This is a genomic window from Streptomyces sp. NBC_01275 (genome assembly GCF_026340655.1).
Classification (GTDB): Bacteria; Actinomycetota; Actinomycetes; order Streptomycetales; family Streptomycetaceae; genus Streptomyces.
This window is the reverse complement of record NZ_JAPEOZ010000001.1, coordinates 2,121,681-2,179,351: the sequence shown is the minus strand read 5'-3', so window position 1 is coordinate 2,179,351 and position 57,671 is coordinate 2,121,681. Positions and strand designations below refer to the sequence as shown.

General features: G+C 70.6%; 46 protein-coding genes (2 of these 46 cut by a window edge). 26 read left to right on the top strand and 20 right to left on the bottom strand.

From position 1 onward, the window contains the following. Both OG562_RS09340 and OG562_RS09335 read right to left on the bottom strand, forming a co-directional pair. Positions 1–295: the 5' portion of a methylated-DNA--[protein]-cysteine S-methyltransferase gene (locus tag OG562_RS09340; RefSeq protein WP_266395798.1), read on the bottom strand. Its footprint begins 260 nt before the window's first position; only the first 295 of its 555 coding nucleotides appear in the window; the start codon lies at positions 293–295; its stop codon lies off the left edge, out of view. A gap of 40 nt (positions 296–335) precedes the next feature. After that, on the bottom strand, positions 336–1,208 hold the full coding sequence (locus tag OG562_RS09335; RefSeq protein WP_266395796.1) for a glycerophosphodiester phosphodiesterase family protein: 873 nt from the start codon (positions 1,206–1,208) through the stop codon (positions 336–338). Between the two features lie 272 nt (positions 1,209–1,480). Between OG562_RS09335 and OG562_RS09330 the strand changes: the two genes are divergently transcribed. The 7 genes from OG562_RS09330 (at position 1,481) to OG562_RS09300 (ending at position 10,415) form a co-directional block, all read left to right on the top strand. Continuing rightward, a complete protein-coding gene (locus OG562_RS09330) occupies positions 1,481–2,347 on the top strand; it encodes an MHYT domain-containing protein (RefSeq protein ID WP_266395794.1) in 867 nt (288 codons plus the stop codon). A 183-nt stretch (positions 2,348–2,530) separates the two neighbouring features. Continuing rightward, entirely contained in the window at positions 2,531–4,675 is a 2,145-nt protein-coding gene (gene uvrB, locus OG562_RS09325; protein WP_266395793.1) for an excinuclease ABC subunit UvrB, read from the top strand. A 160-nt stretch (positions 4,676–4,835) separates the two neighbouring features. Next, a complete protein-coding gene (locus OG562_RS09320; RefSeq protein WP_266395791.1) occupies positions 4,836–5,414 on the top strand; it encodes a TerD family protein in 579 nt (192 codons plus the stop codon). A 58-nt stretch (positions 5,415–5,472) separates the two neighbouring features. Then, on the top strand, positions 5,473–7,482 hold the full coding sequence (locus OG562_RS09315) for a TerD family protein (RefSeq protein WP_266395789.1): 2,010 nt from the start codon (positions 5,473–5,475) through the stop codon (positions 7,480–7,482). 288 nt (positions 7,483–7,770) lie between these two features. Next, complete coding sequence (locus tag OG562_RS09310; RefSeq protein ID WP_266395787.1) at positions 7,771–8,772, top strand: TerC/Alx family metal homeostasis membrane protein; 1,002 nt, start codon at positions 7,771–7,773, stop codon at positions 8,770–8,772. 126 nt (positions 8,773–8,898) lie between these two features. Next, positions 8,899–9,213 carry a hypothetical protein gene (locus tag OG562_RS09305; protein WP_266395786.1) on the top strand — a complete coding sequence of 105 codons (315 nt, stop codon included), beginning with the start codon at positions 8,899–8,901 and terminating at the stop codon, positions 9,211–9,213. 101 nt (positions 9,214–9,314) lie between these two features. Then, entirely contained in the window at positions 9,315–10,415 is a 1,101-nt protein-coding gene (locus OG562_RS09300) for a calcium:proton antiporter (protein WP_266395784.1), read from the top strand. On the opposite strand, the gene OG562_RS09295 is transcribed toward OG562_RS09300, so the two are convergent. Next, the gene (locus tag OG562_RS09295; protein WP_266395781.1) at positions 10,405–11,709 is read right to left on the bottom strand and encodes an MFS transporter; all 1,305 of its coding nucleotides are present in this window, start codon (positions 11,707–11,709) and stop codon (positions 10,405–10,407) included. The genes OG562_RS09300 and OG562_RS09295 overlap by 11 nt on opposite strands. A gap of 90 nt (positions 11,710–11,799) precedes the next feature. Further along, complete coding sequence (locus OG562_RS09290) at positions 11,800–12,846, bottom strand: S66 peptidase family protein (RefSeq protein WP_266395780.1); 1,047 nt, start codon at positions 12,844–12,846, stop codon at positions 11,800–11,802. A gap of 98 nt (positions 12,847–12,944) precedes the next feature. On the opposite strand from OG562_RS09290, the gene aroQ reads away from it, so the two are divergent. Next, positions 12,945–13,418 (top strand): type II 3-dehydroquinate dehydratase, encoded by a 474-nt coding sequence (gene aroQ, locus OG562_RS09285; RefSeq protein ID WP_266395779.1) that lies wholly within the window; start codon positions 12,945–12,947, stop codon positions 13,416–13,418. Between the two features lie 61 nt (positions 13,419–13,479). Here aroQ and OG562_RS09280 read toward each other — a convergent pair whose 3' ends face one another. From OG562_RS09280 to OG562_RS09260, 5 genes are all read right to left on the bottom strand, one after another. Continuing rightward, positions 13,480–14,232, bottom strand: a complete 753-nt coding sequence (locus tag OG562_RS09280; protein WP_323187497.1) for an amino acid ABC transporter ATP-binding protein — start codon at positions 14,230–14,232, stop codon at positions 13,480–13,482. Next, the gene (locus OG562_RS09275) at positions 14,229–15,191 is read right to left on the bottom strand and encodes an amino acid ABC transporter permease (RefSeq protein WP_266395777.1); all 963 of its coding nucleotides are present in this window, start codon (positions 15,189–15,191) and stop codon (positions 14,229–14,231) included. Before OG562_RS09275 ends, OG562_RS09280 begins: the two co-directional genes overlap by 4 nt. Continuing rightward, positions 15,188–16,072, bottom strand: a complete 885-nt coding sequence (locus tag OG562_RS09270) for an ABC transporter substrate-binding protein (protein ID WP_266395775.1) — start codon at positions 16,070–16,072, stop codon at positions 15,188–15,190. The genes OG562_RS09275 and OG562_RS09270 overlap by 4 nt, the downstream gene beginning before the upstream one ends. A 320-nt stretch (positions 16,073–16,392) precedes the next feature. Continuing rightward, the gene (locus OG562_RS09265) at positions 16,393–17,049 is read right to left on the bottom strand and encodes an MBL fold metallo-hydrolase (protein WP_266395774.1); all 657 of its coding nucleotides are present in this window, start codon (positions 17,047–17,049) and stop codon (positions 16,393–16,395) included. A 9-nt stretch (positions 17,050–17,058) separates the two neighbouring features. Further along, the gene (locus OG562_RS09260) at positions 17,059–17,745 is read right to left on the bottom strand and encodes a maleylpyruvate isomerase family mycothiol-dependent enzyme (protein WP_266395772.1); all 687 of its coding nucleotides are present in this window, start codon (positions 17,743–17,745) and stop codon (positions 17,059–17,061) included. Positions 17,746–17,968: 223 nt separating this feature from the next. On the opposite strand from OG562_RS09260, the gene uvrA reads away from it, so the two are divergent. Further along, positions 17,969–21,016, top strand: a complete 3,048-nt coding sequence (gene uvrA / locus OG562_RS09255; protein ID WP_266395770.1) for an excinuclease ABC subunit UvrA — start codon at positions 17,969–17,971, stop codon at positions 21,014–21,016. Positions 21,017–21,103: 87 nt separating this feature from the next. On the opposite strand, the gene OG562_RS09250 is transcribed toward uvrA, so the two are convergent. Then, complete coding sequence (locus tag OG562_RS09250) at positions 21,104–21,676, bottom strand: YceI family protein (protein ID WP_266395769.1); 573 nt, start codon at positions 21,674–21,676, stop codon at positions 21,104–21,106. A 113-nt stretch (positions 21,677–21,789) separates the two neighbouring features. On the opposite strand from OG562_RS09250, the gene OG562_RS09245 reads away from it, so the two are divergent. Continuing rightward, a complete protein-coding gene (locus OG562_RS09245) occupies positions 21,790–22,644 on the top strand; it encodes a helix-turn-helix domain-containing protein (RefSeq protein WP_266395768.1) in 855 nt (284 codons plus the stop codon). 41 nt (positions 22,645–22,685) lie between these two features. Here OG562_RS09245 and OG562_RS09240 read toward each other — a convergent pair whose 3' ends face one another. Next, entirely contained in the window at positions 22,686–23,597 is a 912-nt protein-coding gene (locus OG562_RS09240; protein ID WP_266395767.1) for a carbohydrate kinase, read from the bottom strand. Positions 23,598–23,933: 336 nt separating this feature from the next. Further along, positions 23,934–24,908 carry a hypothetical protein gene (locus OG562_RS09235; RefSeq protein ID WP_266395766.1) on the bottom strand — a complete coding sequence of 325 codons (975 nt, stop codon included), beginning with the start codon at positions 24,906–24,908 and terminating at the stop codon, positions 23,934–23,936. A gap of 306 nt (positions 24,909–25,214) precedes the next feature. Between OG562_RS09235 and uvrC the strand changes: the two genes are divergently transcribed. From uvrC to OG562_RS09175, 12 genes are all read left to right on the top strand, one after another. Then, positions 25,215–27,269, top strand: coding sequence for an excinuclease ABC subunit UvrC (uvrC, locus tag OG562_RS09230; protein WP_266395765.1), 2,055 nt, complete (start codon positions 25,215–25,217; stop codon positions 27,267–27,269). Beyond that, entirely contained in the window at positions 27,266–28,393 is a 1,128-nt protein-coding gene (gene rapZ / locus OG562_RS09225; protein ID WP_266395764.1) for an RNase adapter RapZ, read from the top strand. Before uvrC ends, rapZ begins: the two co-directional genes overlap by 4 nt. Next, the gene (yvcK, locus tag OG562_RS09220) at positions 28,390–29,457 is read left to right on the top strand and encodes a uridine diphosphate-N-acetylglucosamine-binding protein YvcK (RefSeq protein ID WP_266395763.1); all 1,068 of its coding nucleotides are present in this window, start codon (positions 28,390–28,392) and stop codon (positions 29,455–29,457) included. The genes rapZ and yvcK overlap by 4 nt, the downstream gene beginning before the upstream one ends. Further along, positions 29,448–30,437 (top strand): DNA-binding protein WhiA, encoded by a 990-nt coding sequence (whiA, locus tag OG562_RS09215; RefSeq protein ID WP_266395762.1) that lies wholly within the window; start codon positions 29,448–29,450, stop codon positions 30,435–30,437. The genes yvcK and whiA overlap by 10 nt, the downstream gene beginning before the upstream one ends. A gap of 156 nt (positions 30,438–30,593) precedes the next feature. Continuing rightward, the gene (locus OG562_RS09210) at positions 30,594–33,548 is read left to right on the top strand and encodes a M14 family metallopeptidase (protein WP_266395760.1); all 2,955 of its coding nucleotides are present in this window, start codon (positions 30,594–30,596) and stop codon (positions 33,546–33,548) included. Positions 33,549–33,799: 251 nt separating this feature from the next. After that, positions 33,800–34,810: a type I glyceraldehyde-3-phosphate dehydrogenase gene (gene gap, locus OG562_RS09205; protein ID WP_266395759.1), complete on the top strand. Its 1,011-nt coding sequence runs from the start codon at positions 33,800–33,802 to the stop codon at positions 34,808–34,810. Between the two features lie 128 nt (positions 34,811–34,938). Then, on the top strand, positions 34,939–36,150 hold the full coding sequence (pgk, locus tag OG562_RS09200; RefSeq protein WP_266395757.1) for a phosphoglycerate kinase: 1,212 nt from the start codon (positions 34,939–34,941) through the stop codon (positions 36,148–36,150). 6 nt (positions 36,151–36,156) lie between these two features. Next, positions 36,157–36,933: a triose-phosphate isomerase gene (gene tpiA / locus OG562_RS09195; protein ID WP_266395755.1), complete on the top strand. Its 777-nt coding sequence runs from the start codon at positions 36,157–36,159 to the stop codon at positions 36,931–36,933. A 149-nt stretch (positions 36,934–37,082) separates the two neighbouring features. After that, entirely contained in the window at positions 37,083–37,313 is a 231-nt protein-coding gene (gene secG, locus OG562_RS09190) for a preprotein translocase subunit SecG (RefSeq protein ID WP_266409121.1), read from the top strand. Between the two features lie 211 nt (positions 37,314–37,524). Next, positions 37,525–37,860, top strand: a complete 336-nt coding sequence (locus OG562_RS09185) for an RNA polymerase-binding protein RbpA (RefSeq protein WP_078615979.1) — start codon at positions 37,525–37,527, stop codon at positions 37,858–37,860. A 296-nt stretch (positions 37,861–38,156) separates the two neighbouring features. Then, positions 38,157–39,806 (top strand): glucose-6-phosphate isomerase, encoded by a 1,650-nt coding sequence (gene pgi, locus OG562_RS09180; protein WP_266395751.1) that lies wholly within the window; start codon positions 38,157–38,159, stop codon positions 39,804–39,806. Between the two features lie 160 nt (positions 39,807–39,966). Further along, positions 39,967–40,881 carry a hypothetical protein gene (locus OG562_RS09175; RefSeq protein ID WP_266395749.1) on the top strand — a complete coding sequence of 305 codons (915 nt, stop codon included), beginning with the start codon at positions 39,967–39,969 and terminating at the stop codon, positions 40,879–40,881. A 30-nt stretch (positions 40,882–40,911) separates the two neighbouring features. On the opposite strand, the gene pgl is transcribed toward OG562_RS09175, so the two are convergent. Genes pgl through tkt form a run of 5 tightly spaced genes read right to left on the bottom strand, consistent with a single transcriptional unit; the run spans position 40,912 to position 47,652 of the window. Beyond that, positions 40,912–41,694, bottom strand: a complete 783-nt coding sequence (gene pgl, locus OG562_RS09170; RefSeq protein WP_266395748.1) for a 6-phosphogluconolactonase — start codon at positions 41,692–41,694, stop codon at positions 40,912–40,914. Further along, positions 41,691–42,872, bottom strand: a complete 1,182-nt coding sequence (gene opcA / locus OG562_RS09165; protein ID WP_266395747.1) for a glucose-6-phosphate dehydrogenase assembly protein OpcA — start codon at positions 42,870–42,872, stop codon at positions 41,691–41,693. The genes pgl and opcA overlap by 4 nt, the downstream gene beginning before the upstream one ends. Continuing rightward, positions 42,869–44,407, bottom strand: a complete 1,539-nt coding sequence (gene zwf / locus OG562_RS09160; protein ID WP_266395745.1) for a glucose-6-phosphate dehydrogenase — start codon at positions 44,405–44,407, stop codon at positions 42,869–42,871. The genes opcA and zwf overlap by 4 nt, the downstream gene beginning before the upstream one ends. A 4-nt stretch (positions 44,408–44,411) precedes the next feature. Then, positions 44,412–45,530 (bottom strand): transaldolase, encoded by a 1,119-nt coding sequence (tal, locus tag OG562_RS09155; RefSeq protein ID WP_266395743.1) that lies wholly within the window; start codon positions 45,528–45,530, stop codon positions 44,412–44,414. A gap of 34 nt (positions 45,531–45,564) precedes the next feature. Next, positions 45,565–47,652 (bottom strand): transketolase, encoded by a 2,088-nt coding sequence (tkt, locus tag OG562_RS09150; RefSeq protein ID WP_266395742.1) that lies wholly within the window; start codon positions 47,650–47,652, stop codon positions 45,565–45,567. Between the two features lie 491 nt (positions 47,653–48,143). Here tkt and OG562_RS09145 point away from each other — a divergent pair, with 491 nt between their 5' ends. The 3 genes from OG562_RS09145 to OG562_RS09135 all read left to right on the top strand — a co-directional run bounded on the left by OG562_RS09145 (position 48,144) and on the right by OG562_RS09135 (position 50,725). Then, entirely contained in the window at positions 48,144–49,061 is a 918-nt protein-coding gene (locus OG562_RS09145) for a heme o synthase (protein WP_266395741.1), read from the top strand. A gap of 108 nt (positions 49,062–49,169) precedes the next feature. Then, a complete protein-coding gene (locus OG562_RS09140; protein ID WP_266395740.1) occupies positions 49,170–49,526 on the top strand; it encodes a hypothetical protein in 357 nt (118 codons plus the stop codon). Positions 49,527–49,618: 92 nt separating this feature from the next. Next, positions 49,619–50,725, top strand: a complete 1,107-nt coding sequence (locus tag OG562_RS09135) for an amidohydrolase family protein (RefSeq protein WP_266395739.1) — start codon at positions 49,619–49,621, stop codon at positions 50,723–50,725. Positions 50,726–50,821: 96 nt separating this feature from the next. On the opposite strand, the gene OG562_RS09130 is transcribed toward OG562_RS09135, so the two are convergent. Then, positions 50,822–51,814: a heme A synthase gene (locus OG562_RS09130; RefSeq protein WP_266409119.1), complete on the bottom strand. Its 993-nt coding sequence runs from the start codon at positions 51,812–51,814 to the stop codon at positions 50,822–50,824. 42 nt (positions 51,815–51,856) lie between these two features. Next, complete coding sequence (locus OG562_RS09125; protein ID WP_266395736.1) at positions 51,857–54,655, bottom strand: tetratricopeptide repeat protein; 2,799 nt, start codon at positions 54,653–54,655, stop codon at positions 51,857–51,859. 116 nt (positions 54,656–54,771) lie between these two features. On the opposite strand from OG562_RS09125, the gene OG562_RS09120 reads away from it, so the two are divergent. Continuing rightward, entirely contained in the window at positions 54,772–56,034 is a 1,263-nt protein-coding gene (locus tag OG562_RS09120) for a glycosyltransferase family 4 protein (RefSeq protein ID WP_266395735.1), read from the top strand. A 10-nt stretch (positions 56,035–56,044) separates the two neighbouring features. On the opposite strand, the gene OG562_RS09115 is transcribed toward OG562_RS09120, so the two are convergent. Then, positions 56,045–57,671, bottom strand: the 3' portion of a protein-coding gene (locus tag OG562_RS09115; protein ID WP_266395734.1) for a glycogen debranching N-terminal domain-containing protein. 506 nt of this gene lie beyond the right edge of the window; the window shows 1,627 of its 2,133 coding nt (coding positions 507–2,133); its start codon lies beyond the right edge, outside the window; the stop codon is at positions 56,045–56,047.

Sequence of the window (57,671 nt, the reverse complement as noted above, 5' to 3'; positions counted from 1 at the left end):
TGAAGCCCGAGATCAGCGACCAGTCGAGCGGCAGTTCGAAATCACGCCTGGCACCGGCGAAGTAGGCGTCGACCTGCCGTATCGCCTCGGCCAGCAGCGGGGAGTCGGGCGCCTCGACGGGCTCCGTGCCCAGCCGCTCCGCGAGTCGGCCGAGCGCCTTGTCGCGCACCGCGTCGGTGGCGTGGAACACGACGTTGACCAGGCCGGCGCGGGTCGCGGCCAGCAGCAGCGGACCGATGTCGGTGCCGACGACGCTCCACACGACCTGCTGCTCGTCCTGCCCATGGCTGTCCATGCGCCCACCGTACGGCCTGCCACTGACAATGCCCGGGGCGTCAGTACCAGTACAGGGTCCGCCGCACCACGTCGGGCCTGTTGGTGATGACACCGTCGACCCCGTACCCGGCGACGGTCAGGGCGGTGGGAGCGTCGTCGACGGTCCAGGCGAAGACCTCCATCGGCTTCCCGTGCGGTCCGGTGAGCGCGTGCACGGCGGAGACGTAGTCCCGGGACAGTGAGGCGACGGACGGGTTGATCAGGTCGGCGAAGCCCGCGTAGTCGGGCAGGTCCGCCGCGGCCGGCTTGCCGAGCAGCCCCGTCCGCACCCCCGGCTTCAGGTCGTGGACGGTGCGCAGGCTGCCGGCGCTGAAGCTCTGCACGATCAGTCGGCCGACGAGATGCCGCTGGTCGAGCCAGCCCTCGTTGCCCAGGAGCTTCAGGGTCTGCTGTTCGATCCCCGGGTACAGCTCGGGGTTCTTGATCTCCAGCAGCAGCTTCTGGTGGTTGTGCTCCACTCGGTCGACGTACGCCGTCAGCGTCGGCACGCGCGCGCCCGCGTACGCGGCGCCGAACCAGCTGCCCGCGTCGAGGCGTGCGATCTCGGCCGCGGTGAAGTCCTTCACCTTCCAGGGAGCACGGTCGGGAAAGACCTCCTCGGCGTCGGTCGTACGACGCAGACTGTCGTCGTGGATCACCACGAGCTCGCCGTCCTTGGTGCGCTGGACGTCGTTCTCCACCCACAGGATGCCCAGCGCCGCGGCCTCGTCGACGGCGCTGAGGGTGTTCTCCGGGGCGTAGGCGGAGGCGCCTCGGTGGGCGATCACCGAGGGCCGGGCGGTGCTGCCTGCTCGGGCGTCGTGGACGGGGAGCAGAAGGGCGATGGCGCCCAGGAGCGCGGTGGTCGTGGCGGCAACTGCGCGCGCGTGCATGTGTACTCCTCGCGTCGTGCGATCACGTACGGCTCAACTGTGACAGCACAGAGTCAACGACGGAGGGGGCGTCTGATGACGACAGAATGAAAGGGAGCACGCGAGGGCTGCTCACGGGTGCCGCACATGTGGGGCGAGTGCGTGTTTCTTTGCCGGAAAATCGTTCGACCATTCCGGTGGGAGTCATACTCTCTCTCAGCCTTGGCCGCGCGTGCGGCCCTGGGAGGGGCGAGGCTCAAGGGAAGTCCGACAGGGCGGAAGGGCAACCGCGCATGCAAGGCACGGTCGACGGATTCAGCTACGGACTCGTCACGCCGCTGGTGGCCTATGTCATGGCCTGCCTCGGCGGCGCCCTCGGTCTGCGCTGCACCACCAGAGCCCTGCTGGTCGCCCACTCCTGGCGCCCCGGATGGCTCGCCCTGGGCTCGGCCGCGATCGGCTCCGGCATTTGGACCATGCACTTCATCGCGATGATGGGCTTCTCGGTCGCGGGGGCCCCGATCCACTACGACAAACCGATGACCTACGCCAGCCTGGCCATCGCCGTCGTCATGGTGGGCGTCGGGATCTTCATCGTCGGCTACAAGGGCGCGACCGGAACCGCGCTGTTCACCGGGGGCACCATCACCGGCCTGGGCATCGCGTCGATGCACTACCTGGGCATGGCCGGCATGCGCTTCAACGGCACGTTCGAGTACAACACGCTCACCGTCGCCTGCTCCGTCGCCATAGCCATGGCCGCCGCCACCGCCGCCCTGTGGGCCGCGGGACAGGTCAGGGGCTTTCTGTGGAGCGTGGGCGCCAGCCTGGTGATGGGGCTGGCCGTCACGGGCATGCACTACACGGGCATGGCCGCCCTGAGCGCCCATCTGCACACCGACGGCACTCCGAGCGCGGGCGACTCGCCCGCCGGGCTCGTCGCACCCATGCTGATCGGCCCTCTCGCCTTCCTCTGCCTCGCGGGCGTCGTCGTGCTGTTCGACCCGCTGATGGTCATGGGCAAGCCCGACTGGACCCCCGTCGAGCACAAGCCCGGCGTCCCGGCCCACCCGCCCGCCCCGCACCCCTCACGCCGCGCCCACCTCCACACCCGCCGCAAGGTGGCGCACCGAGCGTCCCGCACCCCCCAGAACCGCTGAGCACTCCCCACGGAGCAGACCTGCCGCGTCCCTCACCGGCGGAACTGCTGGTTCCGTAAGTGGAGGCCTGCTGAGCCCTTCCCCCGCGGCATCCGGGCCCCGCAGCCGCGAAAACCCCGCGTCCAGTCCCGCGGAACCCCTCATCCGGCCCCGTTGTCAGTGGGGGGTCGTACGGTGGATGGCATGCGGCCCGTTTCCCACATCGAACGCACGGTGGCGCCCTTCGAGGTCGTCAGTCCCTACCAGCCCAGCGGTGACCAGCCTGCGGCCATCGCGGAGCTGGCCAAGCGCGTCGAGGCCGGTGAGAGGGACGTCGTCCTGCTCGGCGCGACCGGTACCGGCAAGTCCGCCACCACCGCGTGGATGATCGAGAAGCTCCAGCGCCCCACCCTGGTGATGGCGCCGAACAAGACCCTGGCCGCCCAGCTGGCGAACGAGTTCCGCGAACTGCTGCCGAACAACGCGGTCGAATACTTCGTCTCGTACTACGACTACTACCAGCCCGAGGCGTACGTCCCGCAGTCGGACACCTACATCGAGAAGGACTCCTCGATCAACGAGGAGGTCGAGCGTCTGCGCCACTCCGCGACCAACTCGCTGCTCACCCGCCGGGACGTCATCGTGGTCGCCTCGGTCTCCTGCATCTACGGCCTGGGTACTCCGCAGGAGTACGTGGACCGCATGGTCCCCCTCAAGGTCGGCGACGAACTCGACCGGGACCAGCTGCTGCGCCGCTTCGTCGACATCCAGTACACGCGCAACGACCTGGCCTTCACCCGCGGCACCTTCCGCGTGCGCGGCGACACCATCGAGATCTTCCCGGTCTACGAGGAGCTCGCCGTCCGCATCGAGATGTTCGGCGACGAGATCGAGGCACTCTCCACGCTGCACCCGCTCACCGGAGAGATCATCAGCGACGACGAGCACCTGTACATCTTCCCGGCCTCCCACTACGTCGCCGGACCCGAGCGCCTGGAGCGGGCGGCCAACGACATCGAGAAGGAGCTGGGGGAGCGCCTGGCCGACTTGGAGAAGCAGGGCAAGCTCCTGGAGGCCCAGCGCCTGCGGATGCGCACCACGTACGACCTCGAGATGCTCCGCCAGATCGGCAGCTGCTCCGGCGTGGAGAACTACTCGATGCACTTCGACGGCCGCGAGCCCGGCTCCCCGCCCAACACCCTGATCGACTACTTCCCGGACGACTTCCTGCTCGTCATCGACGAGTCCCACAACACCGTCCCGCAGATCGGCGCCATGTACGAGGGCGACGCCTCCCGCAAGCGCACCCTCGTCGACCACGGCTTCCGGCTGCCCTCCGCGCTCGACAACCGCCCGCTGAAGTGGGAGGAGTTCCAGGAGCGCATCGGGCAGACCGTCTACCTGTCGGCCACGCCCGGCAAGTACGAGCTCTCGCGCGGTGACGGCGTCGTCGAGCAGATCATCCGCCCCACCGGCCTCATCGACCCGGAGGTCGTCGTCAAGCCCACGGAGGGGCAGATCGACGACCTGGTGCACGAGATCCGCACGCGCACCGAGAAGGACGAGCGGGTCCTGGTCACCACGCTGACCAAGAAGATGGCCGAGGACCTGACGGACTACTTCCTCGAACTCGGCATCCAGGTGCGCTACCTGCACAGCGACGTCGACACGCTGCGCCGCATCGAGCTCCTGCGCGAGCTGCGCAGCGGCGAGTTCGACGTCCTGGTCGGCATCAACCTGCTGCGTGAGGGCCTCGACCTGCCCGAGGTGTCCCTGGTGGCGATTCTCGACGCCGACAAGGAGGGCTTCCTGCGCTCCGGCACCTCGCTGATCCAGACCATCGGCCGCGCGGCGCGCAACGTCTCCGGCCAGGTCCACATGTACGCCGACAAGATCACCCCGGCGATGGAACGGGCCATCGACGAGACCAACCGCCGCCGGGAGAAGCAGGTCGCCTACAACAAGGCGAAGGGCATCGACCCACAGCCGCTGCGCAAGAAGATCAACGACATCGTCGCGCAGATCGCCCGGGAGGAGGTCGACACCGAGCAGTTGCTCGGCTCGGGCTACCGCGCGAAGAAGGACGGACGGGGCACCAAGGCCCCCGTGCCGTCCCTCGGCGACAAGGCGGCCAAGGGCGCGAAGTCCAAGACCGCCAAGGGCAAGGCCAAGGAGACGGTTCCCACCGACCGTCCCGCGGCCGAACTCGCCGAGCAGATCGAGGAGATGACGGAGCGTATGCGGGCCGCGGCGGCAGACCTCCAGTTCGAGGTCGCCGCCCGGATCCGCGACGAGGTGTCGGAGATGAAGAAGGAACTGCGCCAGATGAGGGAGGCAGGGCTCGCCTGAGGCGCGCGTGCGTTCCTGTGCCCGGGCCGCGCACATGCTGTGTTGCAAGACCGACACAAAGTGCGGGCCTGGGTACGGCACTGTCAGTGCTCTTGCGTAGGGTTTTCGTCAACCGCGGACACCGCGGCAACAGGGGACAGTCCGAGAGGGGAATCAGCGCGTGACCGTCAACATGACCAAGGGTCAGGCCATCAGTCTGCAGAAGAACGACGGAGGCAGCCTGACCGCGGTACGCATGGGTCTCGGCTGGCAGGCGGCCCCCCGGCGCGGCCTGTTCGGCTCCCGCACCCGGGAGATCGACCTCGACGCCTCCGCCGTCCTCTTCGCGGACAAGCAGCCGGTCGACGTCGTCTTCTTCCGTCACCTGGTGAGCGACGACGGCTCCGTGCGTCACACCGGTGACAACCTCGTGGGCGGTGTCGGCCAGGGCGGCGACGACGAGGCGATCCTCGTCGACCTCGCGCGCGTCCCGGTCCACATCGACCAGATCGTCTTCACGGTGAACTCGTTCACCGGCCAGACGTTCCAGGAGGTGCAGAACGCGTTCTGCCGACTGGTCGACGAGACCAACGGCCAGGAGCTCGCCCGTTACACGCTCGCGGGCGGCGGGAACTACACGGCGCAGATCATGGCCAAGGTGCACCGGTCGGGCACGGGCTGGGCGATGACGGCTCTGGGCGTTCCGGCCAACGGCCGTACCTTCCAGGACCTGATGCCCGCGATCCTGCCGGTGCTGTAAGGCGGCCGGCCGAGCGCCACACGACAACAACACACGCGACACAGGGGGACGACAGGCGATGACGGCCGAGCTGGTGCGGGGACAGAACCACCCGCTCTCCCAGGTCCGCCTCGAGATCAGGGTCTCGGCCGGCACGCCGATCGTGGCCGCGGCCACCCTCGGCGACGAGGGCGGCCAGGTCCAGGGCGTGGAATGGGTGGCCCACCCGGGCGCCCCCACGCTGCCCGGTCTCGAAGTCTCCCGGCAGGCGGCCGCCGACCACCGGCTCGCGGTGGACCTCGACGCCATGCCGGCGGCCGTGCACCGCGTGAGCGTCCTGTTGGCTCTGCCCATGGGCGTCGCGGGGCCGACGAGCTTCGGCTGCGTCCCGGCCCCCTCCGTCGCCGTCACGGGTCTCGACGGCGCCGAGGTCGCCACCTTCACCCTCACGGGTCTGGACGCCGAGTCGGCCGTCGTCGCCCTGGAGCTCTACCGCCGCCAGGGCGTCTGGAAGGTGCGCGCCGTCGGCCAGGGCTACGCGGGCGGCCTCGCCGAGCTCCTCACCGACCAGAGGCTGCCGCAGGCGCACCAGCTCGCGGCCGGCATCAACGAGGCGGTGGCGCAGGGCCTGGCCCGCTCGGTGCCGGCCCCGCCGCCGCGTACGGCCGAAGGCGACCGCTCCCGGCAGGCGGCCGCGTCCGCACTGGGCCCGGACCAGAACGGCTCCCCGTACGGCGCACAGGGCCCCCAGAGCCCGCAGAGCCCGCAGGGCGCCACGGGGGCGGGCCCGGGCTACCCGACGGGCTCCACACCGACGGATCCCTCCGCCGCCCCTCAGCCGACGCCGCCCGCGGCACCCGCCGGCGGCCCGATCGACTACAGCCACCCGCGGCGGCAGAACGCGGCCCCGCCGCCGCCCCCGCCCACCGCGCCCCCGGCCCAGCCGGGGCAGCCCGCCCCGCCCGTCGCGGGGGACGCGACCGGCTGGTCCATGGAGGAGCGGCTCTACAACCAGGTCTGGGGCATGTTCGAGGACCTGGCTCGCAGCACGGCCGCCTATCGCAGTGCCGTCGACTTCGCCGACACGCGCATGGAGAAGGAGCTCGACCAGGTCCTGTCCGACCCGCGCAGTCGGATCGGCGGTCAGGGCGACGCGGCCCGCGAGGCGGCCCAGAGCAAGCACATCCAGCTCGTGGACCAGGCCCGGGAGGCCCTGGAACGGGACCTCGTCCAGCTCACCGCCGAGGCGGACGTCGTCGAACCGGCGCTGCCCGTGGCGTACGCGAGCTGGGACAACCCGGTCTGGCACGCGTACCGCGTCCCCATGGAGATGCCGATGGCGCTGCGCCTGGGCGACCTCCATCTGCCCGAGAGCGACCCACTGCGCATTCCGATGCTGGTCCGCCTTCCGCTCGAACGCGGGCTGTGGATCGACGGCGGTCGGTCGGGGTCGTCCGACGGATCGTTCGCCGACGCCCACGACCTGCGGCGGCTGGCCATGGAGTCGGCCGTGGCGCACACGGCCCGGCTGCTGGCCGTGCATCCGGTGGGCGAGTTCACCGTGCACGTCATCGACCCGGCCGGTTCGGGTGCTCAGGCGCTCGCGCCCCTGGTCCGGACCGGGGTGCTCGCGGCCCCGCCCGCCGTCGGCGCCGCGGGCGTGGCGGAGGTGCTGGGCCGGCTCACCCAGCGCGTCGACCTGGTCCAGATGGCGATTCGCGGTGGCGCGGCCGACTCGCTCCCGCCCGGCTTCGACACGTCTCAGCAGCTTCTGGTCGTCAACGACTTCCCGCACGGTTTCGACGACCGCGCGGTGAACCAGCTGCGCTATCTCGCCGACGAGGGCCCCGCCGTCGGCGTCCACCTGATGATGGTCGCCGACCGGGAGGACGCCGAGGGTTACGGACCGTTGCTGGACCCGCTGTGGCGCGGGCTCCTGCGCCTGACCCCGGTGCCCGACGACCACCTTGCCGACCCGTGGGTGGGGCACGCCTGGACGTACGAGCCGTCGCTCGTGCCGCCCGGCAGCGAGGTGCTCCAGCAGGTCCTCGCCCAGGTCGCCGCGGCCCGCCGCTCCTGGCCCCAGTGACCCACGCCAACGACTTTACCAAGCACACGTAAAGCCATCTGACCTGCAAGTTTGGTCTTTCTTTTACCAATCGCTTTACCTTTCCTTGGTGATTGGGGTACTGTCATTCGTACGGAGGGGAGTACTCCCTGTCTGTGCGGCGTACCCGTCAATACGGATCAGGCCTGATCCCGGGGCGTCGGCCCGTGTGGCTCCACGCGCTTCCCGCGCGCCGGGGCCCGGGGTGGAAGAGACCTCCGGCAGCGCGACGACGCTGGTCACTTGCCGTTACGTACTGCCGGAGGCGCAGTGAATGTTTCCGTGACCCTATGGGTCCTCACCATCGTGGGCCTTGCCGCCCTCATCGCGGTCGATTTCTTCATCGGCCGTAAGCCGCACGACGTGTCGATCAAGGAAGCCGGCATCTGGACCGTCGTCTGGATCGCCCTCGCCGGGCTCTTCGGGCTCGGGCTGCTCGTCTTCGGCAGCGGTGAGGCGGGCGGAGAGTTCTTCGCCGGCTTCATCACCGAGAAGTCGCTCAGCGTCGACAATCTCTTCGTCTTCGTCCTGATCATGGCGAAGTTCGCGGTCCCGTCGCAGTACCAGCAGCGGGTCCTGCTCGTCGGCGTCCTCATAGCCCTGGTCCTGCGGGCAATCTTCATCGCCGCGGGCGCCGCGATCCTCGCCAGCTTCGCATGGGTCTTCTACCTCTTCGGCGCGTTCCTGATCTGGACCGCCTGGAAGCTCATCCAGGAGGCCCGGGCCGACGACGAGGACGAGGAGTTCGAGGAGAACAAGCTGCTCAAGGCGGCAGAGCGCCGCTTCGGTGTCGCCGACCGCTACCACGGCACCAAGCTGTGGATCGAGCAGAACGGCAAGCGGGTCATGACCCCGATGCTGGTCGTCATGCTCGCGATCGGCACCACCGACGTGCTCTTCGCCCTCGACTCCATCCCCGCGATCTTCGGCCTCACGCAGGACCCGTACATCGTCTTCACGGCCAACGCGTTCGCCCTCATGGGCCTCCGGCAGCTGTACTTCCTCATCGGCGGTCTGCTGAGGAAGCTGGTCCACCTCAGCTACGGCCTGTCGATCATCCTGGGCTTCATCGGCGTGAAGCTGGTGCTGCACGCGATGCACGAGTCCGGGGTCCATGTCCCCGAGATCAGCATCCCGGTCTCCCTCGGCGTGATCTGCGCCGTCCTGATCGTCACCACGATCACCAGCCTGTGGGCGTCCAAGAAGCAGGCGGCGGCCGAGGCGGCGCAGTCGGCGAGCGAAGGCGCTCCGAAGGACAGCATCGAGGCCTGACCACGGACGACGTAGGAACAACCACCCCCGGGAGCGGTGCGCGGTGAATTGCCGACCACCGCTCCCGGTGCTTCGTTGGACACCGGGCGTTTCCACCCGGGGACGCCGGATCCGGGTGGAGGCACCATGGGCACACCGCAGCGGTTCGTACAGATCGTCGAGTTCGAGACCGACCGCATCGACGAGATGCGGGCCTTGGCCGAGGCAGGGGAGCAGGGCCTCAAGGACAGTGCCGACGGCCCCGCGCGCCGCCTCGTCCTCAAGGACAGGAATCAGCCGAACCGCTACCTCGTGGTGATCGAGTTCGAGTCCCACGAGACCGCCATGCGCAACAGCGAAGCCCCGGAGACGAGCAAGTTCGCGCAACAGATGGCCGCGCTCTGCACCAAGCCCCCGACCTTCACCGACTGCGACGTCGAGGACACGGCCGACTTCACGTAACCACGCCGGGCGTGCAGGGGGCCCGCGCCCGACGCCGGGCCCCCTGCCGCTCGTACGAGGCCGGAATGCGAAGCCCCTGCGGCTCTGCGACGATCGGCTCCATGATCGCTCGGCTCAGGTCGCTCACAAGCCGGTGGACGTCCCTCGTGCCGGTGCTCGCGATCGTCCTGCTGGCCCTGACCTGGGGCCGCGACCTGCCCGCGGCGGTCGTCGCGCTGGTGACCGTGGTCCTCGCCGGAGCCGTCCTGGCCGCCGTGCACCACGCCGAGGTCGTCGCCCACCGGGTCGGCGAGCCCTTCGGCTCCCTCGTCTTAGCGGTCGCCGTGACGATCATCGAGGTCGCCCTGATCGTCACCCTGATGGCGGACGGCGGCGACAAGAGCTCGACGCTGGCCAGGGACACGGTCTTCGCGGCCGTGATGATCACCTGCAACGGCATCGTCGGCCTGAGCCTCCTGGTCGCCTCCCTGCGCCACGGCACGGCGATCTTCAACCCCGAGGGCACCGGCGCCGCGCTCGCGACCGTCGCGACCCTCGCCACGCTCAGCCTGGTCCTGCCGACCTTCACCACCAGCAAACCGGGCCCGGAGTTCTCCACCGTCCAGCTCACCTTCGCCGCACTGTCCTCGCTCATTCTGTACGGCCTGTTCGTGGCGACCCAGACCATCCGGCACCGCGACTACTTCCTGCCGATCACCCGGCAGGGCGACGTGATCACCGCGGACGACCACGCCGACGCGCCCGCCTCCCGGACCGCCCTGATCAGCCTCGGGCTGCTCGGAGTGGCCCTGATCGGCGTGGTGGGACTCGCCAAGGGGGTCTCGCCCACGATCGAGTCCGGAGTCGAGGCGGCCGGCCTGCACCCTGCCGTCGTCGGTGTGATCATCGCGCTGCTCGTGCTGCTCCCCGAGACGATCGCCGCGCTGCGCTCCGCCCGCCGCGACCGGGTGCAGACCAGCCTCAACCTCGCGCTCGGCTCGGCGATGGCCAGCATCGGCCTGACCATCCCGGCGGTCGCCCTCGCCTCCGTCTGGCTCTCCGGACCGCTCGTCCTCGGTCTCGGCGCCACCCACATGGTGCTGCTCGCGCTGACCGTCGTGGTGAGCTCGCTGACGGTGGTGCCGGGCCGGGCGACGCCGTTGCAGGGCGGCGTGCATCTCGTGCTGTTCGCGGCGTATCTGGAGCTGGCGATCAATCCATAGCGGGCTGAGCCGTGGCCACCGGCGCCGGCCGCGTCTCCGGCAGCAGCGCGAAGCAGCCCAGGCTGAGCAGCGCGATCCCCGTCAGATACGCGCCCACCCCCCACGGGACACGCCCCGAGCGCTCCGCGAGGGCCGTCGCCACGATCGGCGTGAGCGCGCCCCCGAGGACACCGCCGAGGTTGTAGCCGACCGCCGCCCCGGTGCAGCGCACGCGCGGCTCGTACAGCTCCGGCAGATACGCCGCGATCACGGCGAACATCGTCACGAAGGCGACCAGCGCGCCAAGGAAACCGAGGAACATCGGCAGCGGAGCACCGGTCGCCAGGAGCGCCACCATCGGGAACATCCACAGCGCGGCCGCCGCGCATCCGACGAGACACAGCGGGCGCCGGCCGAAACGGTCGCCGAGCATCGCCGCCAGCGGCGTCAGCGAGCCCTTCACCACCACGGCCGCCATGATGCAGGTCAGCATGACGGTACGGCTCACCCCGAGCCGCTCCGTCCCGTACGCCAGGGACCAGGTCGTCACGGCGTAGAAGATCGCGTAGCCGACGGAGAGCGCGCCGGCGGTCAGCAGGACCAGCCGCCAGTGGTCGCGCGCGACCTCGGCGAGCGGCACGCGCGCGCGGTCGTCGATCTCCAGGAACCGGGGGCTCTCCGGGAGCGACGACCTGAGCCACAGCCCGAGCACGGCGAGGATCCCGGCCGCCCAGAACGGCACCCGCCACCCCCACTGAGCGAACTGCGCCTCGGTCAGCGTCGCCGACAGCACCAGCACCACCCCGTTGGCGAGCACGAACCCCACCGCGGGTCCGACCTGCGGAAAACTCGACCACAGCCCGCGCCGTTCGGCGGGCGCGTGCTCGGCGGTGAGCAGTACCGCCCCGCCCCACTCCCCGCCGAGCCCCAACCCCTGCAGAAACCGCAGGACGAGCAGGAGCAGGGGCGCGGCCACACCGATCCTGTCGTACGTCGGCACGCAGCCGACCGCGACCGTCGAGGCGCCGGTCACCAGCAGGGAGACGACCAGGACCGGCCGGCGTCCGTGCCGGTCCCCGATGTGCCCGAACAGCACCGATCCCAGCGGCCGCGCGACGAAGCCCACGCCGAACGTCGCGAACGCGGCCAGGGTCCCCGCCAGCGGCGAGAACGTCGGGAAGAACAGCGGCCCCAGGATCAGCGCGGCCGCGGTCCCGTAGACGAAGAAGTCGTAGAACTCGATGGCCGTCCCGGCGAGCGAGGCGGCCGCGAGCCGCGGCATGGAGGGCGCCCTTACGGTGCGTACGTCGTGCATGCCGCGTCAACTACCCACGGTGACCGTGAGTTACGGGGGCGCGCGGGAGCGCGGCCCGCCGCAAGGGGCCTCAGCGGGCTTCGCCGGGCCTCAGTAGGTCACGGTGATACGCCGCGCGGGACCGTCGACGCGGACCGTGCCCCCGTACGGGACGACGTATGGGGGGTCCGTGTGGCCGAAGTCCACGTCGAAGACGGCCAGCGTGTCGGGGGCGTAGGCCTGTAGCGCGCGCTGCACCGCCTCGCGCTGCTCGGCGGCGTACCGAGCGCCCTGCTCCGGGCTGTTGGGGTGCTCGAAGGACCAGGTCTTGGCGCGGGCCATCAGCAGTGCCGGGAAGCGCCGCAGCAGACCGCGTTCGCCCATGCTGCGCAGGATCCGGAAGACCTCCGTGGCGCCGGGCAGCTCCTCCGAGGTCTCCAGGAACAGCACGCCGCCGTCGTACACGGACAGATCGTGTGCGATCTCGCGGTCGGCCATCAGCAGCCACGAGAGGATCTCCAGGTTGCCGCCCCAACTGCGGCCCTCCACCACGCGGTCGGCGTTGAGCCAGCTCCAACCGGTGGCGGGCCGGGTATCCGGGGCCGCCTCGAAGGTCGCCGGGTCGGCCCAGTCGCGGTCGACGTCGTTCCAGTGCCCGGCGGGCCGCAGTTCGTACGCGCCCGAGGTGAAGAGCGCGGCCCGCAGCGAGTCGGCGGTCGACTGGGCCATGGCCACGGGCCGTCCGAGCTCGCACATGACGCTCGCGCCGTGATAGCCGACGATCCCGGTGTTGTACAGGAACGCGAGCAGGTTGCTGTTGTCGCTCGTTCCGAAGAACGGCTTGGGGTTGGCGCGCAGCAACTCCCGGTCCAGCAGCGGCAGCACGGTGATCTGGTCGTCGCCGCCGATCGTCGCGATGACCGCCTTGACGTCCGGGTCGGCGAACGCGGCGTGGAGGTCGTCCGCACGCTCCTGCGGCGTCGCGCCCATTCTGCGGGTCGTCGGGTACTCGACCGGTTCCAGGCCGTACTCCTCGCGCAGCCGACGCAGGCCCAGTTCGTAGGGGCGCGGGAAGAGCGCGGGCAGGCCGGAGGACGGGGAGACGACGGCTATGCGGTCGCCGGGCGAGGGCTTGGGCGGATAGGCGGGCGTGGTCATGCCGGGAGGGTACGGGCTGCTGCCCTGCGGTTTCACCGTGATAAACCGGTCCGAGCGGCGGTCCCCGACGGGCCGCCCCCGAACGGACCGGAGGAACCGTGCCCCGCACCCTGGCCAACGCCCCGATCATGATCCTGAACGGCCCCAACCTGAACCTCCTGGGCCAGCGTCAGCCGGAGATCTACGGGTCCGACACGCTCGCCGACGTCGAGGCGATGTGCGTGAAGGCGGCGGCCGCGCACGGCGGCACGGTCGACTTCCGGCAGTCCAACCACGAGGGCGAACTGGTCGACTGGATCCACGAGGCGCGGCTGAACCACTGCGGCATCGTGATCAACCCGGGCGCCTACTCGCACACGTCGGTCGCGATTCTGGACGCGCTCAACACCTGCGACGGCCTGCCCGTCCTGGAGGTCCACATCTCCAACATCCACCAGCGCGAGTCGTTCCGGCACCACTCGTACGTCTCGCTGCGCGCCGACGGCGTCATCGCGGGCTGCGGAGTGCAGGGATACCTGTTCGGCGTGGAACGGGTCGCCGCACTGGCGGGGGCGGGCAAGGCCGCCACGTAAGCACCGACCTCCAGGCTTACGCCCCTTACCGAAGCCTCCACAGGATCCGTTGCCGGTCCTCTCAAAGGCGGCCCGCCTCCACGATCCGCCGCAGGAAGCGCTGCGTGCGCTCCTGCTGCGGGTCGCCGAAGATCTGCTCGGCGGTGCCGCGCTCCAGCACGACGCCTCCGTCCAGAAAACAAACCTGGTCGGCGACCTCGCGGGCGAAGCCCATCTCGTGCGTGGCGAGCACCATGGTCATGCCGTCGCCCTTCAGGTCGCGCACGACGTTCAGGACCTCGCCCACCAGCTCCGGATCGAGGGCCGCGGTGATCTCGTCGAGCAGCAGCAGCCGGGGGCGTACGGCAAGGGCGCGCACGATGGCGACCCGCTGCTGCTGACCGCCGCTGAGCCGGTCGGGGTACTCGCCCGCCCTGCCGCCGAGCCCGAGCCGCTCCAGGAGCTCCCTGGCGCGTTCCTCGGCCTCCGCACGGGCGACGCCGTGCACACGGCGCGGGGCGAGCGTGATGTTCTCCAGCACCGTCATGTGCGGGAACAGGTTGTACGCCTGGAAGACCACGCCGATCCGGCGCCGTACCGCGTCCTGGTCGGCACGCGGGTCGGTGATCTCCTCGCCGTCCAGCCAGATCGCGCCGTCGTCGATGTCCTCCAGCAGGTTGGCGCAGCGCAGCAGCGTGGACTTGCCGGAGCCCGACGCGCCGATCAGCGCGGTCACCGTGTGCGGGGCGACCTCCAGATCGACGTCCCGCAGGACGACGGAGCCGCCGAAGGTCTTGCGGACGGACTCCATCCGCAGCACCGGGCCGTCGCTCATGTCGTTCCTCCTTGGGCCCGCTGACGGTCCATCCGGGCCGTCACCCAGTCCGTGAAGCGGGTCATCGGGATGGTCAGCGCCACGAAGACGAGCCCCGCCACGATGTACGGCGTGTAGTTGAGGCTGCGGCCCACGATGATGTCCGCGGCCCGTACGGCGTCGATCGCGCCGCCGATCGAGACGAGACCGGTGTCCTTCTGAAGCGACACCAGATCGTTCAACAGGGGCGGCACCTGGCGGCGCACGGCCTGGGGGAGCACCACGTGACGCAGCGCCTGCCGGTTGGACAGGCCCAGCGAGCGGGCCGCAGCACGCTGCGAGGGGTGCACGGACTCGATGCCGGCGCGGAACACCTCGGCGACGTATGCCGAGTACGTCAGCGTCAGCGCCGTACCGCCCAGGAGCACCGGGTCGACGGTCACGCCCTGCAGGCGCAGCGCCGGGACGCCCAGGACCACGATCATCAGGTTGATGATCAGCGGCAGCCCGCGGAAGAAGTCCGTGTACGCGGCGGCCAGGAACCGCAGCGGGAAGAACACCGGGCCGCGCAGCGTCCGGGCGATGGCGATGAGCATGCCCAGGACCAGCACGGCGACGCCGCAGATCAGCAGCAGCCGGACGTTCAGCCACAGCCCTTCCAGGACCTTGGGGAACGCCTCGCGCGCGTACTGCCCGTTGAAGAACGTCTCCCTGGTGCGCGGCCAGCCGGGCGCACCGACGACTGTCAGGTAGAGGACGACGCCGGTGACCAGGGTCGACAGCGCGGCGATCGCGGTGGCGCGGCGGGCACGGGTGCGCTTGTAGCGCTCGCGCTCCAGCCGCCGCCGCGAGGGCGCGTAGCCGTCGCCGGGAGCGGCCTCGCGGCCCCCGGACCCGGACATGCCACCCTCGTCGTCCGCCTTGTCGTCCGCCCGGTCGTCCGCGCCTTCCTGGCCGGACCCCTCCTTGGTGAACGTCACTTGAGCACCGGGGCGTCGACGGCGTCGGAGAGCCACTGCTGCTCGATCTTCGCCAGGGTGCCGTCCTTGCGGAGGGCGTCCACGGCGTCCGTCACGCACGAGGTGAGCGCGCTGCCCTTGTCGAGCACGAGCCCGAACTGCTCCGGCGTACCGGCCTGGTTCTCGAACTGGCCGACGATCTTCGCGTCCGTCACCTCGGCGGCGGTGATGTAGAAGGCGGTCGGCAGGTCGACGACGATGGCGTCGACCTGGCCGTTCTTCAGCGCGGACTTGGCCTGGTCGTTCTTGGCGTAGACGGCGGCCTGCTGCGTGGGCTTCACCACGTCGTCGATGTAGTCGAGGCTGGTCGTGCCGACCTGGGCGCCCAGCTTGAGACCCTTGAGGTCGGCGATGCTCGTCGCCTTGGCGGCCTTCGAGTCCTTCAGCGCGATGACGGCCTGACGCACGTCGTAGTAGCCGGACGAGAAGTCGACGGCCTTCTTGCGCTCGGCGCTGATCGACACCTGGTTGACGTCGAAGTCGAAGGTCTTCTCACCCGGCGCGAACGCCTTGTTGAACGGCACGCTCTGCCAGACCACGGCGCTCTTGTCGTAACCGAGCTGCTGCGCGACGGCGTACGCCACCGCCGACTCGAAGCCCTCGCCGTTGGCCGGCTTGTCGTCCTTGAACCACGGCTCGTACGCGGGCTCGTCGGTGGCGATGGTCAGCTTGCCGGAGGTCTTGGTGGCCAGTTTGCCCTTGGCACAGGTGCTCGCGGTCGAACCGGATGGCGTGGAGGCCGCGTTGTCCTCCGGCTGCGGAGCACAGCCGACGGCGGTCGCGAGGAGGGCTACGGTGGCGCCGGAGACGACGCGGCGCAGGACACGAGGCGCAAGGTGCATGGCGGGAGAGTGGCAGCGAAATCCCTGTTTGTCCAGGTCACGCCATTACTTGTCCGCATAATGGGAACGGGTGTTGCGTTCTTGTGAACAGGCCCGAGAAGTACGCCTGGGCCGCCGGCCGAGGGCGGGGATCGAAGGCCGGCGGCCCATTCCGCGCCGGAGCCGTGATCCCGCGCGGGGCTGCCACCAGTTGACCGCGGGGCCACGTGCGCCGGGAGTGCGCGCGGGGCATCGGTGCGTGCACACCATTCACACGGGGCGCGTGCACGGAAAAGCGCGCCCCGCGCATGCGGAACGCGCCCCTCAGATCTGCGGAGAACTCACCACCCGCGTGCGTGCCACTCCGGAAGGTGCGGCCGCTGCGCGCCCAGCGTGGTGTCGTCTCCGTGCCCGGGATAGACCCAGGTCTCGTCCGGCAGCACGTCGAAGATCTTCGTCTCGACGTCGTGGATCAGGCTGGCGAAGGCCTCAGGGTCCTTGCGGGTGTTGCCCACGCCGCCGGGGAAGAGGCAGTCGCCCGTGAAGACATGGGGATGCCCGTGCGGGTCGTCGTAGACGAGCGCGATGGAGCCCGGCGTGTGCCCGACCAGGTGGCGGGCGGTGAGCGTCACGTTCCCCACGCGGATGACGTCGCCGTCGTCGACCAGGACGTCGGTCGGCACGGGGATGCCCTCGGCGTCGTGCCGGCCGGCGTACGTACGCGCGCGTGTGGCCGCCACCACCTCGGCGAGCGCCTGCCAGTGGTCGCCGTGCCGATGGGTGGTGACGACGGACGCGATGCCGTCGTCGCCGATCGTGCCGAGCAGCGCCTCGGCGTCGTTGGCCGCGTCGATCAGCAACTGCTCGTCCGTGGCACGGCAGCGCAGCAGATAGGCGTTGTTGTTCATCGGGCCGACCGCGATCTTGGTGATCATCAGGTCCTTGAGCTCGTGCACGTCCGCCGGGCCGCCGACCGTCACCTCTCCGCTGTACGTCATGACGGCAGCCTATAGCGGCGGAAGGGCCGGGAGGGGACCGCCGTCGACCGTCAGACCGGATCCGTCACGGCGACCCGCCAGCCAGCCCAGGAGGTCGGCGCCCGGCCCGGTGACGGTCGCCTCGGGCCCGTCGGCCTTGCGGCCCGTCTGCCACACGCGCGTGCCGTCCGTCAGACGCGTCGGCGGCACGTCGGGGCGCCCGGCGAACCGCTCCGCGAGGAAGTCGATCTCCCGTTCGGTGAACTCCGCCGGCAGATCCTCCAGCCCGTAGCCGATGCCGAGGTCCACATGGTGCAGCTCGACCTCCACCCACCGCCGGAAGGGCACCCGGGCCGCCGAGTCGACGACCCCGTTGCGCAGCTCCACCGTGCGCGACCAGTCCGCGGGCGCGGCGCCCGTCTCCTGGAACCGGGCCGCGCTCTGTCGTACGTCCGTGAGCTGGACGTCCAGCGGACGCGGGGCGTCCCGCTCGATGTCGGCGTCCCGCGCGGTGGCGTCGACGTACATGGGACGGCCCTGCAGGACGTTCACCAGGGCGTCCGCGTTACGGGCGAGGTGTGCGAGGACGTGACCGCGGCTCCAGCCGGGCAGGAGTGACGGCTCGGCCACCGACGCGTTGTCCAGTCCGGCGACCGCGGTGAGCAGTCGTTCGGTCGCGCCATGTACGGACACCAGGTCACGAGCATGATCAGTCATGGTGCTGACCCTAGACCCGCCACCCCTTCGGGTGAAGGTGGTCGATCGAGGCCATAAATCGAATGTGCGTGCTATATGGTCGATGGCGGCGTCGGGCATGCTGGAAGGCCGGGGATTGTTGTGAACCGGTGAATCCCGACCGGCGTTGTCAGTGGCTCCCCCTAGTCTGAGGAAGACGGGGGCCCCGCCCCTGTCACCACTCTCAAGAAAGGTGCGGACCGGCGTGGCCGACCGTCTCATCGTCCGTGGCGCGCGCGAGCACAACCTCAAGAATGTCTCGCTCGACCTGCCGCGCGACTCGCTCATCGTCTTCACGGGCCTGTCGGGGTCGGGCAAGTCCTCGCTGGCCTTCGACACCATCTTCGCCGAGGGCCAGCGCCGCTACGTGGAGTCGCTCTCCTCGTACGCCCGCCAGTTCCTCGGCCAGATGGACAAGCCGGACGTCGACTTCATCGAGGGCCTCTCCCCGGCCGTCTCGATCGACCAGAAGTCGACCTCGCGCAACCCGCGCTCCACGGTCGGCACCATCACCGAGGTCTACGACTACCTGCGCCTGCTCTTCGCGCGCATCGGAAAGCCGCACTGCCCCGAGTGCCGCCGCCCGATCTCGCGCCAGTCCCCGCAGGCCATCGTCGACAAGGTCCTGGAGCTGCCGGAGGGCAGCCGCTTCCAGGTGCTGTCGCCGCTGGTGCGCGAGCGCAAGGGGGAGTTCGTCGACCTCTTCGCGGACCTCCAGACCAAGGGCTACTCCCGCGCGCGGGTCGACGGCGAGACGATCCAGCTCTCCAACCCGCCCACCCTGAAGAAGCAGGAGAAGCACACCATCGAGGTGGTCATCGACCGCCTCACGGTGAAGGAGTCCGCCAAGCGTCGGCTCACCGACTCGGTGGAGACCGCCCTCGGCCTCGCCGGCGGCATGGTCGTGCTCGACTTCGTCGACCTCCCCGAGGACGACCCCGAGCGCGAGCGCATGTACTCGGAGCACCTGTACTGCCCGTACGACGACCTTTCCTTCGAGGAGCTGGAGCCCCGCTCCTTCTCCTTCAACTCGCCCTTCGGCGCCTGCCCCGAGTGCTCCGGCATCGGCACCCGCATGGAGGTCGACGCCGAGCTGATCGTCCCGGACGAGGACAAGTCCCTCGACGAGGGCGCCATCCACCCCTGGTCGCACGGCCACACCAAGGACTACTTCGGCCGCCTGATCGGGGCCCTCGCGGACGCGCTCGGCTTCCGCACGGACATCCCCTTCGCGGGCCTGCCGCAGCGCGCCCGGAAGGCCCTGCTCTACGGCCACAAGACGCAGATCGAGGTCCGCTACCGCAACCGGTACGGCCGCGAGCGGGTCTACACGACGCCCTTCGAGGGCGCCGTCCCGTTCGTCAAGCGGCGGCACGGCGAGGCCGAGAGCGACGCCAGCCGCGAGCGCTTCGAGGGCTACATGCGCGAGGTGCCCTGCCCCACCTGTGAGGGCACCCGCCTGAAGCCGCTCGTCCTCGCGGTCACGGTCATGGAGAAGTCCATCGCCGAGGTCTCCGGCATGTCCATCAGCGACTGCGCGGACTTCCTGGGCCGGCTCAAGCTCAACGCCCGCGACAAGAAGATCGCCGAGCGGGTGCTGAAGGAGGTCAACGAACGACTCAAGTTCCTGGTCGACGTCGGTCTGGACTACCTCTCGCTCAACCGCGCAGCCGGCACGCTCTCCGGCGGCGAGGCCCAGCGCATCCGCCTCGCCACCCAGATCGGCTCCGGACTCGTCGGCGTCCTGTACGTCCTCGACGAGCCGTCCATCGGCCTGCACCAGCGCGACAACCACCGGCTGATCGAGACCCTGGTCCGGCTGCGGGACATGGGCAACACGCTCATCGTCGTCGAGCACGACGAGGACACCATCAAGATCGCCGACTGGATCGTCGACATCGGCCCCGGCGCCGGCGAACACGGCGGCAAGGTCGTGCACAGCGGCTCTCTCAAGGACCTGCTCGCCAACCCCGAGTCGCAGACCGGGCAGTACCTGTCCGGCAAGAAGGTCATCCCGGTGCCCGACATCCGGCGCCCGCTCGACCCCTCCCGGCAGCTCACGGTGCACGGCGCCCGCGAGAACAACCTGCAGGACATCGACGTGTCCTTCCCGCTGGGCGTGTTCACCGCGGTCACCGGAGTCTCCGGATCAGGCAAGTCCACGCTGGTCAACGACATCCTGTACACCCACCTGGCCCGCGAGCTGAACGGCGCGAGGAACGTCCCGGGGCGGCACACGCGCGTGGACGGCGACGACCTCGTCGACAAGGTCGTGCACGTCGACCAGTCGCCCATCGGCCGCACCCCGCGCTCCAACCCGGCCACGTACACCGGTGTCTTCGACCACGTCCGCAAGCTGTTCGCCGAGACCACCGAGGCGAAGGTCCGCGGCTATCTGCCCGGCCGCTTCTCCTTCAACGTCAAGGGCGGCCGCTGCGAGAACTGCGCGGGCGACGGCACCATCAAGATCGAGATGAACTTCCTCCCGGACGTCTACGTCCCGTGCGAGGTCTGCCACGGCGCCCGCTACAACCGGGAGACCCTGGAGGTCCACTACAAGGGCAAGTCCATCGCCGACGTGCTGAACATGCCGATCGAGGAGGCGACCGAGTTCTTCGAGGCCGTCCCCGCGATCGCCCGTCACCTGAACACGCTGAAGGACGTCGGCCTCGGCTATGTCCGGCTCGGCCAGTCCGCGACCACCCTGTCCGGCGGTGAGGCCCAGCGCGTGAAGCTCGCCAGCGAGCTGCAGCGCCGCTCCACCGGACGCACGGTCTACGTCCTGGACGAGCCGACCACCGGTCTGCACTTCGAGGACATCAGCAAGCTGCTGACGGTCCTCTCCGGGCTGGTCGACAAGGGCAACACGGTCATCGTCATCGAGCACAACCTCGACGTGATCAAGACCGCCGACTGGGTCGTCGACATGGGCCCCGAGGGCGGCGCGGGCGGCGGCCTCGTCATCGCCGAGGGCACGCCGGAGCAGGTCGCCGGGGTGCCCGCCAGCCACACCGGCAAGTTCCTGCGGGAGGTCCTCGCGGCCGACCGGATCAGCGACGCGGCGCAGGTGAAGGCCCCGCGCAAGGCGGCGGCGAAGAAGACGGTCGCGGCCAGGTCGACGGCGCGGAAGACGGCGACCGCCAAGTCGGCGACCGCCAGGACGTCCGTCAACGACACGGCCGTCAAGAAGGCCGCCGCAGCGGCGACCAAGGCGACGCCCGCGAAGAAGACGACGCGGGCCCGCAAGGCCTGACGAGGACATCGGCCGCAAGGCCTGACGAAAGATACGAAAGTTCGGCGCCCCGTGGGAACTCCCCGCGGGGCGCCGTCCGTTGTCCTCTCAGCCGCCCTGGCCCTGCGGTTCGACGAACTGCATGTCCAGCTGAACCTTGACAACATCACCCAGGAAACCGGCGCCGAAGTCCAGCCCGAAGTCGCTGCGCCGGATCTCACCCGTCGCCTCGAAACCGGCGCGCTTCCTCTGATCCACAGGGGAGTCCACCACCCCGCCGAAGTCGACGGCGAGCGCCACCGGACGGGTCACGTCCCCGATGGTCAGGTCCCCTTCCATCGTCCAGTCCTCGCCCGCCCCGAAGACGCGCGTCGAGCGGAAGGCCATCGTCGGTCGCTTCTCCACGTCCAGCAGGTCGGCCGCGCGGGTGTGCGCGTCCCGGTCGGCGTTGCCCGTGTCGATGGAGGCCAGGGCGATCTCGGCGCTCACCCGCACGTCGTCGGCCGTCCCGCCGACGTACAGCTCGGCCTTCACCTCCGTGAAACGGCCGCGCACCTTGGCGATCCCGAGGTGGCGGACGGCGAAGTTGACCGCCGAGTGCAGCGGGTCGAACTCCCAGTCGCCGGAAGACAGCGGCAGGGCGGTGACGGTCAGCGTGTGCGATGCGTTGTCCTGAGTCATGTCCCGAGTCATGTCCCCACCCTCCGCGCACCGGCGGACGGGAGGGAGACCGCGCCAAGGGTGGTAGTGAGAGGGCCACCCTCCGGGCACCCCGCCCGTTGTACGTTCGACGCATGAGGGACAACGAGCTGGGCGCCTTCCTGCGCACGCGCCGCGAAGCCGTCACCCCGGCTGAAGTGGGGCTGCCCACGGCCCCCCGGCGTCGCACCCCCGGACTGCGCCGCGCCGAGCTGGCCACGCTCGCCGGCGTCAGCGTCGAGTACCTCACCCGTCTGGAACAGGGCCGTGACCGCAACCCCTCGCCCCAGGTGCTCGGCGCCCTCGGCGACGCGCTGCGCCTGCGCGTGCCCGACCGGATCCTGCTGCGCCGCCTCGCCAAGGAGGGCGGCGTCGACAGGGTGCTGTGCACCTCGGCCGCCCCGCCGGCCCGGACGGTGCGTCCCACCGTGCGAGCCCTGCTCGACCGCCTGGAGCCGACCCCGGCGGTTCTACTCAACTGGGTCGGCGACATCGTGGCGTACACGACGGGCTATGAGCGGCTCGCCCGCCCGCTCGGCCTGCTCGACGGCCGTACGCCCAATGTCATCAGGTATCTGTTCACCGACGAGCGGGCCCGGTCCGTGTACCCCGGCTGGGACCGCCTAGCCGACGAGCAGATCGCCCACCTGAGACACGAGGCCTCCCTGCACGACCCGAACATCGCCGCGCTGGCCGACGAGCTGACGGTCACCGCGGGCGCGCCGTTCACCGAGCGGCTGGCCGCGCCGCCGACCTTGCCGGCCCGGTGGGGCACCGACACCGTCGACCATCCGGAGGCGGGCCGGCTGCGCCTGTCGTACGAGACGCTGTCCCTTCCGGAGGAGGGGCAGCGCCTCCTGGTCCACCTCCCCGCCGACGAGGCCACCGCCCTGGCGCTGGACCACCTCAACGGGCGCACACCGGGGGCACTGCGCGCGGTGAGCGGCTGACCGGGGCATCCCCCACGCGCCCCCTGGTGCCTCAACAGCCGCTAGAAGACGCCGAGTTCATAGCCGTACGGCGGTTCCGCGCCCGCCCGGGAGCAGGTGATCGCCGCGGCGCGCGCCGCGTACCGCAGGAGTTGCCGCCAGCCGTCGGCGTCCAGGCTCGCGAGCGCCGTCGGCGACAGGGCGTCCCGCACCGCGAGGCCGTGCAGCAGGGCCGCGTTCACGGTGTCCCCGGCGCCGATCGTGTCCACGACGTCGACCTTCTCGCCCGGCACCGGATGCACGGCGCCGTCCCGGGTGAAGGCCGTCAGTCCGTCGCCGCCCTGCGTGATCACGACGGCCGAGGGACCGGCGGACAGCCACTCGTGCGGGGTGCCGCCCAGCCACCGGGCGTCCTCCTCGGAGAGCTTGAGCAGGGTCACCGAGGGCAGCCAGCTCTTGAAACGGGCCCGGTAGGCCTCGGCGTCGGGGATCAGCCCGGGCCGGATGTTCGGGTCGAGCGCGGTGAACAGGCCCTGCGCCGCCGCGGTCCGCAGCAGCTCCTCGTACGCGCTCGCACCGGGCTCCAGGACCAGCGAGCAGGTGCCGAAGGACACCGCGCGCGTCTTCGGGGGCAGCGCGGAGGGGGCGGCGAACAGCCGGTCGGCGGTGCCGTCGACGTAGAAGGAGTAGGCGGCCGAGCCCTGGGCGTCGAGGGTGGCGACCGCGAGGGTGGTCGGCTCCGGGCCGCGCTGCACCGCGGAGACGTCCACGCCCGATTCCCGCAGTCTGTCCAGCAGCGCCTCGCCGAAGGCGTCATATGAGGTGCGGGAGCAGAAGGCCGTGGCGGTGCCGAGGCGACTGAGGGCGACGGCCGTGTTGTAGGGCCCGCCGCCGAGCGCCGGCCGGAGAGCGGCGAGGGCGCCTGCGCCCTGCGGTACCAGGTCGATCAGGGCCTCACCGGCGACGACGATCACGAGTCGGTTCCTCTCTCGGACAGCTCGAACAGCTCGAACAGTTCGGGCAGTGCAGGTGGTGCGGATGGTTCAGGCGGGTCTGATCAGGTCTGACCGGGGCTGATCAGGCCGTGCTGATGGATCCGCCTACTCTGCCTCGCTGCCTACTCTGCTGGGAGTCGGGGGCCGGCTCACGTCGTTCCGGCTGTGCGGGCTGTTTCGGTCGGCTCTCGCCCTCAAACGGGCAGCCATCGCCTTTGAACGGACCGTTTGCGTGTCCGTCCGGTCCGTCCGGTCCGTCCGGTCCGCTCGCCCCGCCCTGCCCCTCCGCCCGCCGTCACTCCCTGCCGCTCTCTGTCACTCCCAGTCCCATCCGATGCCCACCATGCCCGACCGGACCCGTGGCTCGACGAGGTGGACCGAGCGGTGGCGGTCGCTGAGCGGCAACTCCTGGCGGCCGCCGCGCGGGGCCGCCGGGGAGTGCTGGGTGAACCGGTGGCAGCGCACGGGCAGCGCGTTCTCGTCGAAGCGGATCTGCAGGGCGTACTGGCCGCCCGCCGCGCCGAAGCCGCGGACGTACTCGCGGGACGCCTCGGCGGTGCCGTCCTCGACGGCGTACCGGAACAGGAACGTGTCGCCGGCCCGCAGCCGGGTGTCGAAGAGGAGCTCGGCCACCAGGACGCCGGTGTCGTGGTGGCGGCGGATGCGGCCCGCGCGGCAGTTCTCCAGGGCCTGGAGGGTCATCCGCTCCGGCGCGCACCCGGGGTCGCCGTGGTGGACGGCCACGAAGCGGTCGACGCCGTCGCGGTGGGCGCGCACGATGTGCTGCGACTCGCGCCCCAGGAGTTCCCGGCGCGCCCCGATGCACACCCGCTCGTGGTGACCCAGGGTGTGCAGCCCGTCGTCGGGAGGACACTCCAGTTCGGCGAGCAGCTGTTCGAGGATGTCGGAGGCCGCCAGGAGGGAGCGGTACGAACGGCCCGCGGGCCGTCCCTGGCCGATACCGGCGGGGCCGTCGCTGTCGTCGGCGTTCGCGAGCAGCCGGATCAGGGACTCCTCCGGCAGATGCAGGATCTCCTCCAGCGCGCGGACGGCCCGCAGCGACTCGGGGCGCTGCGGGCGCCGGGCGCCCTGCTGCCAGTAACTCAGGCTCGTGACGCCGACCTTCACCCCGTGGCGTGACAGGTGGTGCTGGACTCGCTGCAAGGGCAGTCCCCGGGCGGCGATCGCGGCACGCAGCGCGACATGGAACGGGCCGCCCCGCAGGACCGTGTCCAGTTCCGCGGCGACGACGTCGTCGGCGACGTCCGCGTGCTGTGTGGCGTGCGGCATGCAGGGGCCTCTCTGTGAATGCTCGCGACGGCTGGTCGGACCGTTCGCGTGGGCGGTCGGGGCGTCCCCGGTGACGCAGGGGCTCCTTCACATCCGTAGGGCGTCCTTCAGGGCCCCGAGTTCCCCCGCATTGAAGCGTGTTGACCAAGCCCCGACAACACCTGATGCCCGAGTGACACGTGCGTCTGGCAGGTGTCCGGGCCTCGCCCGGGCGGCGCGGATCCGGCCGCTGCCGCCTCGGCCCCGCCGTCCGGTGTTGTCCACAGGCCCGCCTGACTGTCACTGCGCGCCAGTAGGGTGTGAGACATGGCCGACCCCTCCAGTTACCGCCCCAAGCCGGGACAGATCCCGGACTCTCCCGGGGTGTACAGGTTCCGCGACGAGCACCGCCGGGTGATCTACGTCGGAAAGGCGAAGAGCCTGCGCCAGCGCCTGGCGAACTACTTCCAGGACCTGGCAGGACTCCACCCGCGCACGCGCACGATGGTCACCACGGCCGCGTCGGTGGAGTGGACGGTGGTGTCCACGGAGGTCGAGGCGCTGCAGCTGGAGTACTCCTGGATCAAGGAGTACGACCCCCGGTTCAACGTCAAGTACCGCGACGACAAGAGCTACCCGTACCTCGCGGTGACGATGAGCGAGGAGTTCCCGCGCGTGCAGGTGATGCGCGGCCACAAGAAGAAGGGCGTCCGCTACTTCGGGCCGTACGCGCACGCGTGGGCGATCCGCGACACCGTCGACCTCATGCTGCGCGTCTTCCCGGTGCGCACCTGCTCCGCCGGCGTCTTCAAGAACGCCGCCCGCACCGGCAGGCCCTGTCTGCTCGGCTACATCGGCAAGTGCTCGGCGCCCTGTGTCGGCCGGGTCTCCGCCGAGGAGCACGGGGAACTGGCGGACGAGTTCTGCGACTTCATGGCCGGCCGCACCGGCGCCTACCTCCGCCGGCTGGAGAAGCAGATGACGGAGGCGGCCGAGGAGATGGCGTACGAGCGGGCCGCCCGGCTGCGCGACGACATCGAGGCCCTGAAGAAGGCCATGGAGAAGAACGCGGTCGTGCTCGCGGACGCCACCGACGCCGATCTGATCGCGGTCGCCGAGGACGAGCTGGAGGCGGCCGTCCAGATCTTCCACGTCCGCGGCGGACGCGTGCGCGGCCAGCGCGGCTGGGTGACCGACAAGGTCGAGGACGTCACCACCGGCGCCCTCGTCGAGCACGCCCTCCAGCAGCTGTACGGCGAGGAGACCGGGGACGCCGTCCCCAAGGAGGTCCTGGTCCCGGCGCTGCCCGATCCCGTCGGGCCGGTGCAGGAGTGGCTGACCGTGCGGCGCGGCTCGGGCGTCTCGCTGCGCATCCCGCAGCGCGGCGACAAGCGGGCCCTCATGGAGACCGTCGAGCGCAACGCCCAGCAGGCGCTCGTCCTGCACAAGACCAAGCGCGCCTCCGATCTGACCACGCGCTCGCGTGCCCTGGAGGAGATCGCCGACGCCCTCGACCTGGACAGCGCCCCGCTCCGGATCGAGTGCTACGACGTCTCCCACCTCCAGGGCGACGACGTGGTGGCCTCCATGGTCGTCTTCGAGGACGGTCTGCAGCGCAAGAGCGAGTACCGCCGCTTCCAGATCAAGGGCTTCGAGGGCCAGGACGACGTCCGCTCCATGCACGAGGTGATCACCCGCCGCTTCCGGCGCTACCTCGCCGAGAAGGAGCGGACAGGGGAGTGGGCGGACGAGGAGCCGGACGGCGACCTCGGCCCAGGCCTCAAGGACGACGACGGCCGTCCCCGGCGCTTCGCCTATCCGCCTCAGCTGGTCGTCGTCGACGGCGGACAGCCGCAGGTGGCGGCGGCCAAGCGGGCGCTGGACGAGCTCGGCATCGACGACATCGCCGTATGCGGTCTCGCCAAGCGCCTGGAGGAGGTCTGGCTGCCGGGCGACGACGACCCGGTCGTCCTGCCCCGCTCCAGCGAGGGCCTCTATCTGCTCCAGCGCGTCCGTGATGAGGCCCACCGCTTCGCGATCACCTACCAGCGCGCCAAGCGCGCCAAGCGCTTCCGCTCCGGTCCGCTGGACGAGGTGCCGGGCCTCGGCGAGACGCGCAAGCAGGCGCTGATCAAGCACTTCGGCTCGGTGAAGAAACTGCGTTCCGCGACGATCGACCAGATCTGCGAGGTTCCGGGCATAGGTCGCAAGACGGCCGAGACCATCGCAGCGACCCTCGCCCAGGCGGCGCCGCCGGCCCCCTCCGTGAACACGGCGACGGGAGAGATCATTGAAGAGGAGGAGCCCGACACGACGGCGGGCTCCCCCGGGGAACCCGTCACCGCGGGAGCCCCGGAAGAACGACGGGGGCAGGAGACATGAGCGAGCACGACGCACACCCCACACCCGAGCGAGATCAGGCGCCCACAGCGGCGCCCCAGGAAGCGCCCAGGGAGACCGGCGAGGATGCCGTCCCGCAGGACGCCCTCCAGGCAGGCCCCCCGCACGACGCATCCCAGGCAGGCCCCGCGCACGACGCGAGCCTCCCGCAGGACGCACCCCACGACAGCCCCCAGCAAGAAGCGCGCCAGGAAGACGGAGCACAGGTGAGTACGGACGTCACGCCGCCAGGGATCCCCGAGGCGGCCATCCCCGAGCTGGTGATTATCTCCGGCATGTCCGGGGCCGGTCGCTCGACGGCGGCCAAGTGTCTGGAGGACCTCGGCTGGTTCGTCGTGGACAACCTCCCGCCCGCCCTGATCCCCACCATGGTGGAGCTGGGCGCCCGTTCCCAGGGCAACGTGGCGCGGATCGCGGTCGTCGTCGACGTCCGCGGCCGGCGGTTCTTCGACAACCTCCGCGAGTCCCTCGCCGACCTCGAGTCGAGGAACGTCACCCGGCGGATCGTCTTCCTGGAGTCCTCCGACGACGCCCTGGTGCGCCGCTTCGAGTCGGTGCGCCGCCCGCACCCCCTCCAGGGCGACGGCCGGATCGTCGACGGCATCGCCGCCGAGCGCGAGCTGCTGCGCGAGCTGCGTGGCGACGCCGACCTGGTGATCGACACCTCCAGCCTCAACGTGCACGAGCTGCGCGCCAAGATGGACGCCCAGTTCGCCGGCGAGGAGGAGCCCGAGCTGCGGGCCACCGTCATGTCCTTCGGCTTCAAGTACGGCCTCCCGGTCGACGCCGACCTGGTCGTGGACATGCGCTTCCTGCCCAACCCGCACTGGGTCCCGGAGCTGCGCCCCTTCACCGGCCTCAACGAGGAGGTCTCGGCGTACGTCCTCAACCAGCCCGGCGCGAAGGAGTTCCTCGACCGCTACACGGAGCTCCTCCAGCTGGTTGCCGCGGGCTACCGCCGGGAGGGCAAGCGTTATGTGACCATCGCGGTCGGCTGCACGGGCGGCAAGCACCGCTCGGTGGCCACCTCGGAGAAGCTCGCCGCGCGCCTCGCGGCCGAGGGCGTGGAGACGGTGGTCGTACACCGGGACATGGGACGGGAATGACAGGACGTACTCCGCGGCTCGGCCGGCTGCGCAGGGTGGCGCCCGAGGGGCGCCAGGGTCGGCCGGTCGAGGCCCGGGGCGGCAAACCGCGCCGCCGCGGCACCCAGCCCAAGGTCGTCGCCCTCGGCGGCGGCATGGGCCTGTCCGCCTCGCTCACCGCGCTGCGCCGGATCACCGGCGACCTCACCGGCGTGGTCACGGTGGCCGACGACGGCGGCTCCAGCGGGCGGCTGCGCGACGAGCTGGGTGTGCTGCCGCCCGGCGATCTGCGCAAGGCGCTGGCCGCGCTCTGCGGCGACGACGACTGGGGCCAGACCTGGGCCCGCGTCATCCAGCACCGTTTCCAGTCGCAGGGCGAGATCAACGGCCACGCGGTCGGCAATCTGCTGATCGTCGCCCTGTGGGAGCAGCTCGGCGACCATGTCCAGGCCCTGGACCTGGTCGGCAAGCTGCTGGGCGCGCACGGGCGCGTGCTGCCCATGTCCGCCGTGCCGCTGGAGCTCCAGGCTCTGGTCAAGGGGCACGATCCGGAGCGGCCGGAGGACGTGGACACCGTACGGGGGCAGGCGACCGTGGCGCTGACGCCCGGCGAGGTGCAGTCCGTGCACGTCGTGCCGCACGACCCGCCCGCCGTCCCGGAGGCCGTCGCCGCCGTCCTGGACGCGGACTGGGTGGTGCTCGGGCCCGGTTCCTGGTTCTCCTCGGTCATCCCGCATCTGCTGGTGCCGGAACTGCTCGACGCGCTCACCGAGACGAAGGCCCGCCGGGTACTCTCGCTGAACCTCGCGCCGCAGCCCGGAGAAACCGATGGCTTCTCCCCGCAGCGTCATTTGGAGGTTTTGGGACGACACGCCCCTAAACTCGCCCTGGACGTGGTGCTGGCCGACGAGGCGGCCGTGCCCGACCGCGACTCCCTGACCGACGCCGCCAAACGGTTCGGCGCCGCGGTCGAGCTGGCCCCGGTGGCCCGGCCCGACGGTACTCCGCGGCATGATCCGGAGCTGCTGGCCGCCGCGTACGACCGTATTTTTCGGATGCATGGAAGGATCGGCCCATGGCGATGACGGCAGCGGTGAAGGACGAGATCTCCCGGCTCCCCGTCACCCGGACCTGCTGCAGAAAGGCGGAGGTCTCGGCCGTCCTGCGGTTCGCCGGCGGCCTCCACCTGGTGAGCGGGCGGATCGTGATCGAGGCGGAGTTGGACACGGCGATGGCGGCCCGCCGGCTCAAGCGGGACATCCTGGAGATCTTCGGCCACAGCTCGGAACTGATCGTGATGGCGCCGGGCGGTCTGCGCCGCGGCTCGCGGTACGTCGTGCGGGTGGTCGCCGGCGGCGACCAGCTGGCCCGGCAGACGGGACTGGTGGACGGCCGCGGCCGGCCGATCAGGGGACTGCCCCCGCAGGTGGTCTCCGGGGCGACCTGTGACGCGGAGGCGGCCTGGCGCGGGGCCTTCCTCGCGCACGGCTCGCTCACCGAGCCCGGCCGCTCCTCCTCCCTCGAGGTGACCTGTCCGGGCCCGGAGGCCGCGCTCGCGCTGGTCGGCGCCGCCCGCCGGCTGTCGATCGCCGCGAAGGCCCGCGAGGTGCGCGGAGTCGACCGGGTCGTCGTCCGCGACGGCGACGCGATCGGCGCGCTGCTGACCCGGCTGGGCGCCCATGAGTCGGTACTGGCCTGGGAGGAGCGCCGGATGCGCCGCGAGGTGCGCGCCACGGCCAACCGCCTCGCCAACTTCGACGACGCCAACCTGCGCCGCTCGGCCCGTGCGGCCGTCGCCGCCGGAGCCCGGGTCCAGCGGGCCCTGGAGATCCTCGGCGACGAGGTCCCCGAGCACCTCGCGGCCGCCGGCCGGCTGCGCATGGACCACAAGCAGGCGTCCCTGGAAGAGCTCGGCGCGCTCGCCGACCCGCCGCTGACCAAGGACGCGGTGGCCGGACGTATCCGCCGGCTGCTGGCGATGGCCGACAAGCGGGCCTCCGACCTGGGCATCGCGGGCACGGACGCCAACCTCTCCGAGGACCTCGCCGACAACCTGGTCGGCTGATCGCGCCGCTGACCCTCCTTCAGAACGCCGGTGGCATGGCCCGTTTGGGCGATGCCACCGGCGTTTGTCTGGCTTTGAGATGCTCTTGACTGGATCATGAACTGTCATGAGCCTGGCAGAGTTCGCTGCTGTGGCGGACACACGCTAGGGGGGTTCATGAGACGCAGAGCGAGATCGATCCTCGCTGTCGGCGCGCTGTTGCTCGGTGGAGCGGCGCTCGCACCCATCGCCCAGGCACAGCCCGGAAGTTCACCGAAGCCCGACACGGACGAGGTCAAGGTCTTCCGTGCCGACGTCACCAAGCAGCAGATCCCGCTGCTGCTGGCCGCCGGCCAGGACGGCCACGAACTCAGCGAGCAGGCGCCCGAGAAGGGCACCGCTGCCGTCGAGGTCTATCTCACCGACGATCAGGCGAAGAAGCTCGAGAAGCAGGGCGTCGAGCTCACCGAGCACACTCTTTCGGCCAAAGCCGAGAATCGCGTGGAGGCCGCGGCCGACGGCGTCTTCCGCCCGTACAGCGGCAGCGGCGGGCTGAAGGAGGAGATCCTCCGCACCGGCCAGGAGAACCCGGGCCTCACCAAGGTCGTCTCCATCGGCAAGACGGTCGACGGCCAGGACATCCTCGCGCTCAAACTGACCAAGAACGCGAAGAAGTCCAAGGACGGCTCCAAGCCCTCGGTCCTGTACATGTCCAACCAGCACGCGCGCGAGTGGATCACCCCGGAGATGACCCGCCGGCTGATGCACTACTACCTGGACCACTACAAGACCGATCAGCGCATCAAGAAGATCGTCGACTCCAGCGAGCTGTGGTTCGTCCTGTCGGCCAACCCCGACGGCTACGACTACACCTTCGCGGACACCGACAACCGCCTGTGGCGCAAGAACCTGCGGGACGTCAACGGCGACGGCGCGATCTCCACCGGCGACGGCGTCGACCTCAACCGCAACTTCGCCTACAAGTGGGGCTACGACGACGAGGGTTCGTCCCCTAACCCCACCAGCCAGACCTACCGCGGCGCGAGCCCCGGCTCCGAGCCCGAGACCAAGGCGCTCGACGCCTTCGAGAAGCGGATCGGCTTCACGTTCGGCATCAACTACCACTCCGCCGCCGAGCTGCTCCTCTACGGCGTCGGCTGGCAGGTGGCCACCGACACGCCCGACGACGTCCTCTACAAGGCGCTCGCCGGCACCCCCGACAACTCCGCGATCCCGGGCTACCACCCGCAGGTCTCCTCGGAGCTGTACACCACCAACGGCGAGGCCGACGGGCACGCGGCGAACGTCAACGGCACGGCGATGTTCACCCCGGAGATGTCGACCTGCCAGACCGCGTCGAACATCGACCCCGGCGACCAGTGGAACGCCTCGGACTGCCAGTCGGTCTTCAACTTCCCGGACGACGAGAAGCTGATCCAGGACGAGTTCGTCAAGAACATCCCGTTCGCGCTCTCGGTCGCCGAGAGCGCCGCCCACCCCGACACGCCGTCGTCCTCGGTCGGCCTGAAGTCCGCCGACTTCACCCCGGCGCCGTTCACCACGTCGTACTCGCGCGGCGCGGACCAGCAGGTCTCCGTCGTCGTACGGAAGGCGATCCGCGACAAGGAGCTCAAGTACCGCGTCAACGGCGGCCGTACCCACGACCAGGCGCTGAAGGCCTGGAAGGGCGGCGAGACCTACGGCGGGCACGACAACCTCTACTTCGACGAGTACCGGGCCAAGGTGCGGGACGGCGCACCGGGCGACAAGGTCGAGGTGTGGTTCACCGGCAAGACCAAGGCCGGCAAGAAGGTCTCCAGCTCGCACTTCACCTACACGATCGCCGCACGCCCCAAGGCCGACACCCTCGTCGTCGCCGAGGAGGGCGCGGCCGCCACGCAGGCGCAGACCTACGTCGACGCGCTGAAGGCCAACGGCCGCAAGGCGCTCGTCTGGGACGTCGCCACCCAGGGCGCGCCCGACGCGCTCGGCGTGCTGGACCACTTCGGCACGGTCGTCCACTACACGGGCGCGAGCGTCCCCGGCAACCCGACCCAGCTCCAACTGCGCGCCTTCCTCAACGAGGGCGGCAAGCTGATCGAGGCGGGCGAACTGGCCGGCGGCAACGTCGACCTCGGCGACGGCACCCCGTCGAACGACTTCAGCCAGTACTACCTCGGCGCCTACTCCCGTACGTCGACCCCCGGCGCCACCGGCTTCACGGGCTCCGGCGCACTCGCCGGCGCCGGCGGGGCCCTCGGCGCGGCGACCGGCAACCCGCTGGACCGGGCCGGCACCTACGGCGTCACCTCGGACGAGCTGCCCGCCGCCACGTATCCGCAGTTCGCGAGCGCGGGCGCCGGACAGTTCGCCGGCACGGTCAACCCGTACGGCCCCTACGCGGGCTCGTACATGGCCGCCGCCGTCCACACCGACGACGCCTACAAGCGCCTCACCCGCACCATCGACCTCAGCGGTGTCGGCGCGGCCGACAAGCCGGCGCTGAGCACCCGGCTGCTGTGGGACACCGAGCCCGGCTACGACAACGCCATCGTCGAGATCCACACCGTGGGCGCCGACGACTGGACCACGCTCCCCGAGGCGGGCGGCGCCACCAGCACCGCCGTGCCCGCGGAGTGCGGCGGCGGCTTCTACATCGGCGAGCACCCGTGGCTGAAGCACTACCTCACCCTCGGGTCGAACGACTGCACCGCGACCGGCTCCACCGGCTCCTGGAACGCCCTCACCGGCGCCTCCAGCGGCTGGCAGCAGACGACCTTCGACCTGAGCGCGTACGCCGGCAAGAACGTCGAGGTCTCGATCGCCTACGTCACCGACCCCGGCAGCGGCGGCCACGGCGTCCTCGCCGACGACGCCTCGCTGGTCGTCGGCGGCGCCGCCACCGAGACCGAGGGCTTCGAGACGTCGCTCGGCGCCTGGAAGGTCGCCGGACCGCCCGCGGGCAGCCCGGCCGTCCTGAAGGACTGGACCCGCACGGGAACGCTGTTCCAGACCTATGGCGCGGTCACCACCGACGACACCGTGCTGCTCGGCTTCGGCCTGGAGCACGTCACCGCGGCGGCCGACCGCATCGCGCTCATCGGAAAGGCGCTCGCCTCACTTGACGGGTGACATACGACCGACACGCGTGTGACACGCGGAGGTCGACAACGCGTGACGCATCGTGACCGAATCGAGTGATCGGGCCGTCAGGCCCGGGCGGTCCGTACCCCTACTGGCGGGTACGGACCGCCCTGCCGTGTATGGGGCGACTCGATGTCACCCAGGACGCCTCGGAGAGGTAGGGTCGGGGTTGGTCGGGGACATCCCAAATACAGCTCGCCGGCATCGCATAGCCGGCGTACCAACGAGGAGATCGGTTCGTGACGATCCGCGTAGGCATCAACGGCTTTGGCCGCATCGGTCGTAACTACTTCCGCGCGCTGCTGGAGCAGGGTGCTGACATCGAGATCGTGGCTGTCAACGACCTGGGTGACACCGCGACTACCGCTCACCTGCTCAAGTACGACACCATCCTGGGCCGTCTCAAGGCCGAGGTGTCGCACACCGCCGACACGATCACGGTCGACGGCCACACCATCAAGGTGCTCTCCGAGCGCAACCCCGCCGACATCCCGTGGGGCGAGCTCGGCGTCGACATCGTCATCGAGTCGACCGGCATCTTCACCAAGAAGGCCGACGCCGAGAAGCACATCGCAGGCGGCGCCAAGAAGGTCCTGATCTCGGCTCCGGCCAAGGACGAGGACATCACCATCGTGATGGGCGTCAACCAGGACAAGTACGACGCGGCGCAGCACCACGTCATCTCCAACGCCTCCTGTACCACCAACTGTGTGGCGCCGATGGCCAAGGTCCTCGACGAGAACTTCGGCATCGTCAAGGGTCTGATGACGACGGTCCACGCGTACACCAACGACCAGCGCATCCTGGACTTCCCGCACTCGGACCTGCGCCGCGCCCGCGCCGCCGCCGAGAACATCATCCCCACCACGACGGGCGCCGCGAAGGCCACCGCCCTGGTCCTCCCGCAGCTCAAGGGCAAGCTCGACGGCATCGCGATGCGCGTCCCGGTCCCGACCGGCTCGGCCACCGACCTGGTCGTGACGCTGCAGCGCGAGGTCACCAAGGACGAGGTCAACGCCGCGTTCAAGAAGGCCTCCGAGGACGGCGACCTCAAGGGCTACCTGGCCTACACCGAGGACGAGATCGTCTCCTCGGACATCGTCAGCGACCCGGCCTCCTGCACCTTCGACTCCTCCCTGACCATGGTCCAGGAGGGCAACACGGTGAAGATCCTCGGCTGGTACGACAACGAGTGGGGCTACTCCAACCGCCTCGTCGACCTGACGGTCTTCGTCGGCGGCCAGCTCTAAGTCCCGGAGCAGGCACCTCGATGTGAGCACAGGGCCCGGGCAGCGCAGAGCCGCGCTGTCCGGGCCCTGTGCCACGTAACGATCGATCCGCCCTCCCGGATCCGAAGAGCCTTCCTAGGAGCCCATTCATGAAGACGATCGACGAACTTCTCGCCGAAGGCGTGGCCGGCAAGCGGGTCTTCGTCCGCGCCGACCTCAACGTGCCGCTGGCCGACGGCGTCATCACCGACGACGGCCGCATCCGCGCCGTACTGCCCACGATCAAGGCCCTCGTCGACGCGGACGCCAAGGTCGTCGTCGCCTCGCACCTGGGCCGTCCCCAGGGCGCCCCGGACCCGGCCTTCTCCCTGCTGCAGCCCGCCGAGCGCCTCGCCGAACTCCTCGGCGCGCCCGTCGCGTTCGCCCAGGACACCGTCGGCCCCGCCGCCCACGACGCGGTGAACGGCCTCGAGCCCGGCCAGGTCGCGGTCATCGAGAACCTGCGCTTCAACGCCGGCGAGACCGCCAAGGACGACGTCGAGCGCGGCGAGTTCGCCGACCAGCTCGCCGCCCTGGCGGACGTCTACGTCGGCGACGGCTTCGGCGCGGTGCACCGCAAGCACGCCTCCGTGTACGACCTGCCGGCGCGCCTGCCGCACTACGCCGGCTACCTCATCGCCACCGAGGTCGGCGTCCTGAAGAAGCTCACCGAGGACGTCCAGCGGCCCTACGTCGTCGCCCTCGGCGGCTCCAAGGTCTCCGACAAGCTCGCCGTCATCGACCAGCTGCTCGGCAAGGCCGACCGCATCCTCATCGGCGGCGGCATGGCCTTCACCTTCCTCAAGGCGAAGGGGTACGAGATCGGCGCCTCCCTGGTCCAGGACGACCAGCTGCCCGCCGTCGCCGAGTACGTCGAGCGCGCCGAGAAGAACGGCGTCGAGCTGCTCGTCCCCGTCGACGTCGTGGTCGCGGACCGGTTCCCGGACCTGAAGACCAAGGCCCCGTCCCACCCGACCACCGTCGCCGCGGACGCCATCCCCGCCGACCAGATGGGTCTGGACATCGGTCCGGAGTCCCGCAAGCTGTACGCCTCGAAGCTCGCCGACGCGGCCACCGTCTTCTGGAACGGCCCCATGGGCGTCTTCGAGCACCCCGACTACGCCGAGGGCACCAAGGCGGTCGCCCAGGCACTCCTCGACTCCCCGGCCTTCACGGTCGTCGGCGGCGGCGACTCCGCCGCGGCCGTCCGCCTCCTGGGCTTCGACGAGAACGCATTCGGCCACATCTCGACCGGCGGCGGCGCCTCCCTCGAATACCTCGAGGGCAAGACGCTCCCCGGCCTCGCCGCACTGGAGGACTGACCCCGCATGACCACCCGTACGCCCCTCATGGCGGGCAACTGGAAGATGAACCTCAACCACCTCGAGGCCATCGCCCACGTCCAGAAGCTGGCCTTCGCCCTCGCGGACAAGGACTACGAGGCCGTCGAGGTCGCCGTCCTGCCGCCCTTCACCGACCTGCGCTCGGTGCAGACCCTGGTCGACGGCGACAAGCTCAAGATCAAGTACGGCGCCCAGGACATCTCGGCGCACGACAGCGGCGCCTACACCGGCGAGATCTCCGGATCCATGCTGGCCAAGCTGAAGTGCACCTACGTGGCGGTCGGCCACTCCGAGCGCCGCCAGTACCACGCCGAGACCGACGAGATCGTCAACGCCAAGGTCAGGGCTGCCTACAAGCACGACCTCACGCCGATCCTCTGCGTCGGCGAGGAGCTCGAGGTCCGTGAGGCGGGCAACCACGTCGCCCACACCCTCGCCCAGGTCGAGGGCGGCCTGAAGGACCTCCCGGTCGAGCAGGCCGAGACCGTCGTGATCGCCTACGAGCCGGTGTGGGCCATCGGCACCGGCAAGGTGTGCGGCGCAGACGACGCGCAGGAGGTCTGCGCGGCGATCCGCGGCAAGCTCGCCGAGCTGTACACGCAGGAGCTGGCCGACAAGGTCCGCATCCAGTACGGCGGCTCCGTGAAGTCCGGCAACGTCGCCGAGATCATGGCGCAGGCCGACATCGACGGCGCCCTGATCGGCGGCGCGTCGCTGGACCCGGAGGAGTTCGTCAAGATCGTGCGCTTCCGCGACCAGTGATCCGGCGGAGAGCCGGGCTGTGAGTATGCCCTGGCGGCGATCCGTCGTACCCTTGCGGGGGCATGGCGGTCACGCCGTGCCCCCGTCGTGGTTGTCCCTATCGTCATCGTCGTAAATCCGTATCCGAGGAAGTTGGTCCAGCCGTGGTTTTGGGGTTCTCGATCGCCCTGATCGTCTTCAGCCTGCTGCTGATGCTGCTGGTGCTGATGCACAAGGGAAAGGGCGGCGGCCTCTCCGACATGTTCGGTGGCGGCATGCAGTCGTCCGTCGGCGGCTCCTCGGTCGCCGAGCGCAACCTCGACCGCATCACCGTGGTGATCGGTTTCCTGTGGTTCGCGTGCATCATCGTCCTCGGCATCGTGATGAAGACGAACAGCTGATCAGACTCGCACAGGCAACGCACATTCCGCACGTAAGGCCCCATGTTCGGTACGCGCAGCTGAGCGCGGCCTATCATGGGGCTTGCGTCTAGGTGCGGGGGCTGTAACTCCCATCACTGGACGCGCGTTGGGCCTTACGTAGACTGAGGCGCTCGCAGCGAAGCGAAACGCCGACTCGCTTTGCGGCACCATTACGCAGGGAGTTACGACCGTGGCAAGTGGCAACGCGATCCGAGGAAGCCGGGTCGGGGCGGGGCCGATGGGCGAGGCCGAGCGGGGCGAGTCCGCGCCGCGTCTGCGCATCTCCTTCTGGTGCTCCAACGGACACGAGACGGTGCCCAGCTTCGCCAGCGACGCGCAGGTTCCCGAGACCTGGGACTGCCCGCGCTGCGGCTTTCCCGCCGGGCAGGACCGGGACAACCCCCCGGACCCGCCGCGCACCGAGCCCTACAAGACGCACCTCGCCTATGTGCGGGAGCGACGCAGCGACGCGGACGGCGAGGCGATCCTCGCCGAGGCGCTCGCCAAACTGCGGGGCGAGATCTAGGAACCGGGGTCCGGCCGGATATCGAGAGATGTCCGCCGGACCTGATGCCTTTCTCCGGCATCTCCTTCCCTGCCCCGTCTCTCTCCGGGCTGTCTTCTCGCCGTCCTGTCTCCTCACTGTGCTGCCTCTTCACCGTGCTGCCTCTTCACTGTGCTGTCTTCTCGCCGTGCTGACACCAACGCGTCAGCCGGACGTACCTGTAGGTGCGCCGCCGCTCAATTGATCAATTAGGTTGGGAGCGGCAGCGGGGCAAGGTACGTAGCTGGGACAGGCACGAAAGAAGGCTGAAGTCCGACATGAACGCAGACGGCCGTACGAGGCTCAACCAGACGCCCGAGTGGACCGCTCTGGCCAAGCACCACGAGGAACTCGGCGAGATGCGGCTGCGAGAGCTGTTCGCCGCCGACCCCGGGCGCGGCAGCGGGTACACCCTGCAGGTCGGCGACCTGCACATCGACTACTCCAAGCACCTCGTCAACGACGAGACGCTGCGGCTCCTGCGCGAGCTGGCCGCGGCCACCGACGTGTTCGGCCTGCGGGACGCCATGTTCCGCGGCGAGAAGATCAACACCACCGAGGACCGCGCCGTCCTGCACACGGCCCTGCGCGCCCCGCGCGACGCGGTGATCGAGGTCGACGGGGAGAACGTGGTCCCGGCCGTCCACGCCGTCCTCGACAAGATGGCCGACTTCGCCGGCCGCGTCCGCTCCGGCGCCTGGACCGGCCACACCGGCCGACGCATCCGCACCGTGGTCAACATCGGCATCGGCGGCTCCGACCTCGGCCCGGCCATGGCCTACGAGGTGCTGCGCAGCTACACCGACCGCGACCTCACGGTCCGCTTCGTGTCCAACGTCGACGGCGCCGACCTGCACGAGGCGACCCGGGACCTCGACCCGGCCGAGACGCTGTTCGTCATCGCCTCCAAGACGTTCACCACCATCGAGACGATCACCAACGCCACCTCGGCCCGCACCTGGCTGCTGGACGCGCTCAGCGACGACACGGCCGTGGCCAAGCACTTCGTGGCACTGTCGACCAACGCCGAGAAGGTCGCCGACTTCGGCATCGACACGGCCAACATGTTCGAGTTCTGGGACTGGGTCGGCGGCCGCTACTCCTACGACTCCGCGATCGGCCTGTCGCTGATGATCGCCGTCGGCCCGGACCGCTTCCGCGAGATGCTCGACGGCTTCCACCTCGTCGACGAGCACTTCCGCACCGCGCCCGCCGAGTCCAACGTCCCGCTGCTGCTCGGCCTGCTGGGCATCTGGTACGGCAACTTCCACGACGCCCAGTCGCACGCGGTGCTGCCCTACAGCCACTACCTGTCCAAGTTCGCCGCCTACCTCCAGCAGTTGGACATGGAGTCCAACGGCAAGTACGTCGGCCGGGACGGGCGGGAGGTCGACTGGCAGACCGGCCCGATCGTCTGGGGCACCCCGGGCACCAACGGCCAGCACGCCTACTACCAGTTGATCCACCAGGGCACGAAGCTGATCCCGGCCGACTTCATCGGCTTCGCCGAGCCGGTCGCCGAGCTGAGCGACGAACTCAAGGCGCAGCACGACCTGTTGATGGCCAACTTCTTCGCCCAGACCCAGGCGCTGGCCTTCGGCAAGACGCCGGACGAGGTGCGCGCGGAGGGCGTGGCAGAGGAGTTGGTGCCGCACAAGACGTTCAAGGGCGACCACCCCACGACCACGATCCTGGCGCGCGAGCTGACCCCGTCGGTCCTCGGCCAGCTCATCGCCCTCTACGAGCACAAGGTGTTCGTCCAGGGCGCGGTCTGGAACATCGACTCCTTCGACCAGTGGGGCGTGGAACTGGGCAAGGTCCTCGCCAAGCGCGTCGAACCCGCCCTCACCGAAGGCGCGGACGTGCCCGGCCTGGATGCCTCCACCAAGGCCCTGGTCGCCAAGTACCGGGAGCTGCGCGGCCGGTAGCCCCAGCCGACAGCCCCGGTCGACCGTCCCGGTCGGCGACCGCAAGCCGGCCGAGCCGGTAACAGGTGGCCATCGGATGCCGGAAGCGGGCGGCGCGTCGCCGTCCGCTTCCCGTAGACTCCCCGGCGATCATGAGCCCGACCGCTCGGGGGAGCCCAAGGTGAGCAGTGCACACAGGAGTTGGACCGGCGGCACGCTGACCGCCCGCTCCTTTCTGAAACCCCATCACGTGGCGCGCGCGGTGTTCCACCCCACGTGGATACCGGAAGCGCTCGACCCGACGGTGGAGACGCTCAAGCGCGTCCGGGTCATCGCCGGGGCGTTCGCCGCTCTCGGCGTCTACACCTACGTCGAGGGCGGGTTCGACTTCGACGAGGTCCTGGGCAACGCGGCGACCGCCTCCGTCGTCCTGTTCTTCCTCACCCCGCTGACCGTCGCCGCGATGCTCTTCGTCTGGCGGCGCACCGGCACCGTGCGGCAGCTGAAGGCGCCGCTCGTCAACTCGCTGAAACTGCTGCTGCTTCTCGTCGGCTCGGTCTTCGCGACCGTGCTGCTTCTGAGGCTGTCCGGCGCGTTCGGGATGCTCTCCACGCTCCTGGTCGGCTTCGTGGGGCTCTGGATGGTCCTCTTCGTGCTGGCGGGCGCCTTCAAGCTCACCGGGAACTTCTTCGGCACCGCCGCCGTGCACCGCTGTCTGCCCCCGCTGCTCGCCACGGTGACGACCTGGCTGATGGCCGTCCCCGACCTCGTCACGGGCGACCTGCACGGCCTGAGCCTCACGATGGGCGTCGTCTTCATCCTGGGCGCACCGGTCACGGTCACGGCGATCTCCCTGCTGGAGATGCGCCGCCTCAAGCGGCGGTACGGCATCCGGCTCACCGCCCACCCGGCGACCCTGCCGCCCGTCCCCACGCAGGGCGGTCCGGTTCCGCAGGGCAACCCGTTCCAGCAGGGCCCGCCCTACCCGCCGTACGCCCCGCCGCCGCAGAACCCCTACGGGCCGTACAACCCCTACGGTCCGCACACCTACGGCTCGAACAGCCCCCACAACGGGCAGAACCCGTACGGCGGTTGACCGTACGGGTTCTGTGCGGGGCTCAGGGCGTCAGGGAGAGGCCGGCGGGTACAGCGCCCTGGGGAGCTGGGAGGCCGCCGCCGTGTCCAGGAGCCACAGCGTGCGGGCGCGACCGCGGGCGCCCGCCGCCGGGGCCTGGATCTCGCCCGCGCCGGACAGGGCGATCGCCGCGGCCTGCGCCTTGTCCTCGCCGGCCGCCAGCAGCCACACCTCACGGGCCGCCCGGATCGCCGGAAGCGTGAGGGTGACCCGGGTCGGCGGAGGCTTGGGCGCGCCGTGGACGCCGACCACCGTGCGCTCGGTCTCCCGCACGGCCGGCAGCTCCGGGAAGAGCGAGGCCACATGGGTGTCCGGGCCGACGCCCAGCATCAGGACGTCGAAGGTGGGCACGGAGCCATGGTTCTCGGGGCCGGCCGCGAGGGCCAGCTCCTCGGCGTACGCCTCCGCGGCCGCCTCCACGTCGGCGCCGTACGGACCGTCGGACGCGGGCATGGCGTGCACGCGCTTGGGGTCCACGGGCACGGAGTCCAGCAGGGCCTCGCGGGCCTGCGTGACATTGCGCTCCGGATCGCCCTCCGGCAGGAAGCGCTCGTCGCCCCACCACAGGTCGAGCCGGGCCCAGTCGACGGCGTCCCGGGCGGGCGCGGCCGCCAGGGCGGCCAGCAGGCCGTTGCCGTTGCGGCCGCCGGTGAGGACCACGGACGCATGGCCCCGGGAGGCCTGCGCGTCCACGATCTTCGTGATGAGGCGGGCCGCGGCGGCCTGCGCCATCAGCTCCTTGTCGCGGTGCACGACCAGTTGGGGAGTGCTCACTGCTGATCCGCTTTCCTGACCGGGGGCATCTGCGCCGGCGTCGGCCGGTCGGCGTCGGAGCGGTCCGACCCGGCGGCGGCCGACGGAGCCGACGCGGACGCCTTGCCTGCGGGCGTCTCGTCCGCAGACACAGACGCACCCTCAGACACAGATGCAGACGCAGACGCAGTCTCGGGCTCCGGCACCGTGCGGACCGGAAGGGCGGGCGTCGGCTGACCGGCCGCCGCCTCGACCCGCTCCGCGGCCGAGGCGATCCCGCCCAGCCGGTCCACGCCGAACCGCAGCGCGGACGCGAACGTGTCGTCCGGGTCGAGCCTGCGCAGCTCCTCCGCGAGCAGCTCGGACGTCTCGCGACGCTTGAGCGCCACCGCCCGGTCCGGCTGGCCCGGCAGGGCCAGCGTGGCCATCGCGCCGTCCGACCGGTGCAGCGTGATCGGGCCGCCGGTGGTCTCCATCCGCACCTGGGTCAGACCCGGACCGGCGGAGATCGCCCGCCGGACGTGCACATGGAGCCGGTCGGCCAGCCACATGGCGAGCAGCTCGACGCTCGGGTTGGACTCCTCGCCCGCCACCTCGGCGGAGACGATCTCCGAGCTGACCTGGTCGAGGGCGGCGGCCAGCATCGAACGCCACGGGGTGATCCGGGCCCATGCGAGGTCGGTGTCGCCCGGTTCGTAGCTCTCGGCGCGGGCCCGCAGTTCGTGGACCGGCTTCTCCGCCGCGTAGCTGTCGGTGACCCGGCGCTGGCCCAGGGCGCCCAGCGGGTCGCCCGCCGGGTCGCGCGGGGCGTCCACCGACCACCAGACCACCACCGGCGCGTCCGGCAGCAGCAGCGGCAGCACGACGGACTGGGCGTGGTCGGACACCTCGCCGTACAGCCGGAGGATCACCGTCTCGCCGCTGCCCGCGTCCGCGCCCAGCCGCACCTCGGCGTCGAGGCGGGACTGGGTGCGGCCCCGGGGGGAGCGCGAGACGCGCTTGATCACCACGAGCGTGCGCGAGGGGTGCTCGCGCGACGCGTCGTTTGCGGCCTTCAGGGCGTCGTAGGCGTTCTCCTCGTCCGTGACGACGACGAGGGTGAGCACCATGCCGACGGCGGGCGTGCCTATCGCACGGCGGCCCTGCACCAACGCCTTGTTGATCTTGCTGGCAGTGGTGTCCGTGAGGTCTGTCTTCATGGCCGGCGCCAGCTCCGTCCGTCTCGCTCGAGCATTTCGTCGGCCTCGACGGGCCCCCACGTGCCCGACGGGTACTGCGCGGGCTTGCCGTGCTTGTCCCAGTACTGCTCGATCGGGTCGAGGATCTTCCAGGACAGCTCGACCTCCTCCGTGCGGGGGAAGAGGTTGGAGTCGCCGAGCAGCACGTCCAGGATCAGCCGCTCGTACGCCTCGGGCGAGGACTCCGTGAACGACTCGCCGTAGGCGAAGTCCATGGACACGTCCCGGATCTCCATGGAGGTGCCGGGCACCTTGGAGCCGAAGCGGACGGTGATGCCCTCGTCGGGCTGGACGCGGATGACGATCGCGTTCGCGCCGAGCTCCTCGGTGGCCGTGGAGTCGAAGGGGGAGTGCGGGGCCCGCTGGAAGACGACCGCGATCTCGGTGACGCGGCGGCCGAGCCGCTTGCCGGTGCGCAGATAGAACGGGACGCCCGCCCAGCGGCGGTTGTCGACGCCCACCTTGATCGCCGCGTAGGTGTCGGTCTTCGACTTGGGGTCGATGCCTTCTTCCTCGAGGTAGCCGACGGCCTTCTCGCCGCCCTGCCACCCGGCCGCGTACTGGCCGCGCACGGTGTCGCGGCCCAGGTCCTTCGGCAGCCGGACGGCGCCGAGCACCTTGGTCTTCTCCGCGGCCAGCGCGTCCGCGTCGAAGGAGGCGGGCTCCTCCATGGCCGTGAGGGCCATCAGCTGGAGCAGGTGGTTCTGGATGACGTCTCGGGCGGCGCCGATGCCGTCGTAGTACCCCGCGCGGCCGCCGATGCCGATGTCCTCGGCCATCGTGATCTGCACATGGTCCACGAAGGACCGGTTCCAGATCGGCTCGAACATGGTGTTGGCGAAGCGCAGCGCCAGGATGTTCTGGACGGTCTCCTTGCCCAGGTAGTGGTCGATGCGGAAGACCTGGTCCGAGCCGAAGACCTCGTGGACGACCTTGTTCAGGTCCTCCGCCGACTTCAGGTTGTGACCGAAGGGCTTCTCGATGACCGCGCGCCGCCAGGAGCCGTTCTTCTGGTCGGCCAGCCCGTGCTTCTTCAGCTGTTGGATGACGACCGGGAAGGAGCGCGGCGGCACGGACAGGTAGAAGGCGAAGTTGCCGCCCGTGCCCTGCGCCTTGTCGAGCTCCTCGATCGTGGCGCGCAGGCGCTCGAAGGCGTCGTCGTCGTCGAACGTGCCCTGCACGAAGCGCATGCCCTGGATGAGCTGCTGCCAGACCTCCTCGCGGAAGGGCGTGCGGGCGTGCTCCTTGACGGCGTCGTGGACCTCCTGTGCGAAGTCCTCGTGCTGCCACTCGCGGCGGGCGAACCCGACCAGGGAGAAGCCCGGCGGCAGCAGACCCCGGTTGGCGAGGTCGTACACGGCGGGCATGAGCTTCTTACGGGACAAATCGCCCGTGACGCCGAAGATGACCAGGCCCGACGGCCCCGCGATACGCGGGAGCCGTCGGTCGGCGGGGTCACGGAGCGGATTCGCTCCGGCACCGGTGAAAGGCGACAAGTGATCAGCCCTCCGAGGGGGCGAGGCGCTCCAGCTCCGCCTCGGTCGACTTGAGCAGGTCGTTCCAGGAGGCCGCGAACTTCTCGACGCCCTCGTCCTCGAGCAGCTGGACCACGTCGTCGTAGGAGATCCCGAGCTTCTCCACGGCGTCGAGGTCGGCGCGGGCCTGCTCGTAGGTGCCGGCGATGGTGTTGCCGGTGATCTGCCCGTGGTCCTCGGTGGCGGCCAGGGTCGCCTCCGGCATGGTGTTCACCGTGTTCGGCGCCACCAGGTCGTCGACGTACAGGGTGTCCTTGTACGCCGGGTCCTTCACGCCGGTGGAGGCCCACAGCGGACGCTGCTTGTTCGCGCCCGCGCTCTCCAGTGCGGCCCAGCGGCCGTTCGAGAACACTTCCTCGTACGCCTGGTAGGCCAGCCGGGCGTTGGCGAGGGCGGCCTTGCCGCGCGCCGCCTTGGCCTCGGTGGTGCCCAGCGCGTCGAGGCGCTTGTCGATCTCGGTGTCCACGCGGGACACGAAGAAGGACGCCACCGAGTGGATCAGGGACAGGTCCAGGCCCTTGGCCTGCGCCTTCTCCAGACCCGCCAGGTAGGCCTCCATGACCTCGCGGTAGCGCTCCAGCGAGAAGATCAGCGTGACGTTGACGCTGATGCCGTTGCCGATGACCTCGGTGATCGCCGGCAGACCCGCCTTGGTGGCCGGGATCTTGATCAGCGTGTTGGGGCGGTCGACCAGCCAGGCCAGCTGCTTGGCCTCGGCGATCGTCGCCGTCGTCTCGTGCGCCAGGCGCGGGTCGACCTCGATCGACACCCGGCCGTCCTGGCCGCCGGTGGCGTCGTAGACCGGGCGCAGGATGTCGGCGGCGTCCCGGACGTCCGCCGTCGTGATCATGCGGATGGCCTCGTCGACGGTGACCTTACGGGCGGCGAGGTCGGTGACCTGCTGCTCGTAGCCGTCGCCGCCGCTGATCGCCTTCTGGAAGATCGACGGGTTGGTGGTGACGCCCACGACGTGCTGCTGGTCGATCAGCTCGGCGAGGTTGCCGGACGTGATCCGCTTGCGCGACAGGTCGTCCAGCCAGATCGCGACGCCTTCCTCGGAGAGGCGCTTGAGTGCGTCTGTCATGGAAAATGCATCTCCTACGTGTCGTATGTGAGCGTCAGCGCTGGGCGGCGGCGAGCGATTCCCGCGCCTGCGAAGCCACGTTCTCGGCAGTGAAGCCGTACTCCTGGAAGAGGACCTTGCCGTCGGCCGAAGCACCGAAGTGCTCCAGGGAAACGATGCGACCGGCGTCCCCGACGTACTTGTGCCACGTCAGACCGATACCGGCCTCGACCGACACCCGCGCCCGGACGGACGGCGGCAGGACGCTGTCCCGGTACCCCTGGTCCTGCTCCTCGAACCACTCCACGCACGGCATGGACACCACGCGCGTGGGCACGCCGTCGGCTTCCAGCCGCTCGCGCGCCTCGACGGCGACGTGCACCTCGGAACCGGTCGCGATCAGGATCGCCTCCGGCGTCCCCGTGGAGGCCTCGAACAGCACGTAACCGCCGCGCACGGTGTCCTCGTTGGACTCGTACGTCGGCACGCCCTGGCGGGTCAGCGCCAGACCGTGCGGGGCGCCCTTGCCGAACTCCTTCGTCCAGCGCTTCTGGATCTCGCGCCAGGCGATGGCCGTCTCGTTGGCGTCGGCCGGGCGGACCACGTTCAGGCCCGGGATGGCGCGCAGCGACGCGAGGTGCTCGACCGGCTGGTGCGTCGGGCCGTCCTCGCCGAGGCCGATGGAGTCGTGCGTCCACACGTACGTCACCGGCACGTGCATCAGCGCCGACAGGCGTACCGCGTTGCGCATGTAGTCGGAGAACACGAGGAACGTGCCGCCGTAGACGCGGGTGTTGCCGTGCAGCGTGATGCCGTTCATCTCCGCGGCCATGGAGTGCTCGCGGATGCCGAAGTGGATCGTGCGGCCGTACGGGTTCGCCTCCGGCAGCGGGTTGTCCGCCGGGAGGAACGACGACGTCTTGTCGATCGTCGTGTTGTTCGAGCCCGCGAGGTCGGCGGAGCCGCCCCACAGCTCGGGGATGACCGCGCCGAGCGCCTGGAGCACCTTGCCGGACGCGGCACGCGTGGCGACGCCCTTGCCGGTCTCGAAGACCGGGATCTTCTCCTCCCAGCCGGTCGGCAGCTCGCCCGCGGCGATGCGGTCGAACTCGGCCGCGCGCTCGGCGTTGTCGTCGCGCCACAGCTGGAAGGACTTCTCCCACTCGGCCTTCGCCTGCGCGCCGCGCTCCAGGGCCTGCCGGGTGTGGGCGAGGACCTCGTCGGCCACCTCGAAGGACTGCTCCGGGTCGAAGCCGAGGACGCGCTTGGTGGCCGCGACCTCGTCGTCGCCGAGCGCCGAGCCGTGCGCGGCCTCGGTGTTCTGCGCGTTCGGGGCGGGCCAGGCGATGATCGAGCGCATCGCGATGAACGACGGCTTGTCCGTGACCTGCTTCGCCGCCTGGACCGCGTTGTAGATCGCGTGCGGGTCCAGGTCGCCGTCCGGCTTCGGGGCGACGCGCTGCACATGCCAGCCGTACGCCTCGTAGCGCTTGGCGACGTCTTCGGAGACGGCCGTCTCGGTGTCGCCCTCGATCGAGATGTGGTTGTCGTCCCACAGCAGGACCAGGTTGCCCAGCTTCTGGTGGCCGGCCAGCGAGGATGCCTCGGCGGAGATGCCCTCCTGGAGGCAGCCGTCACCGGCGATGGCGAAGATGAAGTGGTCGAACGGCGACTCGCCGACGGGGGCGTCCGGGTCGAACAGTCCGCGCTCGTAGCGGGCGGCCATCGCCATGCCGACGGCGTTGGCGACACCCTGGCCCAGCGGGCCGGTCGTCGTCTCGACGCCCGTGGTGTGGCCGTACTCCGGGTGACCCGGGGTCTTCGAGCCCCACGTGCGGAACGACTTCAGGTCGTCCAGCTCCAGGCCGAAGCCGGCCAGGTACAGCTGGGTGTAGAGGGTCAGGGACGAGTGGCCCGCGGACAGCACGAAGCGGTCGCGGCCGACCCAGTCGGCGTCCGCCGGGTCGTGCCGCATCACCTTCTGGAAGAGGGTGTATGCGGCGGGCGCCAGGCTCATCGCCGTGCCGGGATGGCCGTTGCCGACCTTCTGTACGGCGTCGGCGGCCAGGACGCGGGCGGTGTCGACGGCCCGCTGGTCCAGCTCGGTCCACTCGAGGTCTGTGGTGGTCGGCTTGGTGCTCACCCTGGGTCAGGGCTCCTCTCCACATGTCGAATACCGGTCATCTGGGCGCGCGCCCACCGGCTGCCGGTGCACTGGAAACCCACCGGCCGCTGTCGAGCCTACCCCCGTAGGGACGTGCGTTTTTTCGAGTCATTCCAGACTGCCGGGCCTTGCAGGGATCCGCCTCCCGACTGGCTCGAATCGCATTCGGCACATGAATACGGAGCCGCTCATCTGACTGCTCAATCGAGCCTCCGTACGGATGATGAGCGAGCCCTGCAGCGGATCACGAGCGAACCCTTCCGCGGACGATGAGGGGCCGACGCGCGGCTGATGAGCGGTCGATCAGCGGCCCCTCCCAACACGACCCCACCCCCGCGAAGATCGGGGTATGGGCAACGTCTACAGTGGCGTGGTACGCGCGAGCCTTTACCCCGCATTCACATGGGGAGGCTTGCTGGGAGTCTCTGTCAGGGGTGTGCGTGACGGCCGTTGAATCCCGTCCAGTAGGGATGATCGGGACGAGCCAGAGCCCGATCCGGCGGCCGCTCGGGGCCCGGGTCAAGGCATTCGTGGCGCTGACCAAGCCGCGGATCATCGAGCTGCTGCTGATCACCACCGTTCCGGTGATGTTCCTGGCCCGGCAGGGTGTGCCGGATCTCGGCCTGGTGCTGCTGACCTGCCTCGGCGGCTACCTCTCCGCGGGCGGCGCCAACGCCCTGAACATGTACATCGACCGCGACATCGACGCGCTCATGGACCGCACCTCGCAGCGCCCGCTGGTCACCGGCATGGTCAGCCCGCGTGAATGTCTCGCCTTCGGCATCACCCTTGCGGCGGTCTCCACACTGCTGTTCGGTCTGACCGTCAACTGGCTGTCGGCCTGGCTCGCCCTCGGCGCACTCCTCTTCTATGTCGTCGTCTACACGATGATCCTCAAGCGCCGTACCTCGCAGAACATCGTCTGGGGCGGCATCGCCGGCTGCATGCCGGTCCTGATCGGCTGGTCGGCCGTCACGAACTCGCTGTCCTGGGCGCCGGTCGTCCTCTTCCTCGTCATGTTCTTCTGGACGCCGCCGCACTACTGGCCGCTGTCCATGAAGGTCAGGGAGGACTACGCGCGCGTGGGCGTGCCGATGCTGCCGGTCGTCGCCTCCAACAAGACCGTCGCCAAGCAGATCGTCCTCTACAGCTGGGTGATGGTCGGCGTCTCGCTGCTGCTCACCCCGCTGGGCTACACCGGCTGGTTCTACACCACGGTCGCGCTGACGGCCGGCGGCTGGTGGCTGTGGGAGGCGCACGCCCTGAACGGCCGTGCGAAGTCGGAGGCGACGGGCACCAAGCTGAAGGAGATGCGGCTGTTCCACTGGTCCATCACCTACGTCTCGCTGCTGTTCGTCGCGGTCGCGGTGGACCCCTTCCTGCGCTAGCGCCCTCTCCTCTTCGGGGAGCTGTACGGCCTGACGGCCGGGGCACGTGGTCAAGGCCACGCACCCCGGCCGTCGCCGTTCGATCTACCCGTCGGTAGCATCCTGACCATGGCAGACACCAAGCAGGTTGACGAGACCGCCGACGCCAAGCAGGCCGCGAAGACCGAGCGCAAGGCGGCCCGGCTCGCCCGGCAGATCGGCGCCTTCGCCAAGGAGCACGGCGGAGCCGAGAGCCAGGTCGCGTACATCGGCGAGCGCGGCGCCCGGATCGTCCTCGTCGGTGAGGACGGCGGCTGGGGCGACCTCGTGGCCCCCTCCGTCGAGATCGCCGAGCAGGCCGTGGCGAAGGCCGGGGTCACGGTCCACGAGTCCTTCGACGGCGAGTTCGCGGCGAAGGTGACGACAGGGCCGTACGAGTGGACGCGCATGGCCGGGATCCAGGTCGGCGGCCCGAAGAACAGCTGAGAACGGCCGAGAAAGGCCGATCAGCAACACCTGACACCCGGTTCACCCGTTAGGACCTCAGGAGTACGAGGTCCAGTACCGGGGAGTTCCGGATGATCGAAACACCGTCCTTGGTGGACCAGTACTGCCACGGCGTCCTGAGAACGGAACTGGGCCTCGGCACGTTCGAGGCCCAGCTGGCGCGCACCGAGGGCCCGCCCGCCCCCGGCACGACCCTCTTCGACACCCAGACCGGGTTCGCGGTACGCCGTTGGTGCCCCCCGCTGCTCGGCCTGGAAGCGCACTGTCCGCCCGCCCGCTATCTCGCCCGGCGTCGTGAACTCGGCGTACTGGAGACGGGCCGCCGGCTGCTGCGCGGCAGCGGCATCACGACGTATCTCGTCGACACCGGGCTGCCCGGCGATCTCACCGGACCCGGGGAGCTGGCCTCCGCGGGCGCCGCCGAGGCCCGCGAGATCGTGCGCCTGGAACTCCTCGCCGAACAGGTCGCCGACACCTCCGGCACCGTCGAGTCCTTCCTGGCCAACCTCGCCGAGTCGGTCCACGGGGCCGCCGCGAACGCCGTGGCCTTCACCTCCGTCGCGGGCGTCCGGCACGGCCTCGCGCTCGCGCCCGAGCCGCCCGGTCCCGGCGAGGTGCGGGGCGCGGCGGGCCGCTGGCTGGCCGCCCGCCCGGTCGGCGGCCAGCTGAGCGATCCCGTGCTGCTACGACACCTGCTGTGGATCGCCGTCGCCTCGGGGCTGCCCCTTCAGCTGCACGCGGGGCTGGGGGAGCCGGGCCTGCGCATCGACCGCACCGACCCCGTGCTGCTCACCGACTTCGTCCGGGCCACGGCCGGCCTCGGCACGGACCTCGTCCTGCTGCACGGCTACCCCTACCATCGCCACGCCGCCCACCTCGCCGGCGTCTTCCCGCACGTCTACGCCGACTCCGGCGCCGCGCTCGTACGCACCGGCGCCCGGGCCGCGACGATTCTCGCGGAGATCCTGGAACTGGCCCCCTTCGGCAAGATCCTCTTCTCCACCGGGGCCCAACGGCTGCCCGAACTCCACGTCGTGGGCGCCCGCCTGTTCCGCGAGGCCCTGAGCCGGGTCCTGGGCGCCTGGGTAGCGGAGGGAGCGTGGTCCCTCACGGACGCGCAACGCGTCGCGGGCCTCATCGCGGCGGGCAACGCGCGCAGGGTGTACGCGCTGGACTGAGGAGTCCGCCGGGTCTACGGCTGTGCTGCCTGCTGCCTGCTGCCTGCTGCCTGCTGCCTGCTGCCTGCTGCCTGCTGCCTGCTGCCTGCTGCCTGCTCAGGCGCGGGAGCCCACCGTCGCCTCGGTCGCCGGGCCCGGGAGGTCGATCGTCGTGCGGGCGCGCTCACGCAGCGCCAGCAGGACGCGCAGCACCGCGATCCACACCAGCCCGGAGCCGAGCATGTGCAGGCCCACCAGGACCTCGGGGAGGTTGGTGAAGTACTGGACGTAGCCGATGACGCCCTGCGCGAGCAGCACCAGGAACAGCTCCCGGGTGCGGTGCAGGGGGTCCTTCGGGGCGTCGACCGCCTTGAGGACGAACCACAGGGCGAAGGTCAGCGTCACCACGATCCAGGCGAGCACGGCGTGCAGCTTGGCGACGGTCTCCCAGTCCAGCGGCATCCGCTCGACCTCGCTGGAGTCGCCCGCGTGCGGGCCCGCGCCGGTGACCACCGTGCCGACGGCGATCAGCAGCGCCGAGGCGGCGACCAGGAACCACACCAGCTGCTGCACGGCCCCGCCGACCAGCGGCCGGGGCGCCCCGTCGCCCTCCCGGGCGCGCTGCCACATCAGCACGGCGACGGCGATGAGCGCCGAGGCGAGCAGGAAGTGCGCCGCGACCGTGTACGGGTTGAGGCCGACGAGCACCACGACGCCGCCCAGGATCGCGTTGTTCATCACCAGCCAGAACTGCGCCCAGCCCAGCCGGGTCAGGCTCCGGCGGCGGGGCTTCTCGGAGCGCGCGGCGATGATCGCCCAGCCGACCGCCGCGCACAGCACGTACGTCAGCATGCGGTTGCCGAACTCGATGGCGCCGTGGAAGCCCATCGCGCTGGTGGCGGTGAGCGAGTCGGCGGTGCACTTGGGCCAGGTCGGGCAGCCCAGGCCCGAGCCCGTGAGCCGGACGGCGCCGCCGGTGACCACGATGACCACCGACATCACGAGCGCGGACAGGGCGGCCCGCTCGACCGTCCGGGAGGCGGGGGTCCAGCGGGCGGCGATGAAGGCGAGGGGGTTGCGCACGGCCGCTACGGCGTCGGCGCGGGTCACGTTTGGCACGTGCCCATCGTAGGCGGCCGCTTGTGCACGCTTTCACGAGGGTCCGGTCCCGACCGGGGACAGGGGCAGGGCCGGCGGGTCCGTCCAGGGCGGGCCGCCGAGCCACAGGGACTCCTTGATCCGCTGGGCCCGGGCCCGGAGGTCCGCGGCCTCGGCCGGGTCGTCGGTGCACTCGGTCAGCCGTTCGTAGACCGCGACCAGCGAGGGGTGGTGGTCGCCGAGGCGGGCGCGGAAGATCCGCTCGGCCTCGCGCAGCACCAGCTCCGCGGTGGCCCGGTCGCCCGCGACGAGCAGGACGGGGCCGAGCCGGGACAGGGTCTTCGCACGGTAGTGGTGGTCGCTGCCGTACTTCTGCGTGTAGATGCGGTGGGCCCGGTCGAGGGTCTCCAGGGCCTCCACCGTGCGCCCCTGGGCGGCCTGCAGGGAGCCCATCTTGTTGAGACAGGCCGCGTACTTGTGGGGCTCGGCCTCGCTGCGGTTGAGGTGCAGGTCGAGCACGGGCTCCAGCAGGTCGGCGGCGGAGCGCAGCTTCTCCTGGCCCTGCCGGCGCAGCTCGCGACGGCGCAGCGGGTGCCAGGTGGCCCGGGCCCGCTCGCGCAGGTCCTCGGCCTGCCGGCGCCGGACGTCCGCGAGGAACTTGGCGACCTGCGAGGTCTCGAAGTCCTCGAGACCGCGATGCTCCCGGAACACGGCGAGGGCGTCCGCCAGCATGGTCTCGGCGGTGGCCAGGTCGCCGCGGTCCTGCGCGACGATGCCGACGTCCCACCGCAGCATCGCCCGGAACAGCACATGCCGGGCCGGTACCTGGCTGCCGTGCTGCGGGATACGGGCCTCGGCGTGGGCGTAGGACTCCAGGGCGAGGGAGAGCCGGCCCGCGTTGCGGTGGATCATGCCGATCTCCTGCTCGGCGACGGCCCACTCCAGGCTCTCCCAGCCCGGCTCCTGGCTCTCGTAGATCCGGATGGCCTCGCGGACCGCGTCCAGGGCCTCGTCGAAGAGGATCTTCTCGCGCAGGACGCCCCCGTACTGGCGGTGGCACAGGGCCTCCAGCTCCACGAAGGCCGGACCGTCGCCGGTGTGGCTGCGGCACTGCTCGAGAGCCTTGAGGCATTCCTCGTGGGCCTCGTCGAGATGGGCGAGGAGGTAGTGCTGGCGGGCCACCGCGAGCTGGGCGGTGATCCGGCCGAGGGGGTCCTCGCCGTCGGGGTCGCCGGAGTCCTGCCGCAGTTCCGCCTCCCACTGGAAGTGGGTGAGGGCGCGCGTCCAGTTGCAGCGCTGTTCCTGGTAGACGCCGACGCGGTGGAGCAGTTCGATCAGCGCCATCCGGGACTTGGCGTTCGCGGCCGGCTCGTCCGACGTCCAGGACACCTCGGTGATCACGGCGTCCGCGTGGGGCATCAGCCGTTCGCAGGCGCTGCGCGTCTCGGGCTGCTCCGGCCGGGCCGGGAAGGCGGCCTCGACCAGCCGCACCGCTGCCTGGGACCACTGCACGCGGGACGTCCCGTCCATCCGGCTGCGGACGAACTGCCGTACCCGCGGGTGCACCCCGAAGGTCAGCGAGCCTTCGCGGGTGTCGCCGGTCACGATGAGCAGGGAGTGCCGGACGAGCTCGCGGACCATGAGGCGGAAGACCCGGTCGTCGCCCATGGCCCGCCGCAGCGGCTCGGGCAGCGCGGCGCGGTGCTCGGCGAGCGTGGCGTGCGGTACGTCCTCGGAGGCCAGGTAGGAGCACAGGCGCAGCAGGTCCTCGGCCTCCGGGGCCTCGCGCGAGATCTTCTCCAGGGACAGCTGGAACGTCTCGAAGCCGTTGGTGGAGGTGTGCTCGGGCAGCTGTCCCAGGTACTCCTCGACGCTGATGCCCTCCCGCTCGATGTAGGCGCCGGCCGTCTCCAGGTCGAGGGGGAGCCAGCCCAGCTGCCGGCCGAGGGCGTCGAGGGACGCGGCGGGCGCGGGCGGGCCGTCGATGCGGTTGCGCAGGAAGGTCCTGCCCTCCTCGGGGGCGAGTCCGAGCAACTCCAGCCGGTCGTCGGTGAGTTCGTCCCAGCCGTGGCCGGTGCGGGTGGTGATCAGGATGGTGCCCTCGCACTGGTCCGACGGCAGGAACTGCTGGAGCCCCTGCGGGGGGTCGGCCGTGGGCTCGCTGTCGTCGGCGTCCCGCTGGACGTTGTCGTACACCAGGAGCCAGCCCGGGTTGTCGCGCAGCCAGCCCCACAGACGGCGCAGGACCACGTGCTCGCTCTCGTGGGCGGGCAGGCCCAGGATGGCGGCGAGTTCGAGGAGCCGGTCGCGCAGCCGCTCGGTGCTGGTGGCGGGCAGCCACCAGGTGAGCGTGGAGGTGTCCGCCTGCGCGTGGGTACGGGCGTGGGCCAGGGCCAGCTGGGTCTTCCCGGCGCCGCCCATCCCGTGGATGACGACGATGCGCCGGACGGTTCCCGGCTGGGCGTCGGCGTCCAACATCTCCTCGATGCGCGCGAGTTCGCTGTCCCGGCCGGTGAAGTAGCGGGAGAGGGAGGGGAGGTTGTGCGGCGGGAGCGGGATGTACGGGCGCTCCGCGCCCTCGTCGGACGACGGCGCCGTGCGCGTCACCGCGTGCCGGGTGAAGAAGGCGGACAGCGCGGCGAGCACTCCCGTGACGCCGACCACGGCCCACAGCGCGGCCCCGTCGGCGTGGTCCGCGACGATCGGCAGGACGGCGGCCGAGCCGGTCGTCGCGGTGTACAGCCCGATGCGCAGCTTCCTGTCGCGGGCGTCGCGGGCGTCTCGTATGTCTCGGCTGTCTCGTGCGTTTCGCGCGTTTCGGGTGTTTCTACTGGTCCTGGATGACGCTCCCATGGCGGCTCCCCCGGTTGAACCCCCCATTGTCGGGGGGCCATACTCCGTCTTCCATATACGTGCGGCAGAATGCGTTCCGAAGTCTGCGCACCTCGGATTCTCCCTTCGGAGGCGGCGTGGACGAACAGTCGGTGGACGAAGAGTCAGTGCATGAAGAGTCACTGCACGAACGGTCGAAAGATCAGCGAATGCATGTGGGACTGGTGCACTGGTCCTTTACCCCGTGCGTCGGCGGAGTAGAAACCCATCTGTGGCATTTCTCGCGGCTGCTCGCGGCCCACGGGGTGGACGTGACGGTCTTCACCGGGACGCCCGAGCCGACGACGCCGTCGCTGTCGGCGCCGCCGGTCCGGTCCGGGGCGGCGGGCGCGGGCACGATCGCCATCGAGCGGCACTCGGGGCTGGACCTGGCCGCGGACGGGACGCGGTCGCCGGACGAGCCCGAACTCGGCCAGTGGTTCGGGGAGTTGCTCGCCGCCCGGGGGATCCGGATCGTCCATGGCCACAACCTGCACCACTTCTCCGCCGGCCCGGCCCGGGCGCTGGCCGAGCTGCGGGAGGAGCTGGGGCTACGGCTCGTGCACACCTATCACAGCATCTGGCAGGAGGAGTCGAATCCGGCGGCCGAGGCCTGCCGCGACTGGCATCTGCACTTCGCCGTCTCCGACTTCCTCAGCGAGGCGTGCACCAGACAGCTCGGCTTCGAGGTCGAGCGCCGCTACCTGGGCATCGACACGGCGGCCTACGTCGACGTGCCCGTCAGCGGGGTGCAGGAACCCGGCATGGTGCTGCTCCCGGCGCGGCTGATCCCGGACAAGGGGGCCGAACTGGCGATCAGGGCCGTGCACCACGTCATCGAGCACGGTCTGAGCCCCCGGGTGACGCCCCGTCTGGTGCTCATGCGGACGGGCACCGAGAACACGGTCGATTTCCATGGTGAAACGATCGGGTTCTATGGCGAATTGCAAAAATTGCTGAAGGATCTGAAAGTCAAGGACGGTGTCGTCGAATTCGCGGAGGCCGGTGTGGATCATATGCGGAAGCTGTACGAAAGGGCTTCCGTAGTGGTTTATCCGTCGATGTTCGAGGAGCCCATGGGGCTCGCGCCGCTGGAGGCGATGTGCGCGGCGCGCCCGGTCGTCGTCACCCGGATGGGCGGACTGGACGAGGGCGTCGAGGAGGACGGCGAGATCGGCTTCCTGGTGCCCGACCGCAATGTGACCAAGCTGGCGGACCGCATCGCGCTGCTGCTCGACGACCCGGAGCTCGCCCGGGCGGTGGGCCTGCGCGCACGTGAGCACGTGGTGAACCACTTCGACCTGGAGCGGTTCTATCTGGAGCCCATGCTCGACGTGTACCGCGAGCAACTCGGGCTCTAACAGGTGGAGTTCAGCCGTCCGTGACCCAGCCGGGCGGCAGGTCGGACACCTTGGCCCGGCCCTGCCCGTCCACCCGCACGGAGAACTCCCGCCCGGCCAGCCGCAGACCCGACGCCTTCAGCGGCCCGAACGGCGTCGGGCGCACCTGGAGCACCCGTCGTCCCGCGTCCGGCCGCAGGCCCAGCAGCGCCGACAGCACGGCCACCCCGGACGCCGCCGACCAGCCCTGCGGCCGGCAGGCCGCCGGGTAGGCGAGCGGCGCGGGCGAGTCCTGCGTGCGCGCGTCCCCGCCGTACAACTCCGGCATCCGGTAGCCGAAGTGGGCGGCCGCGTCCAGCAGCCCGTCGGCCAGCAGGCCCGCCTCCCTGTCCTGGCCGGCCGCGCACAGGCCCTGGACGGCGATCGCCGTGTCGTGCGTCCAGACCGAACCGCCGTGGTAGCTCATCGGGTTGAAGCCGGGCAGCGCCGCCGAGCGACTGCGCAGCCCCCAGCCGGAGTTCAGCTCGGCGCAGGCCAGCCAGGCCGCCACGTCCCGGCAGCCGTCCGCGTCGAGGATGCCGGTGGACAGCAGCTGGCCCATGTTGGACGCCGGTCCGCTGACCGGATCGAGACCCCGGCCGACCGCGATGGCCACGTACCGCGGGGCCGGGCCGTCCGGCGACGGCAGCCAGAAAGCGTCCCGGAAGCGTTTGCGCAGGCCCTCCGCCCACAGCAGCAGCTGCTCCTTGCGGTCCGCGCGGCCGCGGGAGCCGAGCAGCTCGGCCAGCCCGGTCGCCGCCTGGTACGCGTACCCCTGCACCTCGCACAGGGCCAGCGGCGGCTCGATGCGGCGGCCCGCCGCGTCCCGCACCGCGTCCTCGCTGTCCTTCCAGGACTGGTGGCGCAGCCCGCCCGGCCGCGGGTAGTAGCGCAGCAGACCGTCCTCGTCCCCGGCGCTCGTCTCCAGCACCCACTCCATCGCGGCCTCCGCGTACGGCAGCAGCGCGTCCACGTCTGCGTCCGGGAGCCCCCAGTGCCAGGTCTCCACCAGCAGGGTCACGAACAGCGGGGTCGCGTCGACCGAGCCGTAGTAGCGCGAGGGCAGCCGCAGCCCGTGGCCGTGCTCGGCGTCGGCCGGGCGCAGTTCGTGCAGGATGCGGCCCGGGGCCTCCTCGCGGACGTCGTCGTGGGCCGTGCCCTGGCGGCGGGCCAGGGCCCACAGGGTGCCGCGGGCCAGATCCGTGCCCAGCGGCAGCATCATCCGGGCCGACCAGATCGAGTCCCGGCCGAACAGGGCCAGGTACCAGGGGCAGCCCGCCGCGATGAACTGGTCCTCGGGTCCGTCGGGCCCGGTGCGCTCGGGGTCGGCCAGCCGCAGCGCGCGCAGATCGCTCAGCCCGCGCCGGACCAGGGCGACCAGCCGATGGTCGCCGCGCACGACGGGCTCGCTCCACGGGACCTCCGCGCCCGGAGCGCCCGGATGCCCGGGCGGGGCGGGCGTCGCGCCGCCGTCCACGGTCAGCCGGAGCAGCCGGCTCTCCCCGGGACGTAAGCGCAGTCGGGGCCAGCTGAAGGCGCCGCCCCGCGGCCCGTCGGCGATCAGGGGCGGCGACCCCTCCGGCTCCACCGCACGGACCTCCGCCCGGCCGGACGACGTC

Excerpts from the sequence above, each read along its gene's own strand:
- OG562_RS09335 (WP_266395796.1), bottom strand. The coding sequence starts at position 1,208 with ATGCACGCGCGCGCAGTTGCCGCCACGACCACCGCGCTCCTGGGCGCC.
- OG562_RS09330 (WP_266395794.1), top strand. The coding sequence starts at position 1,481 with ATGCAAGGCACGGTCGACGGATTCAGCTACGGACTCGTCACGCCGCTG.
- uvrB (WP_266395793.1), top strand. The coding sequence starts at position 2,531 with ATGCGGCCCGTTTCCCACATCGAACGCACGGTGGCGCCCTTCGAGGTC.
- OG562_RS09315 (WP_266395789.1), top strand. The coding sequence starts at position 5,473 with ATGACGGCCGAGCTGGTGCGGGGACAGAACCACCCGCTCTCCCAGGTC.
- OG562_RS09305 (WP_266395786.1), top strand. The coding sequence starts at position 8,899 with ATGGGCACACCGCAGCGGTTCGTACAGATCGTCGAGTTCGAGACCGAC.
- OG562_RS09300 (WP_266395784.1), top strand. The coding sequence starts at position 9,315 with ATGATCGCTCGGCTCAGGTCGCTCACAAGCCGGTGGACGTCCCTCGTG.
- OG562_RS09295 (WP_266395781.1), bottom strand. The coding sequence starts at position 11,709 with ATGCACGACGTACGCACCGTAAGGGCGCCCTCCATGCCGCGGCTCGCG.
- OG562_RS09290 (WP_266395780.1), bottom strand. The coding sequence starts at position 12,846 with ATGACCACGCCCGCCTATCCGCCCAAGCCCTCGCCCGGCGACCGCATA.
- OG562_RS09280 (WP_323187497.1), bottom strand. The coding sequence starts at position 14,232 with ATGAGCGACGGCCCGGTGCTGCGGATGGAGTCCGTCCGCAAGACCTTC.
- OG562_RS09270 (WP_266395775.1), bottom strand. The coding sequence starts at position 16,072 with ATGCACCTTGCGCCTCGTGTCCTGCGCCGCGTCGTCTCCGGCGCCACC.
- OG562_RS09265 (WP_266395774.1), bottom strand. The coding sequence starts at position 17,049 with ATGACGTACAGCGGAGAGGTGACGGTCGGCGGCCCGGCGGACGTGCAC.
- OG562_RS09260 (WP_266395772.1), bottom strand. The coding sequence starts at position 17,745 with ATGACTGATCATGCTCGTGACCTGGTGTCCGTACATGGCGCGACCGAA.
- OG562_RS09250 (WP_266395769.1), bottom strand. The coding sequence starts at position 21,676 with ATGACTCAGGACAACGCATCGCACACGCTGACCGTCACCGCCCTGCCG.
- OG562_RS09245 (WP_266395768.1), top strand. The coding sequence starts at position 21,790 with ATGAGGGACAACGAGCTGGGCGCCTTCCTGCGCACGCGCCGCGAAGCC.
- OG562_RS09235 (WP_266395766.1), bottom strand. The coding sequence starts at position 24,908 with ATGCCGCACGCCACACAGCACGCGGACGTCGCCGACGACGTCGTCGCC.
- uvrC (WP_266395765.1), top strand. The coding sequence starts at position 25,215 with ATGGCCGACCCCTCCAGTTACCGCCCCAAGCCGGGACAGATCCCGGAC.
- rapZ (WP_266395764.1), top strand. The coding sequence starts at position 27,266 with ATGAGCGAGCACGACGCACACCCCACACCCGAGCGAGATCAGGCGCCC.
- yvcK (WP_266395763.1), top strand. The coding sequence starts at position 28,390 with ATGACAGGACGTACTCCGCGGCTCGGCCGGCTGCGCAGGGTGGCGCCC.
- whiA (WP_266395762.1), top strand. The coding sequence starts at position 29,448 with ATGGCGATGACGGCAGCGGTGAAGGACGAGATCTCCCGGCTCCCCGTC.
- OG562_RS09210 (WP_266395760.1), top strand. The coding sequence starts at position 30,594 with ATGAGACGCAGAGCGAGATCGATCCTCGCTGTCGGCGCGCTGTTGCTC.
- pgk (WP_266395757.1), top strand. The coding sequence starts at position 34,939 with ATGAAGACGATCGACGAACTTCTCGCCGAAGGCGTGGCCGGCAAGCGG.
- tpiA (WP_266395755.1), top strand. The coding sequence starts at position 36,157 with ATGACCACCCGTACGCCCCTCATGGCGGGCAACTGGAAGATGAACCTC.
- pgi (WP_266395751.1), top strand. The coding sequence starts at position 38,157 with ATGAACGCAGACGGCCGTACGAGGCTCAACCAGACGCCCGAGTGGACC.
- opcA (WP_266395747.1), bottom strand. The coding sequence starts at position 42,872 with ATGAAGACAGACCTCACGGACACCACTGCCAGCAAGATCAACAAGGCG.
- tal (WP_266395743.1), bottom strand. The coding sequence starts at position 45,530 with ATGACAGACGCACTCAAGCGCCTCTCCGAGGAAGGCGTCGCGATCTGG.
- OG562_RS09145 (WP_266395741.1), top strand. The coding sequence starts at position 48,144 with ATGATCGGGACGAGCCAGAGCCCGATCCGGCGGCCGCTCGGGGCCCGG.
- OG562_RS09140 (WP_266395740.1), top strand. The coding sequence starts at position 49,170 with ATGGCAGACACCAAGCAGGTTGACGAGACCGCCGACGCCAAGCAGGCC.
- OG562_RS09135 (WP_266395739.1), top strand. The coding sequence starts at position 49,619 with ATGATCGAAACACCGTCCTTGGTGGACCAGTACTGCCACGGCGTCCTG.
- OG562_RS09125 (WP_266395736.1), bottom strand. The coding sequence starts at position 54,655 with ATGGGAGCGTCATCCAGGACCAGTAGAAACACCCGAAACGCGCGAAAC.